This window comes from Gaetbulibacter aestuarii (assembly GCF_039537665.1).
Classification (GTDB): domain Bacteria; phylum Bacteroidota; class Bacteroidia; order Flavobacteriales; family Flavobacteriaceae; genus Gaetbulibacter_A; species Gaetbulibacter_A aestuarii.
In genome coordinates this window covers 461374-519044 of the sequence record NZ_BAABAY010000001.1, presented here as the reverse complement: position 1 = coordinate 519044, position 57671 = coordinate 461374, and the positions used below count along the sequence as shown (strand labels likewise).

Below are 57671 nucleotides of genomic sequence, written 5' to 3'. Positions count from 1 at the left end.
AATAAAAAACACCGAAAAAAATCAACGATTAGGGGATATTTGGGGAAATACAATTGTTGTGAAAACATCTGAATTAAAAAAAGCGGAATAAAAAAACGTATGGTAACAGCGTGTAAAATTCATTGCTAGTTTCTCGCTCATCGGAAAATCCTGCGGATTTTCCTACGGTTCGTTTTTATTTGCTAAATTGGTTACCTAATCACGCAACAAATCTTACACCAAACGTTGGCTACAATTTAAAGACCGAATGAAAAAAAATTTCAACCCAGTAATTCTATTCTTAACAATTTCAATTTTCGGAATTGTTAATGCTCAAGTTAAAATGAACTTTAAATTTGATATTCCCTATGGAAATAATCAGGATGTTGGAAAATTTGTTGAAATAAATGGTGCAAAAATTTATTATGAGGAATATGGGAAAGGTGAACCATTACTTTTAATTCATGGAAACGGGGCTGACATCCATTCAATGGGTAATCAAATTGATTACTTTAAATCAAAATATAGAGTCATCATAGCTGACAATCGAGGACAAGGAAAATCTGAGTTGAAAACAGATTCTTTAACATACACTCAGATTGCTAAAGATTGGGATGGTTTAGTTCAATTTCTTGAATTGGATTCTATTAATATTATTGGTTGGAGTGATGGCGGAATAATAGCCTTAAAGATGGGCATCAACAATAAGTCAAAAATAAAGAAAATTGTTGCGATGGGTGCAAATTTAAGACCAGATACAACAGCAGTAAATAGTTGGGCACCCAAAAGTGTAAGAGAAAGAGATGTTGAAATAATGAAAAAAATAGCTAAGGGTGACAGGACTCAAAATTTAAATTTAAGTCACCAACTTCTTGGATTGCTATTAAATCAACCAAATATAAGTCATAAGGATTTGCAAAAAATCAAGGCGCCTGTTTTAATTATTGGTGGTGACCGCGATATAATAAAAAATGAGCATTTTGTCGAAATCTTTGAGAATTTACCAAAAGCTCAGTTATGCATAATGCCAGGAGAAACACATTTCACACCTGCCTCAAATCCTGAATTATTTAATGAAATTGTTTATCGATTTTTATCAAAACCTTTTAGAAGACCAGACTCTAATTGGACAAAATGGAAGAGATAAACTGTAGCCAACAACGTATAAAATTCATTGCTAGGTTCTTGCCTCTCTGGAAAATCCTGCGGATTTTCCTACGGTTAGGTTTTATTTGCTAAATTGGTTGCTTAATCACGCAACAAATCATATACGAAACGTTACCACACATTTGAGAAAAACACTCTACATATTGACAATTTTAGTTTTCGGAGCAACTTATGCTCAAGAGAACAAGACTTCTGATTGTAATTTACAAACGGAAAATAAAATATGGAAAATGGAATTTGAAAAAGCGGAATCTAAATCAGAACGTATTGAATTGATAAAAGCTAAAATCAAAGCCGACTCAATCTACAAACAATCTGAACCGGAAATAAAAACTGTCCATTCCGCTACAATTTTTAACGAACACGAAAACCAAAACGGAATAGAATGCGGATGTAAAATATTATTTGTTTTGCATTATAAAAAACGGAAATCAATAATTGTAAATTTGAACGAAAAGCCTGAATTAAGCATCGTTGTGGATAAATTGAATTCGGAAAATGTTGAACGAATATGGTACGAATTTAAAAAAGAGACAGCCCAAGCTGTTTATGGAGTAAGTGGAAAATGTGGTTTTGTACAATTGCGAATAACTGACAGAAAATTGAAACGATTAATAAAAAACGTGTGGTAACACCGTGTATAATTAATTGCTAGGTCACTGCCGACTTACGAACATTCCTGCGGAATATTCTATCTGTGATTTATTTGCTAAATTAGTTGCTTAAGCACGCAACTAACCATACACAAACCGTTATGCTCAATATACTGATATGAAATTAATTGTTCTATTATTTATTTTTCTTAGTTCAGCCTCCGTTGGTCATCCTCAAAAGATTAAGGAAATAAGAAGTGCTTCGTCTGTTCAAACTTATAACGAAGAAGGTGAATTGATTAAGGAGGTTTCCTATCCAAATGCTGATTATTCGGAAGAATGGACTTATGAATATTCTAAAGATTCTCTAGGGCGAATATTAACTAAAACGTCATCAATTTTTGGTACTAAATTCCAAACAATCTCCTATGAATATAACGACTCTTTAATAATAACAGAATCGATTCATCAACTAACTAAATTCGGAATTACTGTTTCTAATGTTTTCAAGACTTATGACAAATTCGGACGAATTAAAACTCATTCAGTGATTGATTCCCTTCAAAATGACACTATAAAAACAATAACACACTCTTATAATTCAGACACCCTAACTTCAACCGAGCTAACAAAAAAATTTAAAACTATAATTAAGGAATATAGAACAGAGACTTACAAATATAGAAGTGAATTACTTATTTATCTCAAAACAGGTGATACCTCTAGATATGAAATTGAATTGATCTACCCTGAAAATGATGAAGGGATATACAAGAAATTAAGTTGGAAAATGGATAATTGGTCTTTGAACGGTATAAGTGCACCTGAATATGAATTATTCGGACAAAGTGGACATGCATTAACAACTAACACTAGACGAATCAAAAATGAACATGGACATGTTACTAGAATAATCGCCACAACTAATAGAAAAAAGACGATTCATGACTTTACTTACGAATATTATTAAAGAGCATAACATTCTGTATGAAATCATGGCTATTAGTGGTGAAACGTGTCTTTAGTGCTTCGTAGTAGCCCGTCAAATCTGCGATTTGACTCGCTTTGGGGGGAATAATTTAGCCAGTCAAATCGCAGATTTGACTAAATAGTAAAACGAAACTTTTGTAACTTAAATCAGCCACGACTCATACAGGGGACGTTAGCAAACATTATGAGAGAACCCATTAAACTTTTTTCTTTTATTCTTCTAGCTCTTTGCTTTTTTGGTTGCCAGAATAAAAAGAAAGGTATTAATGAAATAAAAAATACCGCTAAAGAATACAATTACAGTCGTGAATTTATTAAATATGATTTGGGAAACAACATCACGGAAGATTTAGAAATCTATATCAATAAAAATAACGATACACTCAGTTTCCAAAAAATCATATATAATCGGAATATTATTGACAGTTCTAAAAGTCGATTTTATAAACTCAATTTAAATAGAGATGAAAAATTAAATATTTTAAACGGTAAATTGACTTATTGTTACGATTCGATTAAAGATGGAAAACTAGTTGATTTTACTTTCTCCGCCGTCAGCAAACAAAATGATAAAACTAAAATTGTAGACTTTAAAAACTTTGATTCAAAAAGAAAATTTTTAGAATTTAGTTTTGGGAACAATAATGACACATTAATAGGTGCAATTTTTGCCCAACATGCCAAGGACACAATTGAAAATGGTGAAAAAAAAGTTAGGATAAGAGAAATTTTACTTCCTGTTGATAATTATTCCAAGACTAACAATCCGTTTGTAGAAATAAAATTATAAAAAACGTTTGCTAACAACGTATAAAATTTATTGCTATGTTCCTGTCTTTCCGGAAAATCCTGCGGATTTTCCTACGGTTCGGTTTTATTTGCTAAATTGGTTACCTAAACACGCAACAAACCTTACACGAAACGTTGTGTGCAACCAAAAAATACCCATGAGCAAACATTTTTTAATAATACTTCTTACCATTCTTTTTTTTAATTGCAATGAACATAAAAAACAAAGTAAAACTTTGGTTAAAGAAATTGAGAAAGCTAAAAAAACTGATGGTAAAACTGATTCAATAATTAATCTACACAAAGAAAAATTTGCTGATAAAAATGTTGTTGAAAGATACTTCCCTAAAGAAAACGAAATAACAGAGTTCGATACTATAATTGCCGCTAAGAATCTTAAAATTTCAATTGAAAATAAAACTCTCGATACTTATGTGACTAACGAATTTGAAAGTCAAGGCACAAAGTACATTGACAAATACCGAGATTACGAAAAACACTTAATTATTAATCTGGCAAATCAACGGATCCTAGATACTGTTTTTAATAAAAAAGACTTCGATTCTCTAGCAGGACAAGATTTTCTCAAAATTGCCAATTTTCACGCTTACTGGTTCAACAAAATGGAAAATGACACACTAGAATTTTTTGGAGTTATAAGCAAACCTGAAACAGATATTTCTTTTGCTTTTTATCATTTCTTTGACCTGAAAAGCAGAACTTTTGAAATCAAAGAATTTGTTGACGAAAAAATGTGAAAAAGGCAGCACACAACAAAGTGTAAAATTCATTGCTAGGTTCTTGCCTCTCCGGAAAATCCTGCGGATTTTCCTACGGTTCGTTTTTATTTGCTAAATTGGTTACCAAATCACGCAACAAACCTTATACGAAACGTTGTGCAACATTTGACCAAAAATGAGAATATTCGAATTTTTTAAGAAAAAATCAGAAAGTTTGAATGACAAACAAACCGAAAATGAAATCGAAAAATCGGATTCAAAATCTGAAACGGAATTTGTCGTTGAGATTAAACCAAATTCTGATTTTGAATATGTTCACGTTGAAGAAGATGGTAGCGTAAGAGAATTAACAAGAGAAGAAAGAGGGTATTTCAAGGAGGTGTTTGCGCCAACAGATGGAGCAAGACCTTACATAAAATTCAGATATAAGAGTAAAACACCTGACAACAAGATTTGGGGATTTCTTCCAAGAAAAAAAGTTCCTAAAAATATTGAAATAGAGAATATAAAAATGGATAAAGAAACTTGGAGAAGGAATTGGATTTTAATGATTAAAGATTTGGTCAATTTGGAATATCAAAAAAAGACTTGGCTCGACTCAAATAACACAAATCCATATTATTCATTTATAGAATTTATGTGTTCTTACTTTGACGATTTGGATTTGTCAGATGGATACGAAAAGCATATCGAATCTGAATTGGTAACAAAAGCTGAATATGAAACTATTTCCGAATGGCACAAATTGCTATCTGAATATGAACCACCAAATAATGATGACTATGACAATCGAGCTGTTTTGAGTGATAAAAAATGGTTAGAAATTATTGATTTAGGAAAAAAATCGTTGAAATCTTTAAAGCCTAATTTAGATAAATTTGAACGAAGTTTATTAATATAAAAAACGTTGCACAACACCGTATAAAATTAATTGCTAGTGCAAGCCTACTTACGAAAATCCTCGCGGATTTTCTATTCGGTTTGTATTTGCTAAATTAGGTGCTTAAACCACGCAACTAATCTTATACAAACACGTTGTACAACATTTGACAGAACAACAAAATGACACCTGAAACAGCTAAAAACATCGGAATTAAAAAAGCGTTACAATCTGCAACGATTGGAATTTTAATTGCGTTTCTATTTATGATGTTACTTGCTGGTGGAAATCCTCAATGGATGGTTGAATGGAATTATTGGATAAACATAATTATCGGAATTGGAATTTTATACGGACTTGCATACTTGTTCGGAAAAAATGCTGGATATGAAATACTGATAAAGAAAAAAGATTATGAAAAAGTTGGAATGAAATACGGAATTCTGACTTTAATCATAACCGCTTTCCTTGTAGGTTGGACAGGATTTGTGCAAGAAGGAATGGAACCTTATGACACTTTTTGGGATTCATTTGAGGATTACATATTCAAACCATTCTTTTGGATTATGGTTATTGGAATTACACCTGCAATTTTAGTAGGTAGAAAATTTGGAAAATGGATAAAAAAAAGCGAATAAAAAACGTTGTACAACAATGTATAACCGCAATTACGGCGGATTCGACTACGTCCGAATCCACTCGGAATTGCTAAAGTTTGTGCCAAATCGAAAATTAACGCATATTAACCCGTAACTGACGGTTATACGAGACCGTTAGCAGTAATTAAAACCAACCACATGAAAAACCTTTTGACTCTATTGTTGATTACGGTTTGTGTTTCTTGTAAGAATCCGAGTGACAAAAAAACTGAACCGGAAGCATTTGGACTGGAAAGACTTCAAACAAGTGTTGATTCCCTATTCAACTCTACAATCGGACAATATGAACCTGGAGCTGCAATTGCAATTTCATATGGACAAGAAATGATTTTTGGTAAAGGCTATGGATTAAGAGATATAGAAACAAAAAAGCCTATTACTCTTAATACTAATATGAGAATGGCTTCAGTTAGTAAGCAATTTACCGCTCTATGCATCTTAAGTCTTATTGATAAAGATTTACTTTCATTAAATGATACGATAAGTAAGTTCTGGGACTTCCCTGTTTTCAAGAATATTACTGTTGAAAATTTACTAAATCATACCTCTGGACTTGCTGATTACGAAGAGCCCTATTTTTTACAAAGATGGGATAAATCAAAGATTGTCGAGAATCAAGATATCTTAAAATGGCTTGAGACTAATCCAAAACCGGTGTTTGAGCCTGGCGATGGTTGGGAATATTCAAATACTGCGTATCTGGTTTTGGCTCTTCTGGTAGAAAAAGTGAGTGGACAAGAATTTTCATCCTTTGCGAAAGAAAATATTTTTAACAAAGCTGGAATGAAACGAACCAATTTTTACAATTTGGCTCACCCTATTGAAATTCCAGAACGAGCCTATTGCTATGAAAGAGATAGCTTGGATAATTGGGAAAAAGTGGATGGCTTTTTCATGAATGGAATTTTAGGAGATGGTGCAGTTTACACCAGTGTCCATGATTATTTGGAATATGATAAAGCTTTGAGAAACAAGAACTTACTTTCGAAAAAGTCTCATAAATTAATATTTAAGCCGAGTAGTACTATTAAAGGAATATGGCCTAATACAGGTCATGAGATGATTGACCTCTATCCTTTCTTTGAAAACAAAGAAATAGGATATGCCATGGCTTGGATTGTTACTGACAACATATCATCACATAGAGGGAGTTGGTATGGCACTAGGACAATGGTTGTAAGAAGATTGGATATACCGCTAACTATTGTTCTATTTATGAATTCAAATACTGATAAGCGAGAACTACTTATGATAGAAACCTATGAACTCGTAAATAAATATTTAAAAACTACTGCTAACAATGGCTAAAAAATCATAGCTGCTCTGCGAGACAGCAACGCTTTTTAGCCAAACCGTTGTAAAACATTTGATGAAAAGCATTCTAGAGATATTAAACCTATATAAAATAATCACTCTTAATTCAGATTTAAGTAAAGAAGATTTAATTGTTCGATTTAAAAAATTAATTGACACAAATGACAATTATCTTTTTGACGAATTGACAAAATCTGACAAAAAATATATCGGAATTATTAATGAGGAAAGATTTAAAATAAGAGTAAAAAGAAAATTTATGCAGTTGTCTTTTCCGGGTTACGCAAAAGGAAAAATTATTGACATGAACGGAAATACCAGTTTGAAAATAGAATGCTTTGCTTACGATTCATTTATGGGGCTAGGCTTAATTCTAGTTCCTGTTTTATTCCTAATTCTAGTGACAATTGTGATTTTAAATAAAGCGTATCCTGCTCTACTAATTCTAGTTCCTATTTTTATAATACTTCTACTATTTCAAGTAAATTTTGGCAGAAATATGATGATGTCATTCAAAAAAGAACTTATTCAGAACCTAAATGAATTATGATAAAATAACGTTTTACAACAACGCATAAAATTCATTGCTAGGTTCTTGCCTCTCCGGAAAATCCTGCGGATTTTCCTACGGTTGATTTTTATTTGCTAAATTGGTTACCTAAAACCGCAACAAACCTTATGCGAAACGTTACATAACATTATCAACATGAGAAGAATTATTGTTCTAGTATCATTCATTATAGCTATCCCAAGTCTAAACGCACAGCAAAAGATTAGCTATTTGCTTACCAACCAAGCAAATTTGAATAAAGTAACTATTCAAATCACATTTGATGCCCTATTGGCCAGTGATGCCAATTTAGTGATTCCAAGAAGTGCACCGGGAACCTATATTCTGACAAACTACATAGCTTTTATTGATGATGTTGTTGGTTATACAACTAGTGGTAAGCAGTTGCCAGGGATGATAGGGGACGGAAGTTTCTTTACGTTTGGAGAAAGTAATGATCTTTTGAATAAGGTGAGTTATACGGTCGACATACAAAAAATGGAAATTGATTTATTAGATGCCTCCACGAGTTCCAAAGCAAGAAAAGACTATCTGGGACTGTTTGGGTATTCAGTATTTGGATTTATTGAAGGACTGGAAACAGAGGCCGTCAATCTAACCATAAATACCGACCCTTCATGGCCTGTTTTTAGTACCTTAAGGCCTGATACCAACCGAAAATACCGAACGGATAGTTATGAGGCTGAAAGCTATGCCGCTCTGGTTGATGCTCAGTATCTCTTAGGTAATGGAGTTCAGGTCATTCAAGTTGAAGAAGCGCCAATTCCATTATTTGTAGTGGCCTATGCTGCGACAGCCGATAATTTGGAAGGTATCGGGGATACAGGCTTATTATCGCTGCAGAAACTTGCTGAATATTTTGGATACATTCCCATGCCTCATTACACCTTAGTTTATGAGTTTCTAAAACCAATTTCAGAAAGGCATGACTATGGTTTTAATATGGAACATCTAAATAGTATGACGGCACACAGGGATATTTCGGAGGAATATTATCCCAATAGAGATTTGGGAACCATCATACATCATATGGGACATTCATGGATTCCGTTAAGATCCTGGGGTGAAGGATACCGCCCATTTGCATGGCAAGTGGCACCACTTGTAGAAACAATCTGGCTGAATGAAGGATTTATATGGTATGTTTCTTTCCAGCAAATCCTCAGCGACGATGCAAGGTTAAATTGGTGGAAATCCAACATGGACAATGCTCCGGATTTTATTAAAACCAAAACCTTAAAGGAATTATCTCTTCTGGGTTCAACCCAATATGCCTCTGATTTTAGAATAGGAAAAAATCTTTTTTCAAGGGGAGCTTTAATGGCTTATGATTTAGATGAGTATATTCAAAAACAAACCAACGAGAAAAAATCCTTTAAGGATGCTATTCTTGGTTTGCTTAGTTGGTCAAATGAAAATCAAAGAGCATTTAAATACAATGAGATTGAGTCTATAATGTCTCAGGCAACTGGTGTGGATTTAAGTCCGATATGGAATAAATGGCAAAATGCACCGAAATAAGTAAAACGTTATGTAACATTTTGTATAAGTAATGGCAGGCAATGTGTTTAATATCAGGGCTTGTAGCCGATCAAACTGCTTAGCGGTTTGACAGATAAGTATCACGCAATCTGCCACTACTCATACAACTACCGTTAGCGTTCATTAGCCAAAGTTTCACAGAAAATCTGGAATTTTTTGACGGTTTTTTTGCGAATTTTTTTTTTAGATTTTTAAAGGTTAGTGTCTGTTTTTAAGTTCCGTAAAAATAAGTCCGTGAACTTTTGCCAGGGTTGTTTTAGATCTTTAGGCAAAAAAAATGAACGTGTTAGAATAAAATATCAAAACGGAATCGAAACGGAGCAATATCATTTTTTTTGCAGCTTATTTGCGAAGGTTTGGTTTTTGACCAATAATAAAAACGAACGCTAACAACCTGTATATTTCATGGCTTGGTTTCAGCCTTTCCGGAAAATCCTGCGGATTTTCCTACGGTTCGGTTTTATTTGCTAAATTAGTTTCTTAAACAGCGCCACAAAACATACAGCGAACGTTGTGCAACATAAAACAGAACAAACCATGAGACATTTTACAACATTAATAATTCTGATTTTCTTCGGATTGACAGTAAAAAGTCAACTGATTATAGATAATGGAGAATTCTTGACTGATAATGAAAAATCTGAATTGACAACACGATTGCAAAATCTAAAAGATAAAAGTACCGTTGAGACAATGATTTATACGACAATGGATTTAGGAGGTAAATCACCAATTGATTATGGAATGGATTTATCACGAAAATATCCAGCAGGGATAAAAGGGATTAATAACGGGATAATAATTCTTCTATCTAAAAATGACAGAAAACTCCAGATTTTAGTCGGATACGGACTTGAGTGGATACTTTCAGATAATCAGACCCAAATTATTGTTGACCAAATGATACCATTTTTTAAAAAAGGAGAATTTTATAATGGAGTAAATAAAGCAATTGATTTGATTAATAAAAAAGTGATTGACATTGATTGGAAACCCAATAATTTTAAGGAGATTACTGATAAAGAAAATGGTAAGATTTTTAAAATTCAATATTCAAAAAAGACTGGTGATACGAAATATAAATACGCAATTGATACAGACCAACAATTTTCGGATGATTTCAAAATAAAATTTACATTACACGATATAGATTATGATTTATATTATACAAAATATATGAATGATATGATTTCTAAAATACTTACTTCCGATAAGATTACTGTGTATTTTAGATTGAGTGATTTTGATAATAAACGACTTGAATTGATTGGAATTGAATAATTTACGTTGCACAACATCGGGTATAGTGCATGCCGCCCATCGTTTTGATAATTTACTGCAATGCTGTATATTGGTAACGGTTAACAAGGGGCGGTGCAACTGGACAGGATTGGCGGCACGACACCATACCCGGATACGTTGTGCTTAATTCCTGAAATGCAGAAAAGAAGAAAATATAAAACTGAATTATTAGTGATTCTCCTCACGAGTTTGACTCTGATTTTAATACTCAACAAACCAATGAGGGATTACATTCCTGTGATTTTCGGAATCATTGGATTTGGACGATTTACATATCTTACTTGGAAGAGTTATCATGAATTGAGTGATAATTTAATTTTAAACTATAAAAAATTAATGACCAAAAGCGGAATTGATTTTGGTCCAAGAGCAGGAATATATCGAGTGAATTTTTTTGACTTAATATCGGAACGGAAAAAACTAAGTCAATCTGAAAAAAAAATAGAAAATAAATTAACGGAATTAAACTCATTAAAAAACTTGACTTTGATTTCATTTTTTGGATTCGCATTTTTAGGAATAATATCTGTGATTTTGACCTAAAAAAACAACAAACTAAGCACAACAATGGCTATAAGTAATTGCTTGTTCTCGCCTAATTCTGAAAATCCTCGCGGATTTTCAGTTTGGTGTGTACTTGCAAAATTAAGTGCTAAACCACGCAACTACTCATAGCCGGACCGTTGTGCCTAATTTAGGAAGACCTAGTAACCACATAAGAATAGTAATTTTAAAAATTTACCTCATTTATGAAATCAAAATATTTCGTATATCTCATAATTATAAGTTTAGTTTTAAGACTTGCAACTAATCTTGCTATGCCTTTTCTATTAACCAGTTTAAAAATAGACCCAATAACATATGGTTTCATTGGTGGCGGAATAAACCTTTTAATATTTTTCTCTGTAGTCGGTTTGCTTGTTAAAATTTTTAGGTATGAAAACAAAACCGATTTTTTAAATAACTGAAGTTAGAATATAAGAAAATGATTGCCGAAATAAATAAAGCTTGGAATTGGAAAGGATTTAAAGCGACCGAAATAGTTCGGACGAATGAATTTGGCAACGTGATTTTCAAAACGGACAAAAATGAATATTGGAGAATCTGTCCAGAAGAAATTAGTTGCGAAAAAATTGCGGAATCGGAATCTGAATTTAATAAAATCTCATCTGACTCTGAATTTATAGAAGACTGGAAAATGACTAAACTTGTGAAAATTGCGAAATCGGAACTTGGAGAATTAAAAGAAAACCAAAAATACTGTCTAAAAATGTCGGCTGTTATTGGCGGAGAATATGAAAAATCGAATCTCGGAAAAATTAGTTTTGCGGAATTAATTGCTTTTAGCGGAGATTTAGGGTTTCAGATAAAAGATTTGAAAGACGGACAAAAGATAAAACTGAATATAAAAAACTAGGCACAACATCGGCTATAAGTAATTGCTTGTTATCGCTTATCCTGAAAATTCCTGCGGAATTTTCAGCTTTTTGTATACTTGTAATGTTAAATACTAAAACACGCAACTACTCATAGCCGTGAACGTTGTGAGCAATATGAGAAAAACGCTATCTATATTAATCTTGATTCTGATTTTATCCTGTGAAAAGTCGGACTATAAAACGATTGACTACGAAGCGTTTGAAATAACAGTTCCGAAAAATTGGTCGGAATATGAAATAAACGGAATTGACAGCTATGTTAGCGGATTGATAACGGACAAAAACGACACGCTGATTTTTGATTTGGGTTGGTACTCACCTGATTTGACTAAAAACCCAGAGGTCTTGGTATTTGAGCAATCTGAATATGCAGAATTTAGCGAAAAGCAAAAAAAGCTATTAAAAAATGTAAAGCATTTGGTTATTGAGGACTTTCTAACCGTTGAATATGACGCAAAAGATTATTTAAAGTACGAATTCCAAACAGACATTATTGACTGCTTTGTAGCTAAATTTATAAAACCAAAAAACAAAGGATTTGGAGCAAGCGGAATTTATATTGACAGCTTGAAAGGTGGTGGACCGAATTCTAACAAAACCAGTTTGAGTTTTTACGGAAACAATTTGTCTGACTCAACTCAAGTGGAATTTTTTAGAGCATTGAAAACTATAAAACTGACAAAATACTGTGAATAAAATACTGCTCACAACAACGTATAAAATTTATTGCTAGGTTCTTGCCTCTCCGGAAAATCCTCCGGATTTTCCTACTGTTCGGTTTTATTTGCTAAATTGGTTACCTAATCACGCAACAAACCTTATACGAAACGTTAGCTACCATACCGAAAATGAGAATTATAATTATTCTTTTAATTTTTAGTTGCCAATCTCTAATTGGGCAAGAGGATGCATTTCCTTACATTTCAGACAATAATCTTTATGGAGAGTTAGTGAATGGAATTCCTGAAAAAGATACAATCGTTGAATTTAAAAAAAATGGAATTTTATTAGGAAGAGGTGCATTAGCAGTAAGTAAATATGGAGTGAGTGATTTGAGAGTTGGATATTGGAAAGAATACTCCAAAAACGGAACTCTTAAAATGGAGGGAAAATATAAGCTTGGATCCTATATATCTTGCTGCGTTGGAGGGGAATGTAGGTCTTTTTATTACTATCGGATTGGCTTATGGAAAATTTATGATAATAATGGTGAACTGAAATATGAATTGACTTACGAACCAACCAAATTACATATTGACACAACTTGTATGGGTGGGGATAACCTAATATTTGGAATTATCAAAGAAGTCCCGATTAAATATAGGAATGAATTGACAAGTGATAAAATATTTGAGTTACAACGAGTAAATAATTTGACACCGTTAAATGGACAAATATTTATTGATTAAATAAACGGTAGCTAACAGCGTGTAAAATTCATTGCTAGTTCCTTGCCTATCCGGAAAATCCTGCGGATTTTCCTACGGTTCAGTTTTATTTGCTAAATTGGTTACCTAAACACGCAACAAATCTTACACAAAACGTTGTGGTTCAAATCAACCAAATCAAGTATTGGAACCTTTTAATAACAATAAGCCGAGAGCTTTTAACTAACATTGAGAATGAATTGGAATAGTTTTAATAAACCCACAAAATTTTTCAACATGAAAACAAAACTACTTACACTTTTAACTTTTTTTTCCCTCGTATCAATAACTTTAACCTATGCGCAAGAAAGCACTATAGGAAAGGACGTTAGGGAAGTGCTTGATCTATACGGGAGTGCTGTGGGCAGTAAATCAGCTTCAAAGATGGCAGACTGCTTCCATGATGACGCGATAATTCTACCAGAGGGGAAACCAATTGTTAAAGGCCGGGAAGAAATCATCGAAAGTTTCAAATGGTTAGAATCCGTTGATTTTTCCGAACAGTTCATCATTGAAGAAGCAATCATGGCAGGTGAATATAGTATCGTCCGAACTATAAATATAGGAAGCTGGAAAGATCCAAAGACAGCTGAAAGTGGAAACTTCGAAGTGAAAGGATTGCTGGTTTTAAAACCCGATCAAAATGGGGATTTAAAGATTTACAGGTATATGTTCAATAATAATGGAGAATAAGTATTCCTGCCATAAATGTAATAGGATACATTACTAGTTTAAGGTGAAAACGGAATAATATGTAAATTGGACATCCAGGAACAGAATCATAGCCAAATCGAAGATTCAGCGAAGCTAAACCGTTGTGCTTCATCATGACCAACTAATAACGAATGATAAAATTCTTTAGAAAAATTCGCCAAAACTTACTCAAGGAAAACAAAACTGGAAGGTATTTTAAATATGCTCTTGGAGAAATTATACTTGTAGTTATTGGAATTCTAATCGCGCTTCAAATTAATAATTGGAATGAAAATCGAAAATTAAAATCTAGTGAAATAAAGATTTTACAGAATTTCAAATCAAGTCTAAAAGCAGATTCCTTAATCATTTCAGAGAGTGACCAAGTTTATTCTAAAGTCAGAAACTCAATTGATTACTTGATAAAATATATGGATAAGGACTTACCTTATAAAGATTCTTTAAAGTATCATTATGGAAATATAACCTCGGACTGGGGTGTACGTTTTGACTTAACGACTTATAATGTCCTAAAATCAAAAGATTTAAATCTAATTTCCAATGAAAATTTAAGGTCTGATATTATTACCTATTACTCATACGCAGAAGGAACCGTTCTCCAATTGTCCAAGCGCTATACAGATGTAATTGAAGATGCTTCAAAAACAATATTTAGTAAACATTTTGATCAAATGTGGAGTTCCAGACAAGACAACTTTCAATCAGAAATGATTCCTGTGGATTATCAAAAGCTAAAAAAGGATCAGGAATTCAAATATTTTTTAAAAACGTTGAAAAATCAAAATTACTGGCTAATAGAAAATGCTTTTAATACTACTATGAGACGGCTGAATGATTTGGTTTTAGGTATAAATAAAGAATTAGAAGCTCTTGAAAAATAACGAAAGCACAACACTGGCTATAAGTAATTGCTAGTTCTTGCTTACCCTGAAAATTCCTGCGGAATTTTCAGCTTATTGTATACGTGTAAAGTTAAATACTAAAACACGCAACTACTCATAGCCACGAACGTTGTGCGCCATACCTCAAATTCGTTAATAGAACATGAAAAACTTTTGAGTCAAAAATGAAAGCAACCAACTCAAAAAAAAGAGTAAAAAGAACAAACTTTAACAATGTAGGGTATTTTGCCATTGCATTACTGGTTATTTCAATTTTAGGCTTTTGGCCATCTTATTTTTCAAAATTCTTTGATGGAACGGATGATTTTAATTTTTATTACCATTTTCATTTGGCAATTGCCTTAATGTGGATAGCTTTATTGATCGTTCAACCATTTCTGATCAAACAAAAGAAAGTTGCTCTACACAAACGCATCGGTAAATTGAGCTACATTATTTTGCCTTTGCTCATAATTTCCGTAATCTTACTTAAACACAGTACCACTCATGTAGAAAAAATTTCGGGCTTAGGCGCCAGTTTATGGTTTGTTATTAAACATAGCGTGATTATATTGGTCATGTTCACCATTGCCATGAGATACAGCAAGAATATGCAAATTCATGCCAGAGCGATGATTGCGATAGGTATAGAGTTTCTCGAACCTGGTTGGGCACGTTTCATTTACAGCACATTACTGCCGGAACCTAATTTTTATCTCGGATTAAGTATTTCAGTTACCACCATGTATGCCCTGGTTTTCTATCTTATAATCAAAGAACGTAACCAATCATCAGGACGGTGGGTATTTCCGTTATATTTGGTAATGTCTATTCTGTTTCACTTCCTTATTTTCTATGAAATAAGTTTTGATTTTTTGGATTCTTTTGCAGCATGGTTTTATAAGTTGCCTATTACATAATACGAGCGCATATCACTACATATAGTGCATTACCTTGCTCATGACTTTTCATAAAATCCTAAGAATTAGAACGCTTGGCCTATTCCTTCCCTTTAAAACCGTCATAGAGTTTTAGTTCATTTTTCTCAGTCTTTGGGCCTAAGCCATTGATGGGATGATTAATGCCACCGTTCAAGCCGGCAAATGTTGCAATGTGTGTGATCATTATGCCTGAATGATTTGGGACTTCCATGGCGTTTTCCAGCCGGACCTTATTTGATACCGTTGGTTCACCGCTAAAAAAACTATAAATACCCAAGCCATAGGCCTTATGATGTTGAACGCTTTCAGCAACCTTATAAGAGGCATAACCGGGTTTCCCTTGATCATTCCACAACGCCATACTTGGCGGATGATAAGGAATTTCGGATTGATAGAAATACGTGCTTCCGTGGTCACCTTTCCATAGCGTTTGGTACCCCTGAAAGTGCTCGTTGAATAAGCCATAGATCGTAACATGGTCTCCATGAACTACTAGGCCGTGTTTATTTTGTCCGTCCTTCCAGGCCGTTCCGATACCATGATCGGCGCGCCATAACCAAAAATGATCCCCGATCACATAATTACTGTTAATTGTTATTGCGGTTTCCGATTGACCAACCACTGCACCTCCAACTCTGCAATAAATATCGTGAAGCGAGATGGGATTATCGGGATAATCAGCTTCTGCATTTTCGGACCCGATTTGAATAAGTGTTGAAGAAAGTTCCGGTCCGGCATCCACCATAAACCCTGCTAATTTTATACCTGGAATATCATCAGTAGCAAGGGCAACCTTGCCATTTTGAGGAATAAGGGTTGGTAAGCCAAGGCCAAGAATAACGGTATTGGGCTTTGTTATATTAAGGGTTTCATCGATCGTGTAGATCCCGGGCGTGAACAGAATATGTTTACCCTTGGCAAGGGCTTTATTAATTGAGGTCGCATCGTCTTTATCCGGGAAAGCAATATGAAAGGCCGCTATGGGTATGAGCTCACCTTTTTCATCGCGATTTATCCAGGAGGGGCCGTAAGATTCTCTTCTTAGTTCAGGAACAAAAACAGCGTAACCTTCGGATTCAGTATACGTAAGGAACGGCTTTTCCCTAATTACCGGTGTTTTGTCAATAACGGTTGTTGGATCTAAAGGCCAGGTGTCTTCCGGGGCGCCTTCTACGCCAACAAATACCCTGTTCCAGTTGCCGCCTTCCCAGGATCCGATACTTGAATTCCGTGTAAACCATTGTTGTCCGGAGGTTAATCCGGCCCTGCCATTTACCACAGAATTCGCAAGAACACCACCACTTGCCCAACTGCCTTTATCAAAATTAATGTCGCCCACCACATGCATACGCCGGTAAGGAGCAGCTTGTGATACCGCCCAGTAAATCATTTCACCATGTTGTGGGACAACTTTAAAGTTCTCAGCACCGCGCCAAAACATGGTTGTTACCTTATTACCATTTGTAGTCGTTGTAGATTGCACCGCGCCATGAACAGTTACATCGTCCGGAAACCGTCCTAAACCCATGGCTTGTACATAATAATCTACAGTAATATCCAGATCATAGGTTCCCGGCATAAACAGTAGAGCATAGCGTTCTGAACCAAACTCATTATACGCTTGCTGTTTGTTTATGGCTTCAAGCGTCATCCTGATACTATCCATGTCCATAGTATCATTAAAAACCATTACCTTATCACCAAATATGGCGCTGTATTTTGATTTTTTGGGGGCTTCGGAGTTTTTATTGGATTGGTTACATCCGGTAACAATACCTAACGACAGTAAAGAAATAAAGGGGAGCATAAGTTGCCTGTAAAAGGGTAGTGGTAGCATGGTAAAAAGGAAAATTTTTAAGCGTTAAGTATACAAAATTAAATACAAAGAAAACCGCGTTAAGTAAAATTAAAGATAGACAAAATTTTAAGTTGAAATATTTTGTAACCTCAATTAATTAAAAATCATATCTTTAAAGAAACTAACCATTGATGATCAAATTCTTTAGAAGAATTCGCCAAAATCTGCTTTCTGAAGGAAAAACAGTGAATTACTTAAAATACGCTTTTGGCGAAATTGTACTTGTTGTTATTGGTATTTTGATAGCTCTTCAGATTAATAATTGGAACGAAAACAGGAAATTACGAAAACAAGAAATTCAGATTTATTTGGAACTTAAAAGTGATTTACAGCAAACCAAAAGCGATATCCAAAAAACAGTTTCAGAACACAGAAAAATATTTGAGTTAAATCAGGATCTTGTTAATGACATCCGTAATAAAAAGCCAAATTCAGATACTATTTATAATTCATTCACTAATTCTGGTCTTGACTTTCAGATAATTCCTAAAACAAGTGCTTTTGAAAACCTTAAAAACATGGGTATAAATACCTTATCTAATGACAGCTTACGTATAGCAATCACTAATTTGTTTCAACTGGATTTAAAGCGTTTAGATGATGAACTTGGAATGAATCGTTCCGGATATAACATTTCGAAGCTTTTATTTCCTTATCAAAACAAATATTTGTTCGCTGATTATAGTCAACCCACAAAATATGGCTTTAAAAATGCTGACTCAATAAAGATTTATAAATTGAAAATAAAAGATTACGATGAATTCTTAAGAGACAATAATCTTTTAAAAAATTTACAATTAACACTCTATAATAGAGGTAAAAAAATAGATGTAGAAATCCAAACTATGGAGGCTATAGACCGGGTAATTAAAAAAATTGAAGAAGAGCTTAAATCTAGAAACAAATAACCAAACCCTTGTATTTAAAAATGACGACGACCTAGCCCATGATGAAATTCTTTAGAAAAATAAGGCAAAACTTAATTTCCCAAGGGAAAGTAGTAAACTACGTAAAATATGCTATTGGAGAAATAGCACTTGTAGTTATTGGAATTCTAATAGCCTTGCAGGTTAACAATTGGAATGAAAATAAAAAGAATGTTATTCAAGCAAAAAAGCATTTAGAAACCGTAAAACTTAATCTTGAGGATGATATGCAACAGGCCAAAAGATTATTGTCTGAAACACAAACAACAATTGATTATTCAAATGACTTTTTAGACCAATTTAAAACGCTAAAACCGGTAGATAATAATGTTCAAATGTATTTGATTTATTTAATGTTTGAACGCAATCTGGAGATCAACGAAAGTGGAATAAATGCGCTTTTGAACTCTAATGGCATGTCATTTATTGATGACAGCCTTCAAGCTAAACTGCTAAATTATTATAGATATATAGAACAATTAAAAAGTAGGGAGCTCAATGCTAATACGGAAATAAAAACAATGTACGAACCTTATGTAAAAGAACACTTTTATTGGATTTATAACAAAACGAATCCCTGGCACCGCCAGGCAGCATATTATAAAGACGACCCAAGGAAACCTCACATTGATTTAGAAAGCGTTATAGCGGATAAACGTTTGGAAATAATGGTTATGAACAGACGCTATCAATGCAATCTTATTGCTGATTTTTACACAAATACAATAAACCTTTCAAAAGAAATAATTCATGAAATTGAGGATAGCTCCAAGTAGAATTATAAGTTAATATCCAGGTTTTATACTTACAACGAATGAACCAATGATAAAATTCTTCAGAAAAATTCGCCAAAACATGCTTTCCCGGGGGAAAACATTTAACTACTTAAAATACGCTATGGGCGAAATTATCCTGGTTGTTATCGGGATCCTTATTGCCTTGCAGATCAATAATTATAACGAGGTAAATAAACAACGTGTTAAAGAAATTCAATTCTTGAAAAACCTAAAGGCGGATTTGATTCTCGAGGGAGAGGAGCTCGACAACTATATTGAAAAAAGAAACAGCATGGTAAAGTCGGCCCAGATCATTCTGAAACATTTTAATGGCAAACCGGTGGAGAATCTTCAACTTTTTAATTACCATAATTTTAATGTTGAAATCTGGCAGGCCTTTCAAAGAATTAACAATACTTATCTGGAGTTGGTGAATTCCGGTAATTTAACCCTAATTTCAAATGACTCCATAAAAAACGGATTGCTTAATCTGGACCTTATTTATAAAAAAATTGCCTCGGATAGAGACCATCTGAAACACGATTATGAAGAATATCTTTATAAACCGTTCTTTGAATATGTAGATCTGGATCCCTTGGCGCAAAGCTATGGAAGTTATATGGCTAATGGGGAATTTAATAAAGACCTGACCCTCTCCAGAGAGGAATTAAACGGGCTTTTAGAAAATAAAATATTCAAAAATGGATTTGTTTTATCCATATTTACAAACTCCATCATATTAGGCGATTATCAGCGTATGAAAGATTTGAATAAAAAATTGATTGTATTGATTGATGAAGAAATAACAAAAAGCTGATTATCCATGATAAAATTATTTAGAAAAATCCGCAAAAATTTGCTTGCTGAAGGTAAAAAAGTAAAATATCTTAAATATGCCTTAGGTGAAATCGTTCTTGTGGTTATAGGAATTTTGATTGCTTTACAGATCAACAACTGGAATGATGAGCGAAAATCAAATATTGAGAATATTAAATTTTTAAGTAATCTTCGTGACGAAATTGCTTTGGATACTTTGGCATTAGTTGAGATAATTCCTTATTACGAGGGAATAAATGAAGACTTAATTAAAACACTACAATATTTAAGAGAGCCTACGGATATTAATCAAGAAAAGCGTGAGATTGTGAGTAGGGCTCTTGTAAATTTTGCCATATTAACACCTGTCTTTAAAAATATCGAAAAGAATAATTCTAAATTGTCAGAGGGTGTTTTAATTAATATAAATAATGAATTGAACTCAAAGTTTCAGCAATATCTTGACTATGTAAAATCAAGTAGTGAAAAAGCAAATAAATTTGGTGAATCACTTCAATTAATGGCGATAAATGATGTTCATACGCATGTAGATTTAGATTTCGTTTTCAGCGATAGATTAATAGCTGATTTTAATTTTGAAGAATTAAAAAATAGCCGATTGGTGAAAAATGATATCAACAAATCTATACGGTTTCGAGGTATTTACATAAAGTGGATGAAAGAAGAAAAAATAAAAGCTATCGAATTATTAAATCTTTTGGTGAAAGAATTAAAATAAAGAAAACAGACTAACAGGAAAAACCTATTACCTCTACAACTACTTGTAATTCAGTACAAATTTCTATGGTTTAAATCCTATTTTCTAAATTAGGTCTTAAAATGATAGCTGGAAAATTATGATACTACCAAGCCTAACCATGTTAACCTGAGCTTTTAACAATACATTAAAAATGGAAAAAATTAAAGTGAAACAACAGTCAAAACTCATGTGGTATATAAGTATCGCGGCACTAACTTTTGTAATTCTTGCCTTTGGTTCCCTTTCTATGGTGGATACTGACCGTTTAGAGCGTTATCTAAAACCATTTGTTGTTATTCATATTTTATCAGCTTTAGGGTGGCTCATGCTTTTTTCTTATCAATCATGGCTCATTACAAAAAGGCGATTGGAAAAGCATAGAAGTAATTTAAGATTAGCCACAATACTGGTTGTTATCACCACGATATTTTCTATTGTTATAACCTATCAATGGGGTTCAGCTCAAAGATTTGTTGGAGAAAGCAGAGATGTCTTATGTTTTGCAATATTGTTTTTTGCGAGCATTTGGGCAGTGAACAGAGGGAAACAAGAAACCCATAAACGGTTAATGCTCATGGCCTTACTGAATTTGATCGTTCCCGCAACTACGCGTGTCAAATTTCTTTTTGATTTAACTGATGGATTTATGCTTTTAATAACCGTTCTAATTTGGATTTTAGTTCCTATCCTTTATGATTTAGTAACGCTGAGAAAAATACATAAAGCCACAATTTTAGGCATAGTTTTTACTATCCTGTCTTTTGTTTTAATGATCGCAACGGTTATGTCCCCATTAATGGAAGATATTGATGCCTTTTTGTATGCTCATTAAGAGGTCATAAAATTGGGAAAGAGAAAGTTATTGCTAACTTTTATCTGCCGTGAATTTTTGCAACCCCCTTTAATAATTGCGATCAGGATTTTCCCGGACCTTGTTTATTTACTAATTTAGAATATTGAAAATCTGTGGATCGGAAAGCATAAAGGAATTGAAATCTATTTAAGCAGGTAAAATGGCGAAGTATTTATTAGCAATAATATTAATTTTATCTTTTCTCAGTTGTGAAAACTCTAAAAAGTCCTTAAAATCTGTTGTAGGGACCTGGACCTTGTGTACCAGATCAGGAAGTTACAACGAGTATCAAATCACAAAAGATTATGTGCTATACATGTCATCAAAAGATGAGGGAATGGCACTTTATAAAAATAAGTTAAAAGATAGTTTTATGGTATGGTCTTCATGGAATTTAGAAAATAACCCGGTTCTTTTAGTTGATTCTGTTGTAATTAAACCAATAGTTCCATCGGGCGATAAACTTAAACTTGTTGTTTTAAATGCATGGGGATTTGATACGCTTTTATTGACTAAAAAAAAGTTCCGAATGAAGGAGGTTGATCTTTTGAATTTTGATTCCTGGAAAAAAGAAACCCTCGGAGAATTTAAAAGTCGGGCGAAAAAAGTAACATGTGAGGATCTCAGAAATGAAGCAGAAAAAACACCAATTTATATGGAAAAAAGTGATGATGAAACCATACCAATAATTGAAAGAGATAAAAATTAAACCCACCAGATTCATAAATTAAAACCAATGTATTATGCCTAAACAATGCTTAGAATGTGGTGAAAAGATTATCGGGAGAATTGATAAGAAATTCTGTAGTGATGCCTGCCGGAACGCCTATAATAACCGGGTTAATAAAGATAGCAAGAACCTGATCCGTAACACCAATAACCGGCTTCGCAAAAATTACCGGATCCTGAAAGAACTCAATCCGGATCAAAAAACAAAGACCTCAAGAGCCAAGCTCGTTGCCGCCGGTTTCGATTTTAATTATTTTACGAGTATTTACACTACCAAAGCCGGTACGGTGTATTATTTTGTGTACGATCATGGGTATTTACCACTAGAAAATGAATATTACGCCTTGGTAAAGCGTTGATTTTATCATTTTTAAGGCTATTTGCAACAAAAGAAAATAAGTCCCGTCTTTAATTAAAAAAGCATGCGTAAAATTATTTTGATTTTAGGGTTTTCATTGATCAGTTCAACCGCTTTGGCAAAAGAAATTCAAGCAACTGTTGTTTTTGAAAACCTGACAAATAAGGAATTTACTTCAGGAACTTTTACTATTGCAGAATTAAATAAAAAAATTGAAGTAGACAAACTGGAAAATTTCAAAATCACTTTACCTGCAAAAGGGAAGTACCAATTTGTTTTTATGGCTGAAGATTTTAATATAAAAATGTTATATCCATCGCGGATTACCCAAAGAAATAATACGATTATTATCCACCTATTAGAAAAAACAAAAACGAATATTAAGGAACTTTATGCGTTATCCATGGCTTCAAATTTAACCTTAAGCGACGAGCAGATTGAGGAGCGAATTGCCAAAGGAAATCTAAATTTTATTATCCCCGGTATTGACAGTTCAATGCCACAAGACTATATAAAATTTAAAGAAAAATATGGTGTAGGGCTATTAAAAGGAACATGCGCGATTGATCCAATCTTTTACAGAAATTCAGTTGCTAACAACCAAATGATTTCTAATTATTTAAATAAAAAATATGGAACCAAGTGGTTGTCTGAATTGAAATCAAAACCGCTTGGGATTAAATGAAAATCTTCTCAGATTATTTTCTGAAAATGATTATTTCCAGGTATGACCTTTCATGGCCATGGCAGCCTTTAAAATATCTTTCTGACTGATCTGTCCCACCAGTTTGCCCTTTTCAAGAATAGGGAAACGCCGGCGTTTCGCGTTTAAGAATTTGTTTGCCGCGTCAAAAATATTCATGTCACCATCAATGGTCTCTACGTTACGCACCATGTATTTTTCGATGGTCATATCCTGCATCGGCATGTTGTAATAACGACTTTCACTAATTTGTTTAATGCAATCGCCCTCAGATATAATGCCTACCAGTTCATTCTTTTCGTTCACCACAGGGCCTCCGGAAATCCGATATTTAATGATCGCTTCCATCACACTTTCAATGGTTTGATCCGGTGTGAACTTAATTAAATTTGTGGTCATGTAATCGCTCACCTTCATCGGTGTGCTATCGGCAACATTATTGCCCTGCTGTCGCCTTGATCCTTGAAAACTTTTAAAACCCATAATTCCTTTAGTTTAGATGTTGGTAACTTGAAATATAGCTAATTAAATTCAATTTTCCTAAAAATTTCCGGTTGGCAAAAGTTAAAAACCGATTCAATAATCAATTTATTTAGAGCTTTTTAGCCTGTTTTTCTTTTTGTTTTCGCCTTACGGCGGAAGAAAATTGCCATGTATCCGTAATTCGAAATAATTAGCATTCTTTTAAGACTTTGAAAACTATTTTTTTATAGTTTTAGGCCTTCAAATTGAAGCGAAACAAAACTTAAATACAATACAATGAAAAAGTTGATCATTGCCCTGCTTTTGCTGGGAGGAATTCAAATGAATGCACAGGACAATTCAGCCATGCTGAAACACTTTGAAGCTTATTACAAACAAATGAAAGCTCAAGGCGATACACAAGGTATAATTAATGCCTTAACACACCTCAATGTCATGCAGCCATCAGAAGCCCGAAAAGACACTCTGGCTTACATTTACATGTCTGATGGAAATTACATGCAGGCCTTAAATACTATTGGTTACGAAAAGTTGCCTGCCGATTCTGATATCGCTGTGCAGGTTAAAGCCATTTCTTTAAAAGCCTTGAACCAACCGAAGTTAGCTTTGGGACAGTTTGAAGAAATGTACAAACGAAATCCAAATCCATCGATCGCTTATGAGTTGGCCGATCTAAATATTCAAACCAAAAATTTAGATGAAGCCAAGAAATACATCGATATGGGAGCTGCAAATGTAAAGCCGGAAATGAAGCATGCTTACTACGAAACACAACAGCCATATCAGGTGTCTTTAAAAGCCGCTTTTATGTATCTGGACGCCTTGTATACCTACAATAAAGATAAAAAGGCAAATCTGGATAAAGCTATAGATCTATTAGATTCTGCTTTAAAAACGGCGCCAAACTTTAATTTGGTACAGATTACCAAGCAGGAAATGTTGAGACAAAAACAAGCCTTACAAGCTCAGGCCGAACAAGCGGCTAACTCCGGAAATTAGTCTCAACAAAAGCATATAAAATAAAAGGTTTGACTTCAGGTCAAACCTTTTTTTATTTCGGTATTTTTTAGGATTATGGTTTTTCTATAGTAATATTATCGGCTTCCACTTTGGCGTTCATTTGGAAGTTCAGATTGTAAAAAGCTTCCAGCAGTCCATGAATGCTTGCTAACAATTCCGGCTTTTTGGTAGTGCTCAAATTCGCTATACTCTTCAGTTTTAAAAGTTGTGTCTCTATCGCTAAAACGCGCGCTTCAGTGGCTTCACTTTGAATATTTTTAGGCATGTTACCTTTTAGATTTTTTACCAGGGTTTCCATATCGCCGTCGTCGTTATAAAACAAATTGAGGTCGGCATTCTTCACATTAATAATAAGGTCATCCAGTTTATTATAAGCCTGCCAATCGCTTATGCGCTGTTTTGTTTGAGGGTCTAAAGCAAATTCCGTGAGCTTGAGCTTGGCGATGTCCTGCGGACTCAATTCCTCGCTAATTATTTTTTCGGTAACCTCTTTGGGTATCGGTTCCTGTTTATCTTCCTTGTTTTTACAACCAACTAAAACGGAAAGCATCAAACAAATTGTAAGCCAATAGGATCTCATAGGATGTCATTTTGAAACAAAGATACACGAATAGTTCATTCTTAACTTAAGCTCATTAAACGGGATTTTATTTTATTTATTTTGAATCCGAAATTTTAAGACGAAAGTGAAACATTATCATTTAATTGTTATTATTTTTGAATTTTTCTTATAAACTTCAGTTTAAATGAGCGAAAAAATATTGATTATTGGGGCCTGTGGCCAGATCGGATCTGAGTTAACTTTCAAATTACGAGAGGAATATGGGGCTGAAAATGTGATTGCCAGCGATATCAGTTACAGTAATCTGGATATCGTGAATTCCGGAAATTTTGAAATTGTTGATGCCCAGGATTACTCCAGTATGAAGACCTGTGTTGAAAAATACCAGATCGATACCGTTTACATGATGGCAGCTATGTTAAGTGCTACCGGTGAAAAATATCCTATGAAAGCCTGGGATCTCAACATGTTATCCTTGTTCAATGTACTGAATCTGGCAAGAGCTAAATTCATTAAAAAAGTATTCTGGCCATCGAGTATCGCCGTTTTTGGAAAAACAACGCCTGTTGATTTTACACCGCAATACACCATTATGGAGCCTTCTACGGTTTATGGTATTACCAAACAAGTCGGGGAGCGTTGGTGCGAATATTATTTTAATAAATACAATGTGGATGTTCGCAGTGTGCGTTATCCGGGGATCATCAGTTGGAAGACCTTACCGGGAGGTGGTACTACAGATTACGCCGTAGATATTTATCACAAAGCTATTACGGAAGGCAAATATGAATGTTTTTTAAAACCCGACACCAAGTTGCCTATGATGTATATGGATGATGCGATAAAAGCCACTATCGACCTCATGCAAGCCCCTGCGGAATCGGTGAAGATACGTTCGTCGTATAATCTGGCAGCGGTAAGTTTTACGCCTGAAGACATGGTAAAAAGCATTAAAAAAGTGCGTCCGGATTTTGAAATAAGCTACAAACCCGATTACCGCCAGGACATTGCTGATAGTTGGCCAAATAGTATTAACGATTCTTATGCGCGCCAGGATTGGGGTTGGAAGCATGAATTTTCATTGGAAGCGATCACGAAAGACATGTTATCGGAATTAGAGCAAAAATATAAGAACGAAAAGGCCTAAGCACTTCTTTTTTATTTGATAATTGTGTAATTTGGACACCCACAAACCCTAGAATTGATTAATATGCTTCAAGATTTTTGGTTTAATGTGGAGTTCGGCATGGATCACGTACTCGACATTAACGCTTACGACCATGTACTTTTCCTGATTTCCTTAACCGTGCCGTATTTGTTTCGCGACTGGCGTCGTGTGCTGCTTTTGGTGTCTTTGTTTACCTTAGGGCACACTTTGTCTTTAGTTTTGGCGGCCTACGATGTCGTTTACGTAAACTCGGTTATTGTTGAATTTTTAATACCAATAACCATTTTGGTGATGGCGCTTTACAATGTGTTTACAGCAAATCGTGGTGGCAAAAAGGAAAAAGTAGGCCTGCTATCAATTTCGGCAGTGTTCTTTGGGTTGATCCATGGGTTAGGTTTTGCCGGAGAATTCAAAATGTTTGCGGCTGGAGCCCCCAGTAAATTAGCTTTACTTGTAGAATTTGCTTTGGGTATTGAACTCGCACAAGTTATTATTGTGTTTGTTGTGCTGTTTCTTAGCTACATTATTCAAACGATCTTCCGGTTTTCACGACGTGATTGGATCATGGTGATCTCGTCGATAGTGGTGGGCTTAGTGATACCCATGATTCTGAATAGCGCCATGTTATCATAAAAAATTCATAAATTTTGATATTTAAGGGTTGTATTTAAAATACGAACCCGTTATATTCGTTTACCTTTGCGTTGGGTCTGCGTTAGGCCTGCCGGCAGGCAGGGATTGAGGCTTAGTTAGGGCGCCTTGCAAAGCGCGACTGCCGAAAGCCAGACCCGTAGGGAAACGCCCAAAAAAAAATTATAATGCCGAAAAAAAAACAGTTGAAATACGACAAAGCCTATTTACGAATGGCTCGAGAATGGGGGAAACTGTCGTATTGCAAACGTAGGCAGGTTGGCGCGATTATTGTGAAGGATAGAATGATCATTTCGGATGGCTATAACGGCACGCCTTCGGGGTTTGAAAACTATTGTGAAGATGATGCCGGATACACAAAATGGTATGTATTGCACGCTGAGGCCAATGCTATATTAAAAGTAGCGTCATCTACGCAATCGTGTCGTGGCGCAACGCTTTATATTACCATGTCGCCCTGCAAGGAGTGCAGTAAATTAGTGCATCAGGCGGGTTTTGTTCGGGTGGTTTATATCGATGCTTACAAAGATGATTCGGGCCTGCAGTTTTTGAAAAAGGCCGGTGTAGAACTGGCGCAAATTGAAGATTTAGAAGACTAATGTTTTACAAAAAGAAATATTTACCATTACTGATTGGATTAGGCATAGCAGCCGGGATTTTTATTGGCGGGAAACTCAATTTTTCCGACGCTCCGGATCGCTTGTTCTCTACCAACAGTAAAAAAGATAAACTGAATCGCCTGATCGATTACATTGATTACGATTATGTGGACGATGTGAACACCGATAGCATTGTGGATGTCACGGTTAATGGCATTTTAGATAATCTGGATCCGCATTCGGTATACATTCCTAAAGAAGACATGCAACGTGTAACGGAAGAGATGCGTGGGGATTTTGTTGGGATCGGGGTAAGTTTTTATCCGTATAAAGATTCGGTTGCTGTGATTCGTCCTGTTACGGGAGGGCCCAGTGATCTGGCTGGAATTAAAGGAGGCGATCGCATTATAATGGCCAATAACGACACACTTTTTGGTCAGGATATGACCGATAAGGATATTGTTAATAAACTGAAAGGCCCCATAAATTCCAATGTGGAACTCAAGGTATATCGTCGCGGTGTTTCCCATTTATTGGATATAAATGTAAAACGAAGCCATATCCCAATTAATAGTGTTGATGCGGCATACATGCTTACAGATACTTTAGGATATATAAAAATTAATAAGTTTGCCGAGTCGACATTCAAGGAATTTAAATCGGCACTTGATAAACTTAAGACTCAAGGTGCTACAGAACTGGCTTTGGACTTACGTGATAATCCCGGGGGATTTTTGAATATAGCTGAAGAGATCGCTGATGAGTTCCTAAAAGATGGAAAGCTCATCGTTTTTACCAAGAATAAACGTGGTAATATTGATAAAAGCTATGCTACCGATGAAGGCGCATTTGAAAATGGAAAGCTGTATGTGATGATCAATGAAAACTCAGCCTCGGCCAGTGAGATCATCGCCGGAGCGCTTCAGGATAATGATCGCGGTACCATTGTTGGGCGTCGCTCTTACGGTAAAGGTTTGGTGCAACGCGAAATGGACCTGGGTGATGGCAGCGCAGTGCGTTTAACAGTTTCCAGATATTATACACCAACCGGACGTTCTATTCAACGACCTTACGGTAAAAACCACAAAGATTATTTTGACGATTATTACGAGCGCCTAAAAAGTGGGGAACTTGTAGACCCGGATAAAATTGAAGTAGCAGATTCGTTAAAATATACTACACCGGGCGGTAAAGTGGTTTATGGTGGTGGCGGTATCATCCCTGATATTTTTGTTCCGCTGGATACCAGTATGCAGAATGAAACCTTGAATTTTCTGAAACGTCGTGGGTTGATAAACTTCTTTATTTTTGAATACCTTGATAAGGACCGCAGTGCATATTCGAATTTTTCAAGAGATTATTTTATCAAGAATTTTAAGGTAAGTGATTCTCTCGTATTCAAATTTCAGGATTGGGTGAATTTAAGAACCGATACCAAAATTACTTTCGTTGCTTATCATGACGAAGTGAAACAGTATTTGAAAGCGGCACTGGCGGATCAGTTATTTGGTCAGGGTGCTTATGATGAGGTTTTCAATCAGAATGATCTGATGATCGATGAGGTGAAAAAACTGAGTCGCGGTATAAAACCAAATCCTGAAGATATCCTAGACTAGTTTATCGTGAATTTTGGTGTGTTTGCCACCGTTCCAAAGAGTTAGAATATCGGTAGCAACCTGAGCGCCGCTTCCTGAGGCAATAGAAAACTGACTGCGCCAACCGGCTAAAGTACCGGCAACATACAAATTCTCCTCAATTTTATGATCGGTGTTTTTTAACCAGATACGATCTTTTTCAATAGCTGCCCGAGGGTGAGGTTCCATATAAGTTTCAAGTCCTTTAATGCGTAATAAACTGGTATAGCCTACCGCAACCACTACGATTTTACAGGAGTAAGTATTTTTATTTGTTCGGATAGCGAAACCACTTTCAATTTTTGAAATTTCCAGAACTTTTTCGTTTTGGATCTGTTCCACATGAGGATATAGCGTAGTGAGTTGTTCTTTTCCGGATTGAAGTACCGATGCGCCTGTGGTACCGGGGGTTAAACCCAATACATTGTTAAATAAGGCCGTTTGTAAATGCGAATTCTTTTGATGCATGATGATGCCAATGCGTTTATCTTTTGCAAAAGCCTTGTGCTGCGCAGAGCCTAAAACCAAAGCGCAAGACATACCCGCAGCACCGCCACCAATTATTAAAGCATCAAACATCGTTATTTGTTCTCTTTAACTTTTTGTTCAATGCGCTTGGAAACGTATAAAATCCCCATCATCAAAATAACACATAAACTGGCCAAAATAGTGATTACGGCTACTTTATTGTTGCCATCAAAAGAGGCGTTAAAATCGATAATGGTTAAGTTAAAAATGATAAGTCCGAGTGCAATTACGCTAAGAACTATAGATAGAATTTTCATAACTATTTATTTTTTAGGCCATATCAAATAAAGCCTTGATGTTGTGGGCAAATAGTTTTACAGCGATGGCCAATAAAACCACACCGAAGATTTTTCGGATGATGTTAATTCCGTTAACACCAATAATGCGTTCGATCTTGCCCGAGGTTTTTAACACTATAAAAATAATAATAACATTCAGAATAACCGCAACAATAATGTTCTCTGTGCGGAATTCAGCACGTAGAGACAATAACGTGGTTAAACTTCCAGGGCCGGCAATAAGCGGGAAAGCCAATGGAAATACCGACGCTGTCATAGGGTCATGGTCTTCTTGCTTATACAAGGTGATCCCTAAAATCATTTCAAGTGCAATAAAAAATAAAATAAAGGAACCGGCAACAGCAAAGGAATTCACATCAATTCCGATCAGGTTCAAAATACTCTTTCCTAAAAATAGAAAAACCACCAAAATAACACCGGCGATAATCGAAGCTTTTTCACTTTGAATATGACCAACTTTTTTGCGGAGGTCAATAACAATGGGGATATTTCCAACAATATCGATCACGGCAAAAAGAACCATGAAAACGGTAAATATTTCTTTAAAATTAAAGTGCATCTCAGTTACGTTTATGCGATTTAAAGGCGTCAATTATCAGGCGCCAAATTTTCGGCAAAAGTACTATATTATCTTTAGTAAAAAGACCTAAAGTTTAACTATTTTTGCACCCTACAAAATACGTAAATTTTATGTTCCAATTAGGAAAAACCATTGTCTCGGAGGAGGTTATTGAAAATGATTTTATTTGCAACCTTCACGCTTGTAAAGGAGCTTGCTGTATTGATGGCGAAGCCGGGGCTCCTCTAGATGAAGCAGAGACCGAAATTTTGGAACGCATCTACCCGAAGGTTAAACCATTTTTACGCCCGGAAGGTATTGCTGCTATAGAGGCCCAAGGTACCTTTGTAAAAACCGAAGATGACGAGTTGGAAACACCGCTTATCGACGGCGCGGATTGTGCCTATGTGATCTTTGATGAGCAAGGCACTGCGCTGTGCGGAATTGAAGAAGCCTACAATCAAGGAGAAATTGATTGGAAGAAACCGGTGTCTTGTCACTTATATCCCGTAAGAGTGCAAGATTATTCGGAATTTTCGGCCGTAAATTATCATCGCTGGCAAATTTGCGATGACGCCTGTACTTTAGGACAAGAATTAGGGGTTCCTGTCTATAAATTCGTAAAAGAAGCATTAATTCGAAAATTTGGAGCGGACTGGTATGCCGAGTTGGAAACCGTTGCTGAAAACCTAAAAAATAAGTCCTGATTAACTTTAAAACAGGCTGTTTTCAAGGCTTTTTTTGGTGAAAATCTACCGAAAAACTACTTAAAAAAAAACATTTTTAAAACACTGATAAACAAATGGTTAAAAACCATTTTGTGTTTAAAAATGAATTTTGTGGCTAATTTTTGATTGTTAAAAACTTGTTAACAATGTTTATAAATATACCTTTCATTTTTGGCTTCTATTTTCAATATTTGTTATTCCCAAATCGCGAAAAAATAATCGTCAAACTTTATAAAAACACTCAAAAAAATGTCGCAAGCAGCCGTAGAGCCCATCCTTCAAGAAAACAAAGATCGTTTTGTCATATTTCCAATCCAACACCATGATATTTGGGAGTGGTATAAAAAATCGGAAGCCAGTTTTTGGACTGCTGAGGAAATCGATCTACATCAAGATCTTACAGATTGGTCTACCAAATTAAATGATGACGAGCGTTATTTTATAAAACACATTTTAGCATTCTTTGCAGCCAGCGACGGGATTGTAAATGAAAACTTAGCTGAGAACTTCGTGAATGAGGTTCAATATAGTGAAGCTAAATTCTTCTATGGGTTTCAGATCATGATGGAGAACATCCATAGTGAAACCTATTCATTATTGATCGATACCTACGTAAAAGAAGAAAAAGAAAAAGATATTTTATTTAATGCCATCGAGAATTTCCCTGCCATTAAGAAAAAAGCAGAATGGGCTTTGAAATGGATCGAATCTCCAAGTTTTGCCGAGCGATTGATCGCTTTTGCTGCTGTGGAAGGCATTTTCTTTTCAGGAGCTTTTTGCTCGATCTTCTGGTTGAAAAAACGTGGCTTAATGCCAGGTTTAACCTTCTCCAACGAGCTTATTTCCAGAGATGAAGGTGTGCACTGTGATTTCGCAGTACATCTTCATGAAAACCATTTGAAAAATAAAGTGCCAAAATCTCGAATTAGAGAGATTTTAATAGACGCTTTAGATATAGAACGTGAATTTATAACAGAATCTTTACCTGTGAGTCTAATTGGTATGAATGCGAATCTGATGTCGCAATACCTTGAATTTGTAACTGACCGTTTGTTGTTCGAACTAGGTTGCGATAAAGTTTACAACACCGCTAATCCGTTTGATTTTATGGACATGATTTCTTTACAAGGAAAAACCAACTTCTTTGAGAAACGTGTTTCTGAATACCAAAAGGCAGGTGTATTAAACAAAGAAGAAGAGAAAGATAAATTTAAATTCGATGCCGATTTTTAATGAACGACCCTTTCTGTTAAAGGTGTAACCAAAATTTTGGTATAACAGAAAATTCGGAATTTAAAATCAAGTTCCACGTTGTGGAATTGCGATAACAACCATTTTTTAAAAATTAATTAACCATTTGATTTTGAATACGTTTCAAGTCGTTTTCAAAATCAAGCTAACCAATTAACCACTTTTTTCTGGAGGCGTTCAGAAAAAATAAAAACCCTATAAGCGATGTATGTAATAAAAAGAGACGGAAGAAAGGAGCAGGTGATGTTCGACAAAATCACCGCCCGAGTGAAAAAATTATGTTATGGCCTCAATGAATTGGTCGACCCCCTAAAGGTTGCCATGCGTGTTATTGAAGGTCTTTACGACGGCGTAACCACCAGTGAGCTGGATAATCTGGCTGCCGAGATTGCGGCAACCATGACCACAGCACACCCGGATTATGCCCGACTTGCAGCGCGTATTTCAGTGTCGAACCTACACAAGAATACCAAGAAAACTTTCAGTGAAGTAATGCACGACCTGTACACCTACGTAAACCCACGAACCGGTAAAGATGCGCCATTGCTTTCAGATGAGGTGTACAATGTTATTATGGAGAATAAAGAACGTCTCGACTCCACAATTATATACAATCGCGATTTTGGTTACGACTATTTTGGGTTTAAAACATTAGAACGCTCGTATTTATTGAAATTGAATGGAAAGATCGCCGAGCGTCCGCAACACATGTTGATGCGTGTTTCCGTGGGTATCCATTTAGATGATTTAGAATCGGCAATTGAAACCTATGAGCTGATGTCTAAGAAATATTTTACGCATGCCACGCCAACTTTATTTAATGCAGGTACACCAAAACCACAGATGTCATCTTGTTTCTTATTAACCATGAAAGAAGATAGTATTGATGGTATTTACGACACGCTTAAACAAACCGCGAAGATATCTCAATCTGCAGGAGGCATTGGTTTGGCTATGCACAACATTCGTGCTACAGGAAGTTATATTTCCGGAACTAATGGTACCAGTAACGGGATCGTACCGATGTTACGCGTCTTTAACGACACTGCCCGTTATGTAGATCAGGGAGGTGGAAAACGTAAAGGAAGTTTTGCCATTTATCTGGAAACCTGGCATGCCGATATTTTTGATTTCTTAGAGTTGAAGAAAAACCACGGTAAGGAAGAAATGCGTGCCCGCGATTTATTCTACGCCATGTGGATCTCGGATCTATTCATGAAACGTGTTGAGGAAAATGGCGATTGGACGCTTATGTGTCCGAATGAATGCCCAGGATTACCGGAAGCACACAGTGAAGAATTTGAAAAACTATATACCAAATACGAAAAAGAGGGTAAAGGTAGAAAAACCATAAAAGCCCGTGAACTTTGGGAGAAAATATTAGAATCTCAGATCGAGACCGGAACGCCATATATGTTGTACAAAGATGCGGCCAACCGTAAATCAAATCAGAAGAATTTAGGAACAATTCGTTCTTCAAACTTGTGTACCGAGATTCTCGAATATACCTCTCCGGATGAAGTAGCGGTATGTAATTTAGCGTCTATCGCTTTACCGATGTTCGTTAAGAATGGTGAGTTTGATCATAAAGAATTATTCCGCATCACAAAACGCGTTACGAAAAACTTAAACCGTGTTATCGATAGAAACTACTATCCGGTACCGGAAGCTAAGAACTCCAACATGCGCCACAGACCAATTGGTCTTGGGGTACAAGGTTTAGCTGATACGTTTATTCAATTGCGTTTACCATTTACCAGTGATGAAGCCAAGCAACTGAATCAGGATATTTTTGAAACCCTTTACTATGCGGCAGTTTCGGCGAGTATGGAAGAAGCTAAAGCTGACGGACCATACGAAACATATGAAGGATCTCCAATCAGCAAGGGACTGTTCCAACATAACCTGTGGAACGTAAAAGATGAAGAACTAAGTGGTCGTTGGGACTGGGATAAACTTCGTGAAAAAGTTAAGAAACACGGGGTGAGAAACTCATTATTGGTGGCACCAATGCCAACGGCTTCAACATCTCAGATCCTTGGAAATAACGAATGTTTCGAACCTTATACTTCGAATATTTATACGCGTCGAGTGTTATCAGGAGAGTTTATTGTAGTGAACAAACATTTATTAGAGGACCTGGTAGAACTTGGCCTTTGGGATGAAAACCTGAAGCAGGATATTATGCGAGCCAATGGTTCCATCCAGAATATCGACGTGATTCCACAGGAGATCAAAGATCTTTATAAAACGGTTTGGGAATTGAGTATGAAGGATATTATAGACATGTCGCGTCAGCGCGGTTATTTTATCGACCAGTCACAATCCCTGAACTTATTCATGGAAGGCGCTACGATGGCTAAATTAACCTCTATGCATTTTTATGCCTGGAAGAGCGGCTTAAAAACAGGTATGTATTACTTGCGCACGAAGAGTGCGGTGGATGCGATCAAGTTTACGCTTAAAACATCTAAGAAAGGGGAGCCTGCTGCAGAAACTGCTGAAGTTGTTCAAGTAGATCCTGTAATAGCAGAGCAAACAGAAGCGAAGAAAAAGAAACTGGCAGCTCAGAATGCCGCAAAATTTGCTAAAGAGAAAAACCCACAAAAAACCGAAGAGGAAGTGAAGCCAATGACTCCTGAAGAAATGAGAGCTTTGATCGCACAAGCGAAGGAAAGCGAAGGAGATGATTGCTTAATGTGTGGTTCTTAAGTTTATTTATTAAGTTATTAAGCGCTCTTTATTACCAACCATTAATTAAGAACGTTTAAATTAAGTGTTACTGAAAAACACCTCCTAAACGGGAGGTTTTTTTTTGTATTTACGCCATGGGGTTTCTCATTTAAGTCAATAAAAAAGCACCTCCGAGGAGGTGCTTCCATTTGAAACGCTACATTAATGTATAGCCACTAATGTTAGTTATTACTGTTATTCAGGGCGATTTCTCCATCCTGTGCCATCAAAGCAAAGAACTTATTGATGTTAGGGAGTAAAATGATTCGTGTGAATCGGTTTTTCGCCATGTTTTCCTTGGTGTCATTTTTAGCTACCGGTTGGTATAAACTTCTACCTGATGCGATCAATTTTGCAGGATCAACATCGTATTTATCTTGAAGTCTGCGTACCACAGAAGTTGCTCTCAATACACTTAAATCCCAGTTATCAGCAACACGCTCTGTGTTTATAGTTCTTGAATCGGTATGACCTTCAACCATAACGTCTAAACTAGGTTCAGAGTTTATAACATCAGCCAATTTTTTCAATACAGTGTCTGCTTTAGAACTTAAGTGGTAGCTTGCAGTATTGAATAACATGTTATCAGCAATAGAGATCATGACTACCGTTTCATTAATATCAACGGCAAAATCTTCATCACCGGTCATGTTACTTTCGTTAATTGTTTTTTGAAGGTTGTAAGCCACGGCCAGATTCATAGAATCTTTTAAGGTTTTCGCCTGACTTAATTTTGCAGGATCAACATGCGTTAAAGTTTCACGCATTCTTTCTTTAGTATCGTTAGAGATCACTGCAACATCGCCAACGGGCTCTAATTTGCTATCGTTTTCTTGTTTTAAAGATTCGATCTTAGAGTTGTATTCATCAACCCGAGCTTGAATTTTTGCAAATTTGGCTTCAAGGTCTTCTTTGGCCACTTGAGTTTTTTGTAATTCGCTTCTTATTTCACCATTTTCCTGTTGTAAGGCGACATATTTCTTTTTGGAAACACATGAAAATGTGAAAATACTTGCTAATAATAAAATAGTTAATTTCTTCATAATAATAATATCCTTTAGGTTCTATTATTATATACGAGCAGGTATTGATTATAGATGTTGAACGGTCATTTTTTTTGGATTAAATGTAAAAAAGCACCGGAATCCGGTGCTTTTAAATGCGTTATCTATTGATATTAATTATTCTTCTTCCTCAGGATTCGTAATCTTGGCAGGTTCAACCGAAGCATCATGAGCATTGTGATATTCTTCCAAAAGCGTCATGGTGGCTTTTAGCAGGTCTTTTGTTTCAATTAGGATTCCAAAGTAAAGCGTGGTGTTTTTCGGGCTTGATTCTTCAGTTCTGGTACGCTCTACTTGTTTTTCAATTTTTTCATTAACCAGGTTGAAAAACTTGGCTTTCTTGTTCAAAATGGCACCAATGTCTTCCAGGGTTCCGGAATTGAAGATCTGTTTGATATCATCAAACAAGGTGCTGAAAACGTCATCAACTTCTTTCAATTCCTTGATCTGACTAAACTTTAATTTCTTATGGTTATTATGAACATGCTTATAACTGGTATTTGAAATATATTCCAAAGACTGCGTCATGTCCTGTAAGTGTCTTAAAATATTCAAATAAAAATTACTGGCGGAAACACTGGTATCCTCCAGATTTTTGATGAAATAATAAATATTGTCCTTGAGGTCTTCAATCTCATCAGACAATTTGTTGATGTTCTTTTTGTTCTTTTTTAGAACCTTCAAATTGTGAGTTGCCAAACCATTAATGGCCCCGGAATAAATTTTATTACCACGTTTAATTACATTGGCAATGTTATGAGCGCTTTCTACAATAACACCTTGTATAGAGCTACTTTCGGCTTTTTTAAGGCTATCCTCGGCTTTCAGTTCCTGAGCTTGTTTTCTGAAATTCTTGTAACTTTTTGCAATTACAATAACAGCAAATGCCAATAGAGCAACAATGGCAATGGTGCCACCGTAGTAAATAATATAAGCTATAATAGCGCAGGTAACGAAGGCACTTATAGCCGTTAAAAACCACCCCGCGATCACATTGATTACCCCGGCTACGCGGTATACAGCACTTTCACTTCCCCAGGCGCGATCGGCAAGCGATGAACCCATGGCAACCATGAAGGTTACGTAGGTAGTGGATAATGGTAATTTGTTTGAGGTTGCAATAGAAATTAAACTACTGGCTACCATTAAATTTACTGAGGCTCTTACCAAATCGAAGGCCGGTTTTTCATCTGGCTTTACCGTAAGGTCTTTAGGTGGTTTAGTAAATTGTTTGTCGATAAACCGTTTTGACGCTTTTGGCAGGATCATATTAAGACCATCTGACGTCGCAATACTGAATCGCACGATACTTCTTGATAAAAAGTTTGGCTGAAAGCGTTCTTTCATTTCGTCCTGACGAGACAAATCCACCGAGGTTTTTACCACAGCTTTGGCTTTACTTGAGAACCACAGCGTAAGCACCATCACCAGACCTGCAATAAGTAACAAGTACGGCTGCGTGGGCACGGCCGCGGATAAGGCTTCCATAGAAAAATTATGTGCTACTTCACCACTTACAGACCAGGCTTCATAAGAATTTAATGCCGCAATAGGAACACCAATAAAGTTTACCAAATCATTTCCGGCGAAAGCCACAGCCAAAGCAAAAGTTCCAACAACGATGATGATCTTATAAATATTCAACTTAAAGGCACTCATTAGGATCAAAGAAATTAAAGTGAAAAACACAAATCCTGAACCTAGAAGTATTATCGGTTCAATAGAGGTTATATTTTGAATAGAGCCGTGTAAATAGGTGGCATCCTTAATACCTTTTATCAGAATAAAATATAAAATGGAGGTAGAGGCAACACCACTGAACATAGCGCCAAAAATAGAGGGCTTTTGCTCAAATTTGAATGACAATAACAGTCGCGAAACAAACTGAACGACGGCACCTACGGTAAAGGCGACGACGACGGATAGAAGGATACCAAAAATGATTTCAATAGCCTTATCGTTATTAATGTAATTTGATATATTAAGAATAGATTCGTTACTCGAAAATATTTTTATGGTAGCAACGCAAACGGAAGCACCCAGTAATTCAAAAACAATAGAAACAGTTGTTGATGTTGGTAAGCCAAGAGAATTAAAAAAGTCTAGCAATAAAATATCAGTGATCATAACGGCCATGAAAATGATCATGATCTCATCGAACATAAATTCTCCGGGATTAAAGATCCCTTTTCGCGCCACTTCCATCATCCCACTGGAACTGAATGCACCAACGGTAACGCCTAAACTGGCTACGATCATGATAGTTCTGAAGGAAACGGCTTTAGAGCCTATGGCAGAATTTAAAAAGTTTACAGCATCGTTGCTTACTCCAACAATCAAATCGGCAATAGCTAAAAATGCTAAAGCGATTAGCATGTAGATATAAATGTTTTCCATGAAGTACTTCTAAAAATATATTCGCAAATTTCTTATTTTAAATTGAACTCAATGTTAATTGAATGTTATGTTCTTTGAATTTCAAATTTAAAAATTTAGTCTGAAGAATGATGTTTACTACTCATGTTACTAAAAATATTAAAAATTTAATATTGTAAAAAACTGAAAAACAGTTGATTACAATTTTAATGTTAACTTAATGTTATGTGAATGTTGTGTGAGTGTAAAATATGATATATATTTGTAAAGTAAATATTAATAAAACCCCCATCAAAATGAAAAATCTAATCGTAATTATCTGTGTATTTTTTACAACTTTAGCCTTTGCACAAAAGGATAACCGCGTATTGACTCTGAACAAAGAAACAAATGCAATTGATGTGGTGTATTATTACGATAATGGTAACGTAAGTCAGACCGGGCATTATACGGCCGATGGCAAGTTAGATGGCAAATGGATGACCTTTGATGAAGCTGGTAACAAAACCGTTGTGGCCTACTATAAGGATGGTAAAAAAGTAGGTAAATGGACCTACTATATTGATGGTAAAACTAAAGAGGTAGATTACACGAATAATATAGCCTCGCTGTAATAACACAACATAACAAACAAAAAAAGCATCACGCCCGGCGTGATGCTTTTTTTGTTATATGTGATTGGTAATTACATTCTTGTCCAACCAGCTCCCCAGGTAGCAACGTCAGTCATAGTTGCAGTACCGTCGTTTGTTACGAAATCTGTAACAGTAAAGGTTTCTGGAGTTTGATTATCTAATTTAGTGATGATATCATCAAAAGTTACATCCGTAGCGTGTAATGAACCATCAACAACCCAGGCACCTGTTGGGTTATCACCGGCATCACCATGAATTCCAAATCCTTTATCGAAGCCTTTTAAGTAAATATTCTTTAAAGTTCCTTTAGTTCCAACTCTTAAACGAACAGCTTCTCCGCCGGTTGAAGAACCGTTTCCAATAATTGTAATGTTTGTTAATGTTGGATTAGCCCAGAACTTCGGATCGATGTTGTTACCGTAATCAGAGTTGTAACCATCAGCTTCAATTCCTTTATCGTGGTTAGGACCTTGTAATACATAAGCATCAGTAATAGATCCTGAGAACCCTTCAGTCCAGTCGATAGAATCATCTTCATTTAAAACAGCCAGGTAGTGAGAAACGTTTACAGTACCTCCAAAGAACTCAGCACCATCATCTTTACCGGCGTAAGATTCAATATAGTCAACAACAGTACCGTTACCTACACCGTAGAAAGAGAAACCGTTATTCTCAGAAGACCCATCAGCGGCACCACCTGAGTACTCAAGTCGCATATACTTAATAATACCGGAGTTATCGGTAGCGTCAGTTCCACCGTAAGGTAAACTTCCGATCTCAGAAGTAGAGGTTGCACCGGCAGCTACAGAGTTCACAGGGGCTTTTCCTAATAGGATCAAACCACCCCAGTCACCAGGTGCAGGAGAAGAAGCATTGGATGTTAATACGATTGGTTCAGAAGCAGTTCCCTGAGCATCGATCTTAGCACCTTGAGAAATAGCGATATAAACACTAGCACCGGAAGCTAAAGCTTTAATGGTCATTCCAGCTGGAATCGTTAAAGTTGTTCCTGAGTTCATGATCAAAGGGCCATTTAGTACATAGGTATTGTTCGGGTCAAGTGTTAGGTCTTGCGTGTAATTTCCTGAAAGGAAAATAGTACCGTCAGTAGAACCTGAGCCGTTGTAATTATTTATAATGATATCAGAAGTACCATCTGTAGTACAAGAGAAAAGCACAGTAATTAATGCGATTCCTAAGATTAAAGTTTTTTTCATCATTTTTTGTTTAATTAATTTTCAGATTTGATTATTTATTTGTGTGTAGTTAAAAATTATACTTTAATTGTAAACTAAGATCCATACCGCGCTTATAGCCGGAGATACCCTTACCATTGGCAGAGTTCACTATTATGTCTCCAAGAGTAGCTTCACGAACGTATTTGATGGTTGGGTTTAATAAGTTCTTGACACTAAAGTTTAGTTCCAGACCATCACCTATCTTATTTTTCCAAATAAAATCCAGTGTTGAAACACTTTTCTCAACAATATTTCCTAATTGTCCTGAGCCCAGGGCATCGATACGATCAGAGAAATAAGAGAATACCAATGCTGCGGATGGCTGATATTTTGAATCGGCAAATTCAGGAGCATAGTTCACGTCTGCGTTCAATAATAATGGAGAAGCACCTTGTAACTCATCACTACTTCTGTTAAAAGACAGGTTATAGGTTCCATTGATGTTTGAGTACAGATTTTGTTTGGTTTTCATATAACTTCCGTTGAAGCCTAATGACAATTTTGGATCATCATTTTCATTGGTCAACAAGTTTTTACGCACTTCCAATTCAACACCATAAAGTGTTGCTTTATCTCCGGTTCTAAAATAACGTTGCGTTCCTGTAGCATCAGCGCCAACCACCAGGTTGATCGGATCCTCAATCTTTTTAGCGAAAGCTCCAACAGAGAATATTTCACTTTTGGTCATGAACCATTCATATTTCAAGTCGAAGTTCAAAATCTTAGAATAAGATTTATCGCTTACATTTTCGTAACCGGGTCCTGTAACTCCAAGAAGATCAGGGTTACCTCCAATTCTTGTTGTAACACCTTCGTAAACAAATGGTGCCACTTCTTTGAATTCAGGAAGTGATATGGTTTGACTTGCCGTAAAACGCAAGTTTTGATCGTCATTAATACTATACTTGATATTCAAACTTGGCAATAAGAAATTAGTATTCGAATTGATGGTGGCTTTTCCATTGTTACCAAGGTTGATAACATCGTAGCTGATATTCTGTTGCACAGCTTCAAAACGCGCGCCTGGAACAAACAACCATTTTTCTCCGGCCTTGATCTCAGCATTCACATAACCGGCATAGATATCAAGTTTACCAGTATAGGAGTTCTCAGGTAAACCTGGTAAATTAGTTGTGGATAATCCAGGTAAGGGATTGATAACCTTAATTTCATAAGCTCCGGAAGGATCATTGGGTTCCAATCTTAAATTGTCCAGATTGAAAATAGCGTTGAAATTATTTGCATCCGTAACAGGGTAATTTGCATCAAATACTTTATAACCGTAGCGGATATTTTCAAATTCTCTTTGCTTACTCTTACCATTATAACCAAAGTTGAATTTTAGGTTATCTGAAACGGTATAAGCTAAATTCAAACGACTACTAAATTCATCATCTTTAATATTTTGAAAATAACGTTGGTTATCAAAAGGAATGTTTCTGTAGAAAACCGGGTTCGTATTCGGATCGTTATCTAAAGCGAACTGGTAATTTTCTAAACTGATACGCTTTCTATCAGGTTGATCTGAATATACTAGATTATACCCTAGGCCCCAATCTACATCTAATTTTCCGTAATCATGTGAGCCTTCCAATTGATTCACAAACATACGGGTTTGATCGAACTGCACATTCATTTGGTAGAATCCTTTTTCAGTATCAATTTGAGCATCACGGTTTCTACCGGTGCCATCAAAACCAAAATACCCAACAACATCAGATGAGTTGTTTATAAATAAGGAGGTGTATTTTAACTTGTTTTCATCATCGATCTTATAAATGGCACTTGCCATTGCAGTTGAGGTTGTACCGTATTCATATTCCTCAGCAGCATCAAAAGCTTTTTTCTCAACTAAGGTATAATCTACAGAAACGCCATTTCTATATTCGTAATTGTTTTCGAAAGACCCTGTTAAGAACAAGCTTAATTTTGAACCATCTTTAAAGTTGAAAGATTTTCCAAGAGAGCCACCATAATTAATATTGATAGGGGTGCCGGCATCTACCGGATCAATACCATGCGATAAAATTACGGCAAACGGGTTGTGTGCGTAACGTCCGTAATAACCCCAGTAACCGGTACCTTCACTTCTTACGAAATTTTTCCCGATAGCGTTGGTGTTAAATCCGGAGCCTGCAAAAAGGTCTAACATGAATTTTCCGGTGTAATCCTTAGACGTAATATCTACATTACCAGCGGAGAAGTCACCATAAAATTTAGATGAATAGGCTTTAGAGACAGAAATATTCTCGATGATGTCTGTTGAAAATAAATTTAGATCGATGTTCTTTTTGTTTACATCATTGGATGGTAAAGACAAACCGTTTAAAGTAGTATTTAAATAACGGTCGCCCATACCACGTACATAAACATTCGATGAACCTTCCTGCTTAGAGATACCGGAAATTTTAGTTACCGCAGCTGCAGCATCGCCGATACCTTTTCGAGATAATTCCTGGGCACCAATACTTTGTTTGATCTCCACAGCTTTCTTCTGATCCAAGAGTAAAGCAGTTTCACTTTCTTTTCGCGTTGTTGTGGTGATCACAACTTCATCTAAAGAAGCAGCACTGGCACTCATGGTTACATTAACTTCAGTCACTTTTCCTGCCGTAACGGTTACCGGAATTTCCTGAGTGGTATAACCCACAAAACTGAATATTAAAGTATAAGCACCTGGAGTCAGGTTTTCGAAACTGTACAAACCATCAAAATCTGATGTGGTTCCTTTTGTTGTTCCTTTAATAAGAACGTTGGCAAAGGCCAGGGGTTCGTTATTATATTCTTTATCAATAAGCTTTCCTACGATAGAACCTGTGCTCTGTGCGAAAGAAAATGATGTGATTAAGACTATTAATAAGAGGATTATTTTTTTCATTAGTTTTTGTTAATTTCTTGGTGCAAAGAAACCACCATTATGTAAATACAGTGTTATCTCAAGATTAAAGAACAATGATAAAAGTGTTAGGGTAATGTTATGAGAAGCCTGGGATATTTTTTTATCCGTTACATTTACTTAACATCATTTTTTTGGAGTTTTAAAATAGATTGTGAAAGTGAAAAAAACACGGAAATAAAAACGCCGCTTTCATTGAAAGCGGCGTTTTAGTTTTTACCCTATATTTATTTTGCAATGTTTTTTATTTATCGGAAACTGATGCAGAATTTTGCTCGGCACTGGCCAATGAAACCAAATCATCTAAAGAGATGGTACTTGCAGCCATTTCTAAAGTAACTTTATTGGTGGTTTCAGGTTTTACCTCCACTGTGATCTCTTTAGGATCGTAACCAACAAAACGCGATACTAAGGTGTATGTACCGGGTTTAAGGTTTTCAAATTTGAAATGACCCTGGGCGTCAGATACAGTTTTAGATTCAGAACCTTTAATAGTCACTTTAGCCATATTAAGAGGCCCATTATTCGATTCCTGATCCAATAAATGACCTTCAATAGTGCCGGTGCTTTGTGCAAACCCTGTTGCAGCAACCATTAAAAAAACAAGTGTGTAAATAAATTTCATAGTTCTAACTGACTAACTCTAAATAACTGGTACAAATAACACACTTAAGTTTAACCCAAGTGTTATCAAAAAGTTAACCTTTAATGAATAATATGTTACCTTAATGTTACCAAATACGGCCTTCTTTTTTAGGTGAATTTAGTTATCTTGCCAACATTAATTTTCAAGCATGAACTGGGAGCAACTTTTATCTTTAAAACGCTACGGCGATACGAATAAACGCTTACGAAAAGAACAGGATGATACCCGTCTGGGTTTTGAGGTCGATTATGACCGGGTTATTTTCTCTGCTGCCTTCCGAAGTTTACAGGATAAAACCCAGGTCATTCCGTTGTCGCAAACCGATTTTGTCCACACACGCCTAACACACAGTTTAGAAGTTAGTGTGGTGGGACGCTCTCTGGGCCGACTGGTAGGAAAAAAACTCATTGAAAAACATCCGCACTTGCAAAAAGTTCATGGCTATCAGGCCAACGATTTTGGAGCCATTGTAGCTGCGGCAGCTCTGGCACATGATATTGGTAATCCGCCTTTTGGTCACTCCGGTGAAAAAGCTATTGGCGAATTTTTTAAAACCGGTGAAGGCAAACAATTCAAAGATGAACTTACCGCTAAGGAATATCAGGACCTTTGTGATTTTGAAGGCAATGCCAACGGCTTTAAACTGCTAACCGAAAGCAGACCCGGACGTCCCGGTGGACTCCGGTTAAGTTACGCAACGCTCGGTGCCTTCATGAAATATCCAAAAGAGTCACTACCCAAACGGCCAACGAATCATATAGCCGATAAAAAATATGGATTTTTTCAAGGTGAAAAAGAGGCGTTTACTGATGTTGCTGAAGAATTAGGGTTACTCAAACAAAAAGGCGACGATCTCCGTTATGCCAGGCATCCCTTAGCTTTTTTAGTAGAAGCGGCAGATGATATTTGCTATACCATTATCGATTTTGAAGACGGTATAAATCTCGGGTTGATCCAGGAAGAATTCGCTTTGGAGTTCTTGTCCAAGATTATTCGAAGTAATATCAAACCTGAAAATTATTATGCCTTATCAACCAAAGAAGATCGCATAGGTTACCTGCGTGCCCTGGCCATTGGGAACCTTATCAATGAGGCAGCAGCTATTTTTATGAAGAATGAAGAGGCCATTTTACATGGCAATTTCCATACAGCGCTGCTCGATAAAAGTCAGTATGAAGCCCAGATCAACGACATCATCAAGATCAGTGTTCAAAATATTTATCAGTCTTCAGAGGTTGTCGATAAAGAGATTGCCGGTTACCGCGTTATCAACACGCTACTTGAAACCTATACGCAAGCCGTGAATAATAGTTTCAACAACACCGCTGCACATTACGATAAACTCATTCTCAAAGATTGGTCGCCAAACTTAAAACTTGAAAACTCTACGCTTTACCAACGTTTGTCCAGCGTGTGTTTCCATATTGCCTCACTCTCCGATAGCCAGGCGATCAAAGCATACAAAAAAATTCAGGGTTTCGAATTGTAGGTTTGTTATTTTATTATTTCGTCATTGCGAGTAAACCCAATTGTCATTCCCGCAAAGGCGGGAATCCAGAATGGAACGTCATTGCGAGCACAGCGAAGCAATCTTTTTAAAAGAACCTTGCTGTCATTCAGAGCGCAATGCTTTGAAGCGAAGAATCTCTGCTCTTATTTGAGGGATTACCGCGTCGCTTACGCTCCTCGTAATGACAAAATAGATCATCATTGAGAGCATAGCGAAGCAATCTGAAAAAAGAATGACAAAAGAAAATTTTAATCCTGTAGTACCTGAGATACCACCGCTCGAATACTCTCAGCATCCAACCCAACAAAATCCTGAAGTTCTCCAACTTCGCCGTGGTTCACAAAGGTGTCGGGAATACCAAGAACCTTAATCGTATTATGGTAATCGTGGGTGGCGGCAAATTCCAGAATAGCAGCTCCAAAACCACCTTTCACACTATTGTCTTCAACTGTTATAACTGTTGTGTAGTTTTTAAAGATGTCATGTAATAAATCTTCATCCAGAGGTTTTATAAAACGCATATCATAATGCGCTGCCGGCAGATCTTCCAGAGCTTCAGAAACATTTTCTGCCATAGTACCAACAGAAAGTACTACCACAGATTTACCCAACCTTAAAAGCTGCCCTTTACCAATCTCGATCGACTCAAAAGGTTGTTTCCAATCGGAGATAAGACCTTTTCCTCTTGGGTATCGTATCGCTATCGGACCTTCCAAACCTTGTTGCGCTGTGTACATGATGTTGCGAAGTTCTATCTCGTTACGCGGTGCAAAAATGGTCATATTCGGAATGCAGCGTAAATACGACAAATCGAAAACCCCATGATGCGTTGCACCATCTTTGCCCACCAGACCGGCACGGTCCAGGCAAAAGATAACCGGGAGCTTTTGAAGCGCAACATCATGAATGATCTGATCGTAAGCCCGTTGTAAAAACGTGGAATAAATAGCACAAAAAGGGATTAATCCTTGCGTAGCCATTCCGGCGGATAAAGTTACCGCATGCTGCTCGGCAATACCCACATCAAAAGCACGATCAGGGAAAGCTTTCATTAAATATTTCATGGAAGTTCCGGTAGGCATTGCTGCAGTGATACCAACAATATTTTCATTTGTTTTAGCAAGTTCTACTAGAGTTAAACCAAAAACATCCTGATATTTTAAGGGGCCATCGGATGAAGTTTTTTGAACCAATTCACCGGTTTTTGCATCAAATTTTCCGGGAGCATGGTAGGTTACCTGATCGGCTTCAGCCTGCTTTAAACCTTTACCTTTTGTAGTGATCACGTGTAAAAGTTTTGGGCCTTTTTTAGTTTTTAACCGTTTTAAAACCTTGAGCAATTTTGGCAGATCATGGCCATCTATAGGACCATAATAATCAAAATTCAGAGCTTCCATAATATTATTTTCCTTCTGGATCCCTTTTTTTACGTTTGTTAAATAGTGCTTCAGTGCCCCAACACTGGGATCGATCCCAATGGCATTATCGTTCAAAATAACCAGAAGATTAGCATCGGTAACTCCGGCATGATTTAAGCCTTCAAAGGCCATGCCTGCTGCGATACTGGCATCGCCAATAACAGCGATATGTTGCTTTTGATGATCACCTTTTAGGTTACTGGCCAGTGCCATACCTAATGCTGCCGAGATAGAAGTGGAGGCATGCCCGACACCGAAGGTATCGTAAATACTTTCACTTCGTTTCGGAAAACCGCTAATACCGCCCCACTCCCGATTAGTATGAAATTGCTCACGGCGTCCTGTTAGTATTTTGTGGCCGTATGCCTGATGGCCCACATCCCAAAGTAAGAGGTCTTCCGGAGTATTAAATACATAATGAAGGGCAATGGTGAGTTCTACAACACCTAAACTCGCACCTAAATGCCCCTCCTTTGTGGCAACCACGCTAATAATGTAGTCCCGAAGTTCTTTAGCTAATTCGGGCAAATCCTCAGGAGCCAGTTTTCTTAGATCTTCAGGAAAATTAATCGTATGTAATAAGTGATTTTGCACCACACAAAAGTACAGTTTTTAAAGGTGTTTTTTTAAAATATTTTTTAATGGATCATACGCTCAAAGTTTACATATATTTTTAATTTTTAATTTGATAATCAGTGAGGAAAAGAAACAAATATTGTTAAAGTGTGTGATAATTATTAAAGGATATTAGTATATTTAAACACTAAAAAAAAATTGAAATGAGAAAATTTTACAAGGCTTTCCCTTTGGTTGCTCTTTGTCTTTTTATGACTTTTTCGGCTTTAGCACAAACAAAACTTTCAGAGTCAAAATTCGGTCCGGCGGTATCATCTTTTTTAAAAACCAATGCCAGAACCGGAAAATTATCTGCAACGGATATCCGGGACATTTATATTAACAAGACCACCTTTTCAGAGAAATCAGGGGTTTCTAATATTTATATAAACCAGTTTTATAAGGGAATCAAATTGATCAATGTCTCTTCCAGCGTGGCTATAAAAAATAATAAAGTGTTTTATATGGCGGGTGACATGGAGCCTAATTTAGCCCAACGTATTAATACAGTAAATCCTAGCCTCTCTCCTGAAAATGCTATTGAAAAAGTAGCTGCCCGATTCAAATTAGGACCCGTAGGGACCTTAGAGCTAATAGATACCGAAACCCATAAAAACATATATTCCAAAGGTGATATTTCTCAAGAAAATATTCCTGTTGAACAGGTCTATTTTAAAACTAAAGATGGCGAAATTAGATTAGCCTGGGATTTGAACATCTTCACCAAAGATGGTAAACATTGGTGGAGTGTGCGTGTGGACGCTACCAACGGAACTATCTTAGATATTAATGATTGGACCGTTGAATGTAGTTTTGGAGATAATAACCATGCGAATCATCAGCATCATTTGAAGCCTGAAGTTTTTGGGAGGCCCGAACTTTTCAAAACCAGTAGTTCTACTTTGGTCGATGGCTCACAATATAATGTCTATGCCCTTCCTACTGAAAGTCCAAACCACGGATCCCGGACTTTGGTGTCCAATCCTGCTGATCCTACGGCCTCTCCATTTGGCTGGCATGATGATAATGGAATGGCCGGACCAGAGTACACCACAACTAAAGGTAACAATGTTTTAGCTTATGATGACTCCATAGGAAAAAATTCAACATTGTATTCTGCAGACGGTGGCGCCACATTAGATTTTAATTTTCCAATCGATTTTACGCAACAACCTGGGGTGTCTCGTGATGCTTCGCTTACTAATTTATTTTATATCAGTAATATGGTTCACGACATCACCTATCAGTATGGTTTTGATGAAGCCTCCGGAAATTTTCAAAAGTTGAATTATTCGGGTGATAGTACTGGTGAAGGAGACCCTGTAATAGCCGATGGTTTGGATGGTAGTGGTTACGATAACGCAAACTTTTCTACTCCAAATGATGGTAGTAGCCCCCGTATGCAAATGTATCTTTGGAATCCTAAGGATGGCATTGCACTTACTATTAATAGTGGTAGATTGGCTGGTGATTATGTTGGAATTCCTGCAGGTTTTGGTGGGGATTTATCCACGCCCGTAACAGCAGATCTTGCCTTGGCTATTGATGATAATTCGGGAGGTACATCAACAGACATTTATGACGCTTGCGATGTTATTACTAATGGAGCGGATTTGGTTGGAAAAATCGCTGTAATGAATCGTGGGACCTGTGAATTTGGTTCCAAATTGCTAGCGGTACAAAATGAAGGTGCCGTAGGAGCTATTGTTATCACCGATACCAGACCTATAGGTGTTATGGGTGGCGGTGCTGATGGTGACCTGGTAACCATTCCGGGAATTATGATAAGTAGAACTGACGGGGATAATATTATTGCCAGGTTAGAAATTAATTCAACCATCAACGCCACTTTAAAACAACCATTATTTATTGATGGGGATTATGATAACGGTGTCATTATTCATGAGTATGCCCACGGAATTTCGAACCGTTTAACCGGAGGTGCTGCCAATTCTAACTGTTTGAATTCTTGTAGTGAATTTGATCCGGATACGGGCGATTGCATCACCTACACCGAACAAATGGGTGAAGGATGGTCTGATTGGCTGGCCTTGATGCTTACTATGAAATCTACAGATAATGGTGCCACCGGACGTGGTATTGCAACCTATGATGCAGATCAGGCCATTGATGGTCCGGGTATAAGACCTTACAGATATAGCACGGATACGAGTATAAATCCCATGACCTATGATTACACGAACAGAACATCAAGTATAAGCGCACCGCATGGTGTGGGTTCTGTTTGGGCTACCATGCTTTGGGATCTTACCTGGAAATATATCGAGAAATACGGTTTCGATCCTGATTTTTATTCCGGAACCGGTGGAAATAATAAGATCTTGCAAATTGTTATGGATGCTATGAAATTACAAGACTGTAACCCGGGTTTTGTACAGGCCAGAAATGCCGTTCTCGCGGCTGACCAAGCACTGGGAGGTCAGGACCAATGTATGATCTGGGAAACCTTTGCAGCTCGTGGTTTGGGATATAGTGCTGATCAGGGAACTTTCGATTCACGCACAGATCAAACCCAAGCATTTGATATGCCACCAGCGGATGATCCAAGTTTAGTAAATTGTACCACCTTAAGTGCAGAGGAATTTGGAGCTTCAGACTATAATATCTATCCAAATCCTGCGAAGCATTTGCTAAATATCAAGCCTAAAATGGCACTTGGTAATGTTACCATGACCTTAGTTGATATTAATGGTAGAACGATGTTGCAGCAGAAAACTGATTTAAATAAGACGGTTACCCTGGATGTGAGTAGCTTGCAATCCGGATTATATATTTTAAATATCCATGGGGATTACATTAATACCAATGAAAAAATATTAATTGACTAAATAGTTTAATGCTATTTGAAAAAGAGCCTTAACGGCTCTTTTTTTTTATTTTTGTTTTTATGATACAACCTTTTGATGATAATTACTTTATGAAAAAGGCCTTGCAGGAAGCCGAGTTGGCTTTCGAGAAAGGTGAAATTCCGGTTGGGGCCGTAATCGTTATTGGTGATAAAGTGATTGCCCGAGGCCATAATTTAACGGAAACCTTGAATGATGTTACTGCTCATGCTGAAATGCAGGCGATAACTTCGGCGGCCAATTTTTTAGGAGGGAAATATTTATTGAATTGCACGCTTTATGTGACGCTTGAACCTTGTCAAATGTGTGCCGGAGCGCTTTACTGGAGTCAGATATCTAAAATTGTTTATGGTGCTCGCGATGAAGAACGGGGTTGTATAAATCTTAAAACCAAACTGCATCCGAAGACCAAAATGAAAGGGGGCGTTATGGCAGAAGGGGCTTCACAATTGTTAAAGCGGTTCTTTATTGAAAGGCGTAACTTGAATTAAGTGTCATTACGAGGAGTATCACGACGTGGTAATCTCAGGAACAGATTGCTTCGTTTCACTCGCAATGACGGTTCTTTTCATCATTACGAGGAGTTTAGTGACGTGGTTAGCTCATCATGCAGATTCCCGCCTTCGCGGGAATGACAAGAAGGATTTTACAATAAACAGATGGCTTCGATATGCTTGCAATGACGTTTCTTATTGTCATTACGAGGAGCGGAGCGACGTGGTAATCTTTTAAAATAGATTCCTGCCTTCGCGGGAATGACGAAATATTGTCTAGTTTCTGACTTTGGCAAAAATGCCCGCGTTAGGCCTGCCTGCCGGCAGGCAGGGATAGTAGCGGAAAGCCCACAGCGAGGTACGAGCGAGGACTTGCAGCGTATAGCCCGACCACGCCATCGGCGGGGGAACGCCCAAAACTTATTTATGCTTTTTTTCGGATTTTTGATTTTCGCGCATACGATCGAGACTTTCTTTGGTGATCATGTAGTCTTTGATATCTTTATCTTTCCAGCGATACCAGGAAAACAATGGGAAAACCACAACGAATAATCCTACCACACCAAGACCGATAAGCAATTCATTATGGCCGCCCGGCATGGCAAAACCTGCAATGATGCTACCCATGGAGGCGATAAAAAATATCCAGATAATGTATTTCATTAGTTCGTGAGATTTATAAGTTTGCGACGGTAGGCGGTAAGGAGTTTGGATTTGGAGATAAAACCTACGTAAGCGCCGTTTTTAAGCACCGGTAAATTCCATGCGCCACTATCCTGAAATTTTTTCATGATTACCGTCATACGGTCTTTTTCCATATCGATAATCTCCGGTGGATCTTGCATAACCTCGGTAGCCGTAACCTCGTCATAAAGGGTTTGATCGAACATGATCGGCCTGATGTCGTCCAGTAAAATAACACCTACCAATGATTTATCCTTTTCATTAATAACCGGGAAAATATTTCGTTTGGATTTTACCACGGCTTTATGGACAATGTCGCCAAGGGTCATTTTTGCAGTTACCGGAATAAAATTGGTTTCTACCACGGTATTGATATCCATAAGTGTAAGTACGGCGTGATCTTTATCGTGTGTAATGAGCTCGCCTTTTTTACCCAATTCCATGGAATAAACAGAGTGGCGGTAGAAGTACTTCGTAATCCCAAAGGAGATGGTCGCGGTTAGCATGAGCGGAATAAACAAGTCGTAACCACCAGTAAGTTCTGCAATCAGGAATATTGCCGTTAAAGGAGCTTGAAGCACGCCGGCCATTAAACCTGCCATACCTACCAGTGTAAAATTACTTTCGGATACGGAAATTCCGATACCACTGTGGTTTATTATTTTGGCAATGCAATTCCCCATGATACTACCCATAAATAAGGTAGGCGCGAATATACCACCAACGCCATTGGCGCCAAAGGTGATGGCACTCGCGATGATCTTAAAAAATACCAAACCTGCTAACAAAGCAATAACTACCCAGATGTTTGACACATCCAGGTTGAGGATATTATTTTCCAGGGCTTGTTCCGGTCGGCCGGCGATGAGGTTGTTAATTACTTCGTAACCCTCACCGTAAAGGGGTGGAATGAAAAAGATAAGGACTCCAATTAAAATACCACCAACAATGAATTGTTTAATGGGGGAGTCAATTTTATTGAATTGATTTTGAATACGGCTGTAGGCTTCCGTAAAATACATGGAGGTTAACGAAGCGATAATTCCCAGAGCAGCATAAAATGGCATATCGGCCAGCGTAAATTTATCCACTATTTTAAATGGCAATAACACATCATTTCCGAAGAAGAAATAGGAAGTGAAAATACCTGATAAGGACGCCAGTAAAAGCGGTAACATGGAAGCCAGTGTAAGATCTAAACTAAAAACCTCAATGGCAAAAATAATGGCGGCAATAGGTGCTTTGAAAATTGAAGACAAGGCACCGGCAGCAGCACAGCCAATAAGTAAGTTTCGCGTTCTTTGGTTCATATGGAACATGCGCGATAAATTGGAACTAATGGCAGCTCCTGTGGCTACGGTTGGTCCCTCGAGTCCAACAGACCCACCAAAACCTACCGTAAGGGGCGCCGTTAAAATAGACCCATACATTTGAAAACGGCGCATGATACCCTTGCGTTTGGCGATGGCATAAAGCGTGGAAGGTATCCCGTGACTTACTTTATGTCTGGTTACATATTTCATTACTAAATACACAATGGCAAAACCAATGATGGGAAACAAAAAGTAAAAGGCATGATGATACTCTTGTACTAAATTACCCTCGAGTATATGTTGTATAAAGTGGGTTAAGTTTTTTAAAACTACGGCACCAAAGCCAGATAAAAAACCAACCATGATACTTAAAATATATACAAACTGCTTTTGAGAGATATGTTTGGCTCTCCAGATAAGAATGCGTTTATATAATGTTTTTGCTGGCATAATTAAAACTATAAAAAAATCCTGCGTGAGCAGGATATTAGTGTTAAGATTTTAAATTTAGTTTCAAGTTAAGGTCTTCAAGTTGCACATCGTCGATAGGCGCTGGCGCATCGATCATCACATCGCGACCATTATTATTTTTTGGAAATGCAATGAAATCTCTAATGGTTTCTTGTCCGCCTAAAATGGCAACCAAACGATCCAGACCAAAGGCTAAACCGCCATGAGGTGGAGCACCATATTGAAAGGCATCCATTAAAAAACCGAATTGTGCTTTGGCTTCTTCAGGAGTAAAACCTAAATAATCGAACATCAAGGATTGTGTGGCCTTGTCATGAATTCTAATAGATCCGCCACCAATTTCATTTCCATTAAGAACGAGGTCGTAGGCATTCGCTTTTACAGCTCCGGGATCGGTTTTTAATAATTCGATCTGCTCTGCTTTTGGTGCCGTGAACGGGTGATGCATGGCGTGGTAGCGCTCCGTCTCTTCGTCCCATTCCAATAAAGGGAAATCAATAACCCAAAGCGGTGCAAATTCATTGGGCTTGCGTAACCCCAGACGCTCTGCTAATTCCATACGTAACGCGCTGAGTTGCGGACGCACTTTTTCGGCTTCGCCGGAAAGTACACAGATCAGGTCGCCCGGTTTTGCATTAATAGCTTCTGCCCATTTGGCAAGATCGTTCTGGTCGTAGAATTTATCTACCGAAGATTTATAAGTTCCGTCTTCATTTACACGGCAATAAACCATGCCCATGGCGCCAATTTGTGGACGTTTTACCCAGTCGATCAAATTGTCGATCTCTTTTCTGGTGAAACTATTTCCGCCGGGAACGGCGATACCAACAACTAATTCTGCTGAATTGAATACATTAAAGTCTTTATGTTGGGCTACTGCATTTAATTCCCCGAAGGTCATCCCAAAACGGATATCCGGTTTGTCGTTGCCATACAAACGCATGGCTTCGTCGTAAGTCATTCTCGGAAATTTATCAACGGTAACACCATTAATTTCTTTAAGTAAATAACGTGTTAAACCTTCAAATGTGTTTAAAATATCTTCCTGATCGATAAATGCCATTTCACAGTCGATCTGTGTAAACTCGGGCTGACGATCGGCACGTAGATCTTCATCTCTAAAGCATTTAACAATTTGAAAATACTTATCCATACCACCAACCATAAGGAGTTGTTTAAAGGTTTGTGGCGATTGCGGTAAGGCGTAAAATTGTCCCGGATTCATGCGCGAGGGCACAACAAAATCACGGGCGCCTTCCGGTGTCGATTTGATCAAATACGGTGTTTCGATCTCTATAAAATCTTCATTTGAAAGATAGGTTCTAACCGCTTGGGTTACCTTATGCCTGAAAATCAAATTTTTCTTAACCGGATTTCGGCGAATATCGAGGTAGCGGTATTTCATGCGCAATTCTTCACCACCATCGGTTTTATCTTCAATAGTAAACGGAGGAAGCAATGCTGCATTAAGAATATTCAATTCTGAAACCAGGATTTCAATATCTCCTGTTGGAAGATTGGGGTTTTTAGAAGCGCGTTCAATAACAGTTCCGGTAACCTGAATCACAAATTCACGGCCAAGATCTTGCGCTTGTTCCATGATATTTTTTGGTGTACGCTCTTCATCAAAAACCAATTGCGTAATACCATAGCGATCGCGAAGATCGACCCAAACGATAAACCCTTTGTCTCTGATTTTCTGAACCCAGCCGGCTAATGTAACCGTTTTATTGACGTGTGCTGCATGCAATGCACCACAGTTATGACTTCTATACATTGTTGTAAAATTTTATCACCCTACAAATTAAAAATACTGGTGTAGAATAAAAGTGCAAATTTAGTAAGATATCTTTTCAAAAAACTAACAAATCCAGGGATATTTTAATGATTTATATTATGAAATATTTTCATTAAAAATGTTAAAACACAGAATATTATGCAAAAAATTAATAAAACAGGAAGACTACTTAGAATAAAATCCGTAAATTCTTCAATTATTAATTAATTAAACCATACTGATTATGAAAAAATTATTACACTCTAAGTTGTTTTTCTATCTGCTTTTCTTTGTTCCCATCGCTGTGATGGCACAAGGTACAGTTACTGGTACTGTAACAGAGGCAGATGGGCAAACACCATTACCCGGTGCTAATATTGTTGTTAAAGGTACAACGAATGGTACCATTTCCGACTTTGACGGAAACTTTAGTATTGAGGTTAAATCTTTTCCGGCTACTTTGGTAGTGTCGACGGTTGGATATGAAACAAAAGAAGTTTCAGTAAGTTCAGCAACGAATATAATTATTACCATGGCGGAAGGGGTTGCCCTGCAAGAGGTGGTTCTTATTGGGTCTAGAAACCCAAGTAGGACAGCCATTGATACTCCGGTTCCTGTGGATATTATTGATGTTACAGAACTTACTTCCGCAGGACCCCAGGTGAATTTAAACCAGATGCTTAATTATGTAGCACCTTCATTCACTTCGAACACTCAAACCATTTCTGATGGTACGGACCACATTGATCCGGCGTCATTGCGCGGTCTCGGGCCAGATCAGGTTTTGGTTCTGATCAACGGGAAAAGACGTCACAATTCTTCATTAGTAAACGTAAACGGAACTTTTGGTCGAGGTAGTGTGGGAACCGATTTAAATGCTATTCCTACGGCAGCTATTCAGCGTATCGAAGTATTGCGTGATGGTGCTGCGGCGCAATATGGTTCTGATGCCATTGCAGGTGTGATCAATATTGTTCTTAAAGAAACTACGAACGAGTTGAGTGTAAATGTGACTTCCGGAGCGCATTTCACTAAAAATGCCAATGATCAAACCGGAGGTGTGGATGGTGAAACCGTAAATGTGTCCACCAATTTTGGATTGAAACTGGGTGAAAAAGGCGGTTACATCAATTTCACAGGAGATTTCGATTTTAGAAACTATTACAGTAGAATGAAAGAATGGGAAGGAACTGTTTTCAATTTGTATAACACGGTAGAACGCTTTGCTAACAATGATGGTTATGACCTATCTCTTTTATTAGACGACAATGTTGATGATGTTATTAATTATGCAAATCAGGCCGGTATCAATTTGAATGGCGCAACCACCAAACCGGAATTACAAGATATATTAGGTGCTGATAACACTATGCAAGAATTATCGGCACGAGGTTTAACCCGAAGTGATTTTAATATGCGTGTGGGTCAGTCTGAAATTCGTGGCGGTCGGTTTTTTGCAAACATGGCCATACCACTTGATGATGCAGGAACCGAATTGTATTCATTTGCGGGAATAAGTTCGAGAAACGGTAATTCTGCCGGATTCTATAGATTACCTAATCAAAGTAGAACTTATACACCGGCTTACATCAATGGATTCTTACCTGAGATCAACTCTACGATCACTGATAAATCAGTATCTGTTGGCATTAAAGGGATGGTGAACGATTGGAATGTAGACTTCAGCAATACCTATGGTAAGAACGAGTTTTTATATACTATCGGAAACACCTTTAACGCGTCAC

General features: G+C 36.8%; 55 protein-coding genes (2 of these 55 only partly in view). 40 read left to right on the top strand and 15 right to left on the bottom strand.

Going from position 1 to position 57671, the window contains the following annotated elements:
* The 19 genes from ABD682_RS02180 to ABD682_RS02090 form a co-directional block, all read left to right on the top strand.
* Positions 1-91: the end of an RDD family protein gene (locus ABD682_RS02180; protein ID WP_344738524.1), read on the top strand. The gene continues 401 nt to the left of window position 1, outside the view; only the last 91 of its 492 coding nucleotides appear in the window; its start codon lies beyond the left edge, outside the window; its stop codon occupies positions 89-91.
* A gap of 156 nt (positions 92-247) precedes the next feature.
* Positions 248-1126 carry an alpha/beta fold hydrolase gene (locus ABD682_RS02175; protein WP_344738522.1) on the top strand — a complete coding sequence of 293 codons (879 nt, stop codon included), beginning with the start codon at positions 248-250 and terminating at the stop codon, positions 1124-1126.
* A 250-nt stretch (positions 1127-1376) separates the two neighbouring features.
* Positions 1377-1778, top strand: coding sequence for a hypothetical protein (locus ABD682_RS02170; protein WP_344738520.1), 402 nt, complete (start codon positions 1377-1379; stop codon positions 1776-1778).
* Positions 1779-1917: 139 nt separating this feature from the next.
* Complete coding sequence (locus ABD682_RS02165; protein WP_344738518.1) at positions 1918-2709, top strand: hypothetical protein; 792 nt, start codon at positions 1918-1920, stop codon at positions 2707-2709.
* A gap of 204 nt (positions 2710-2913) precedes the next feature.
* Positions 2914-3519: a hypothetical protein gene (locus ABD682_RS02160; RefSeq protein WP_344738516.1), complete on the top strand. Its 606-nt coding sequence runs from the start codon at positions 2914-2916 to the stop codon at positions 3517-3519.
* Positions 3520-3676: 157 nt separating this feature from the next.
* Positions 3677-4276 (top strand): DUF4738 domain-containing protein, encoded by a 600-nt coding sequence (locus ABD682_RS02155; protein WP_344738514.1) that lies wholly within the window; start codon positions 3677-3679, stop codon positions 4274-4276.
* Between the two features lie 157 nt (positions 4277-4433).
* Positions 4434-5159, top strand: coding sequence for a hypothetical protein (locus tag ABD682_RS02150; RefSeq protein WP_344738512.1), 726 nt, complete (start codon positions 4434-4436; stop codon positions 5157-5159).
* Between the two features lie 161 nt (positions 5160-5320).
* The gene (locus ABD682_RS02145; RefSeq protein ID WP_344738510.1) at positions 5321-5776 is read left to right on the top strand and encodes a hypothetical protein; all 456 of its coding nucleotides are present in this window, start codon (positions 5321-5323) and stop codon (positions 5774-5776) included.
* Between the two features lie 159 nt (positions 5777-5935).
* Positions 5936-7105: a serine hydrolase domain-containing protein gene (locus ABD682_RS02140; RefSeq protein ID WP_344738508.1), complete on the top strand. Its 1170-nt coding sequence runs from the start codon at positions 5936-5938 to the stop codon at positions 7103-7105.
* A 61-nt stretch (positions 7106-7166) separates the two neighbouring features.
* The gene (locus tag ABD682_RS02135) at positions 7167-7661 is read left to right on the top strand and encodes a hypothetical protein (RefSeq protein WP_344738506.1); all 495 of its coding nucleotides are present in this window, start codon (positions 7167-7169) and stop codon (positions 7659-7661) included.
* Between the two features lie 156 nt (positions 7662-7817).
* Positions 7818-9203, top strand: a complete 1386-nt coding sequence (locus tag ABD682_RS02130; protein WP_344738504.1) for a M61 family metallopeptidase — start codon at positions 7818-7820, stop codon at positions 9201-9203.
* A gap of 558 nt (positions 9204-9761) precedes the next feature.
* Positions 9762-10505: a TPM domain-containing protein gene (locus ABD682_RS02125; RefSeq protein ID WP_344738502.1), complete on the top strand. Its 744-nt coding sequence runs from the start codon at positions 9762-9764 to the stop codon at positions 10503-10505.
* 240 nt (positions 10506-10745) lie between these two features.
* Positions 10746-11069, top strand: coding sequence for a hypothetical protein (locus ABD682_RS02120; protein ID WP_344738499.1), 324 nt, complete (start codon positions 10746-10748; stop codon positions 11067-11069).
* A 442-nt stretch (positions 11070-11511) separates the two neighbouring features.
* The gene (locus ABD682_RS02115; protein WP_344738498.1) at positions 11512-11943 is read left to right on the top strand and encodes a T6SS immunity protein Tdi1 domain-containing protein; all 432 of its coding nucleotides are present in this window, start codon (positions 11512-11514) and stop codon (positions 11941-11943) included.
* Positions 11944-12079: 136 nt separating this feature from the next.
* Positions 12080-12661: a hypothetical protein gene (locus ABD682_RS02110; protein ID WP_344738496.1), complete on the top strand. Its 582-nt coding sequence runs from the start codon at positions 12080-12082 to the stop codon at positions 12659-12661.
* Between the two features lie 152 nt (positions 12662-12813).
* A complete protein-coding gene (locus ABD682_RS02105) occupies positions 12814-13374 on the top strand; it encodes a toxin-antitoxin system YwqK family antitoxin (RefSeq protein WP_344738494.1) in 561 nt (186 codons plus the stop codon).
* A gap of 255 nt (positions 13375-13629) precedes the next feature.
* Entirely contained in the window at positions 13630-14085 is a 456-nt protein-coding gene (locus ABD682_RS02100; RefSeq protein WP_344738492.1) for a YybH family protein, read from the top strand.
* A 152-nt stretch (positions 14086-14237) separates the two neighbouring features.
* Positions 14238-14987 (top strand): DUF6090 family protein, encoded by a 750-nt coding sequence (locus ABD682_RS02095; protein WP_344738490.1) that lies wholly within the window; start codon positions 14238-14240, stop codon positions 14985-14987.
* Between the two features lie 185 nt (positions 14988-15172).
* A complete protein-coding gene (locus ABD682_RS02090; protein ID WP_344738488.1) occupies positions 15173-15907 on the top strand; it encodes a hypothetical protein in 735 nt (244 codons plus the stop codon).
* A gap of 79 nt (positions 15908-15986) precedes the next feature.
* Here the strand turns inward: ABD682_RS02090 and ABD682_RS02085 are convergent, their stop codons facing one another.
* Complete coding sequence (locus ABD682_RS02085; RefSeq protein WP_344738486.1) at positions 15987-17765, bottom strand: hypothetical protein; 1779 nt, start codon at positions 17763-17765, stop codon at positions 15987-15989.
* Positions 17766-17971: 206 nt separating this feature from the next.
* Here ABD682_RS02085 and ABD682_RS02080 point away from each other — a divergent pair, with 206 nt between their 5' ends.
* The 8 genes from ABD682_RS02080 to ABD682_RS02045 all read left to right on the top strand — a co-directional run bounded on the left by ABD682_RS02080 (position 17972) and on the right by ABD682_RS02045 (position 23689).
* Positions 17972-18694: a DUF6090 family protein gene (locus ABD682_RS02080; protein WP_344738484.1), complete on the top strand. Its 723-nt coding sequence runs from the start codon at positions 17972-17974 to the stop codon at positions 18692-18694.
* A gap of 38 nt (positions 18695-18732) precedes the next feature.
* The gene (locus ABD682_RS02075) at positions 18733-19488 is read left to right on the top strand and encodes a DUF6090 family protein (RefSeq protein ID WP_344738482.1); all 756 of its coding nucleotides are present in this window, start codon (positions 18733-18735) and stop codon (positions 19486-19488) included.
* A 121-nt stretch (positions 19489-19609) separates the two neighbouring features.
* Entirely contained in the window at positions 19610-20305 is a 696-nt protein-coding gene (locus ABD682_RS02070; protein ID WP_344738479.1) for a DUF6090 family protein, read from the top strand.
* Between the two features lie 6 nt (positions 20306-20311).
* Entirely contained in the window at positions 20312-21043 is a 732-nt protein-coding gene (locus ABD682_RS02065) for a DUF6090 family protein (RefSeq protein ID WP_344738477.1), read from the top strand.
* A 172-nt stretch (positions 21044-21215) separates the two neighbouring features.
* Positions 21216-21896: a hypothetical protein gene (locus ABD682_RS02060; RefSeq protein ID WP_344738475.1), complete on the top strand. Its 681-nt coding sequence runs from the start codon at positions 21216-21218 to the stop codon at positions 21894-21896.
* 181 nt (positions 21897-22077) lie between these two features.
* Entirely contained in the window at positions 22078-22626 is a 549-nt protein-coding gene (locus tag ABD682_RS02055; RefSeq protein ID WP_344738473.1) for a hypothetical protein, read from the top strand.
* A gap of 34 nt (positions 22627-22660) precedes the next feature.
* Entirely contained in the window at positions 22661-23005 is a 345-nt protein-coding gene (locus ABD682_RS02050) for a hypothetical protein (RefSeq protein WP_344738471.1), read from the top strand.
* Positions 23006-23068: 63 nt separating this feature from the next.
* Positions 23069-23689 (top strand): FEKKY domain-containing protein, encoded by a 621-nt coding sequence (locus ABD682_RS02045; protein ID WP_344738469.1) that lies wholly within the window; start codon positions 23069-23071, stop codon positions 23687-23689.
* Between the two features lie 30 nt (positions 23690-23719).
* Here the strand turns inward: ABD682_RS02045 and ABD682_RS02040 are convergent, their stop codons facing one another.
* Complete coding sequence (locus tag ABD682_RS02040; protein WP_344738467.1) at positions 23720-24190, bottom strand: CBS domain-containing protein; 471 nt, start codon at positions 24188-24190, stop codon at positions 23720-23722.
* A gap of 276 nt (positions 24191-24466) precedes the next feature.
* Between ABD682_RS02040 and ABD682_RS02035 the strand changes: the two genes are divergently transcribed.
* Complete coding sequence (locus tag ABD682_RS02035) at positions 24467-25189, top strand: hypothetical protein (protein WP_344738465.1); 723 nt, start codon at positions 24467-24469, stop codon at positions 25187-25189.
* 73 nt (positions 25190-25262) lie between these two features.
* Here ABD682_RS02035 and ABD682_RS02030 read toward each other — a convergent pair whose 3' ends face one another.
* Positions 25263-25790, bottom strand: a complete 528-nt coding sequence (locus ABD682_RS02030) for a hypothetical protein (protein WP_344738463.1) — start codon at positions 25788-25790, stop codon at positions 25263-25265.
* Between the two features lie 166 nt (positions 25791-25956).
* On the opposite strand from ABD682_RS02030, the gene ABD682_RS02025 reads away from it, so the two are divergent.
* From ABD682_RS02025 to ABD682_RS02010, 4 genes are all read left to right on the top strand, one after another.
* The gene (locus ABD682_RS02025) at positions 25957-26919 is read left to right on the top strand and encodes an NAD-dependent epimerase/dehydratase family protein (protein WP_344738462.1); all 963 of its coding nucleotides are present in this window, start codon (positions 25957-25959) and stop codon (positions 26917-26919) included.
* Between the two features lie 63 nt (positions 26920-26982).
* On the top strand, positions 26983-27573 hold the full coding sequence (locus ABD682_RS02020; protein WP_344738461.1) for a HupE/UreJ family protein: 591 nt from the start codon (positions 26983-26985) through the stop codon (positions 27571-27573).
* A gap of 185 nt (positions 27574-27758) precedes the next feature.
* Positions 27759-28190 (top strand): deoxycytidylate deaminase, encoded by a 432-nt coding sequence (locus tag ABD682_RS02015; RefSeq protein ID WP_344738460.1) that lies wholly within the window; start codon positions 27759-27761, stop codon positions 28188-28190.
* On the top strand, positions 28190-29806 hold the full coding sequence (locus ABD682_RS02010) for a S41 family peptidase (protein ID WP_344738459.1): 1617 nt from the start codon (positions 28190-28192) through the stop codon (positions 29804-29806). The genes ABD682_RS02015 and ABD682_RS02010 overlap by 1 nt, the downstream gene beginning before the upstream one ends.
* Here ABD682_RS02010 and ABD682_RS02005 read toward each other — a convergent pair.
* Genes ABD682_RS02005 through ABD682_RS01995 form a run of 3 tightly spaced genes read right to left on the bottom strand, consistent with a single transcriptional unit; the run spans position 29798 to position 31210 of the window.
* The gene (locus ABD682_RS02005; RefSeq protein ID WP_344738458.1) at positions 29798-30403 is read right to left on the bottom strand and encodes an FAD-dependent oxidoreductase; all 606 of its coding nucleotides are present in this window, start codon (positions 30401-30403) and stop codon (positions 29798-29800) included. The genes ABD682_RS02010 and ABD682_RS02005 overlap by 9 nt on opposite strands.
* Positions 30404-30405: 2 nt before the next feature.
* Positions 30406-30609, bottom strand: coding sequence for a hypothetical protein (locus ABD682_RS02000; RefSeq protein WP_344738456.1), 204 nt, complete (start codon positions 30607-30609; stop codon positions 30406-30408).
* Between the two features lie 13 nt (positions 30610-30622).
* Complete coding sequence (locus tag ABD682_RS01995) at positions 30623-31210, bottom strand: MarC family protein (RefSeq protein WP_344738454.1); 588 nt, start codon at positions 31208-31210, stop codon at positions 30623-30625.
* A gap of 131 nt (positions 31211-31341) precedes the next feature.
* Here ABD682_RS01995 and ABD682_RS01990 point away from each other — a divergent pair, with 131 nt between their 5' ends.
* From ABD682_RS01990 to ABD682_RS01980, 3 genes are all read left to right on the top strand, one after another.
* The gene (locus ABD682_RS01990) at positions 31342-31917 is read left to right on the top strand and encodes a DUF3109 family protein (RefSeq protein ID WP_344738452.1); all 576 of its coding nucleotides are present in this window, start codon (positions 31342-31344) and stop codon (positions 31915-31917) included.
* Positions 31918-32187: 270 nt separating this feature from the next.
* Positions 32188-33171 carry a ribonucleotide-diphosphate reductase subunit beta gene (locus tag ABD682_RS01985; protein ID WP_344738450.1) on the top strand — a complete coding sequence of 328 codons (984 nt, stop codon included), beginning with the start codon at positions 32188-32190 and terminating at the stop codon, positions 33169-33171.
* A 222-nt stretch (positions 33172-33393) separates the two neighbouring features.
* Positions 33394-35901: a ribonucleoside-diphosphate reductase subunit alpha gene (locus tag ABD682_RS01980; RefSeq protein WP_344738448.1), complete on the top strand. Its 2508-nt coding sequence runs from the start codon at positions 33394-33396 to the stop codon at positions 35899-35901.
* A gap of 203 nt (positions 35902-36104) precedes the next feature.
* Here ABD682_RS01980 and ABD682_RS01975 read toward each other — a convergent pair whose 3' ends face one another.
* The gene (locus ABD682_RS01975) at positions 36105-36965 is read right to left on the bottom strand and encodes an OmpA family protein (protein ID WP_344738446.1); all 861 of its coding nucleotides are present in this window, start codon (positions 36963-36965) and stop codon (positions 36105-36107) included.
* A 138-nt stretch (positions 36966-37103) separates the two neighbouring features.
* A complete protein-coding gene (locus tag ABD682_RS01970) occupies positions 37104-39383 on the bottom strand; it encodes an inorganic phosphate transporter (RefSeq protein WP_344738444.1) in 2280 nt (759 codons plus the stop codon).
* A 275-nt stretch (positions 39384-39658) separates the two neighbouring features.
* Between ABD682_RS01970 and ABD682_RS01965 the strand changes: the two genes are divergently transcribed.
* On the top strand, positions 39659-39976 hold the full coding sequence (locus ABD682_RS01965) for a toxin-antitoxin system YwqK family antitoxin (protein ID WP_344738442.1): 318 nt from the start codon (positions 39659-39661) through the stop codon (positions 39974-39976).
* Positions 39977-40047: 71 nt separating this feature from the next.
* On the opposite strand, the gene ABD682_RS01960 is transcribed toward ABD682_RS01965, so the two are convergent.
* The 3 genes from ABD682_RS01960 to ABD682_RS01950 form a co-directional block, all read right to left on the bottom strand.
* Positions 40048-41214: a multidrug transporter gene (locus ABD682_RS01960; RefSeq protein WP_344738440.1), complete on the bottom strand. Its 1167-nt coding sequence runs from the start codon at positions 41212-41214 to the stop codon at positions 40048-40050.
* A gap of 49 nt (positions 41215-41263) precedes the next feature.
* Positions 41264-44113, bottom strand: coding sequence for a TonB-dependent receptor (locus ABD682_RS01955; RefSeq protein WP_344738438.1), 2850 nt, complete (start codon positions 44111-44113; stop codon positions 41264-41266).
* Positions 44114-44375: 262 nt separating this feature from the next.
* Positions 44376-44756: a carboxypeptidase-like regulatory domain-containing protein gene (locus ABD682_RS01950; RefSeq protein ID WP_344738436.1), complete on the bottom strand. Its 381-nt coding sequence runs from the start codon at positions 44754-44756 to the stop codon at positions 44376-44378.
* Between the two features lie 169 nt (positions 44757-44925).
* Here ABD682_RS01950 and ABD682_RS01945 point away from each other — a divergent pair, with 169 nt between their 5' ends.
* Positions 44926-46266, top strand: a complete 1341-nt coding sequence (locus ABD682_RS01945; protein ID WP_344738434.1) for a deoxyguanosinetriphosphate triphosphohydrolase — start codon at positions 44926-44928, stop codon at positions 46264-46266.
* A gap of 269 nt (positions 46267-46535) precedes the next feature.
* On the opposite strand, the gene dxs is transcribed toward ABD682_RS01945, so the two are convergent.
* Positions 46536-48299, bottom strand: coding sequence for a 1-deoxy-D-xylulose-5-phosphate synthase (gene dxs / locus ABD682_RS01940; RefSeq protein ID WP_344738432.1), 1764 nt, complete (start codon positions 48297-48299; stop codon positions 46536-46538).
* 185 nt (positions 48300-48484) lie between these two features.
* On the opposite strand from dxs, the gene ABD682_RS01935 reads away from it, so the two are divergent.
* A complete protein-coding gene (locus ABD682_RS01935; RefSeq protein WP_344738430.1) occupies positions 48485-51169 on the top strand; it encodes a T9SS-dependent M36 family metallopeptidase in 2685 nt (894 codons plus the stop codon).
* Positions 51170-51228: 59 nt separating this feature from the next.
* Positions 51229-51678, top strand: a complete 450-nt coding sequence (locus tag ABD682_RS01930; RefSeq protein WP_344738428.1) for a nucleoside deaminase — start codon at positions 51229-51231, stop codon at positions 51676-51678.
* Between the two features lie 423 nt (positions 51679-52101).
* Here the strand turns inward: ABD682_RS01930 and ABD682_RS01925 are convergent, their stop codons facing one another.
* The 3 genes from ABD682_RS01925 to aspS are packed head-to-tail and all read right to left on the bottom strand — an operon-like array spanning position 52102 to position 55926.
* Positions 52102-52344 carry a hypothetical protein gene (locus ABD682_RS01925; protein ID WP_344738426.1) on the bottom strand — a complete coding sequence of 81 codons (243 nt, stop codon included), beginning with the start codon at positions 52342-52344 and terminating at the stop codon, positions 52102-52104.
* Positions 52344-54128, bottom strand: a complete 1785-nt coding sequence (locus tag ABD682_RS01920) for a chloride channel protein (protein ID WP_344738424.1) — start codon at positions 54126-54128, stop codon at positions 52344-52346. The genes ABD682_RS01925 and ABD682_RS01920 overlap by 1 nt, the downstream gene beginning before the upstream one ends.
* A gap of 43 nt (positions 54129-54171) precedes the next feature.
* A complete protein-coding gene (gene aspS / locus ABD682_RS01915; protein WP_344738422.1) occupies positions 54172-55926 on the bottom strand; it encodes an aspartate--tRNA ligase in 1755 nt (584 codons plus the stop codon).
* Between the two features lie 244 nt (positions 55927-56170).
* Here aspS and ABD682_RS01910 point away from each other — a divergent pair, with 244 nt between their 5' ends.
* Positions 56171-57671 carry the 5' portion of a TonB-dependent receptor gene (locus tag ABD682_RS01910; protein ID WP_344738420.1) on the top strand. It continues 1367 nt past the right edge of the window, so the window shows 1501 of its 2868 coding nt (coding positions 1-1501); it begins with the start codon at positions 56171-56173; the stop codon falls past the right edge of the window.

Coding starts and splice junctions, on each gene's coding strand:
- ABD682_RS02175 (WP_344738522.1), top strand. CDS start 248: ATGAAAAAAAATTTCAACCCAGTAATTCTATTCTTAACAATTTCAATT.
- ABD682_RS02170 (WP_344738520.1), top strand. CDS start 1,377: ATGGAATTTGAAAAAGCGGAATCTAAATCAGAACGTATTGAATTGATA.
- ABD682_RS02165 (WP_344738518.1), top strand. CDS start 1,918: ATGAAATTAATTGTTCTATTATTTATTTTTCTTAGTTCAGCCTCCGTT.
- ABD682_RS02160 (WP_344738516.1), top strand. CDS start 2,914: ATGAGAGAACCCATTAAACTTTTTTCTTTTATTCTTCTAGCTCTTTGC.
- ABD682_RS02155 (WP_344738514.1), top strand. CDS start 3,677: ATGAGCAAACATTTTTTAATAATACTTCTTACCATTCTTTTTTTTAAT.
- ABD682_RS02150 (WP_344738512.1), top strand. CDS start 4,434: ATGAGAATATTCGAATTTTTTAAGAAAAAATCAGAAAGTTTGAATGAC.
- ABD682_RS02145 (WP_344738510.1), top strand. CDS start 5,321: ATGACACCTGAAACAGCTAAAAACATCGGAATTAAAAAAGCGTTACAA.
- ABD682_RS02140 (WP_344738508.1), top strand. CDS start 5,936: ATGAAAAACCTTTTGACTCTATTGTTGATTACGGTTTGTGTTTCTTGT.
- ABD682_RS02135 (WP_344738506.1), top strand. CDS start 7,167: ATGAAAAGCATTCTAGAGATATTAAACCTATATAAAATAATCACTCTT.
- ABD682_RS02130 (WP_344738504.1), top strand. CDS start 7,818: ATGAGAAGAATTATTGTTCTAGTATCATTCATTATAGCTATCCCAAGT.
- ABD682_RS02125 (WP_344738502.1), top strand. CDS start 9,762: ATGAGACATTTTACAACATTAATAATTCTGATTTTCTTCGGATTGACA.
- ABD682_RS02120 (WP_344738499.1), top strand. CDS start 10,746: ATGAGGGATTACATTCCTGTGATTTTCGGAATCATTGGATTTGGACGA.
- ABD682_RS02115 (WP_344738498.1), top strand. CDS start 11,512: ATGATTGCCGAAATAAATAAAGCTTGGAATTGGAAAGGATTTAAAGCG.
- ABD682_RS02110 (WP_344738496.1), top strand. CDS start 12,080: ATGAGAAAAACGCTATCTATATTAATCTTGATTCTGATTTTATCCTGT.
- ABD682_RS02105 (WP_344738494.1), top strand. CDS start 12,814: ATGAGAATTATAATTATTCTTTTAATTTTTAGTTGCCAATCTCTAATT.
- ABD682_RS02100 (WP_344738492.1), top strand. CDS start 13,630: ATGAAAACAAAACTACTTACACTTTTAACTTTTTTTTCCCTCGTATCA.
- ABD682_RS02095 (WP_344738490.1), top strand. CDS start 14,238: ATGATAAAATTCTTTAGAAAAATTCGCCAAAACTTACTCAAGGAAAAC.
- ABD682_RS02090 (WP_344738488.1), top strand. CDS start 15,173: ATGAAAGCAACCAACTCAAAAAAAAGAGTAAAAAGAACAAACTTTAAC.
- ABD682_RS02085 (WP_344738486.1), bottom strand. CDS start 17,765: ATGCTACCACTACCCTTTTACAGGCAACTTATGCTCCCCTTTATTTCT.
- ABD682_RS02075 (WP_344738482.1), top strand. CDS start 18,733: ATGATGAAATTCTTTAGAAAAATAAGGCAAAACTTAATTTCCCAAGGG.
- ABD682_RS02070 (WP_344738479.1), top strand. CDS start 19,610: ATGGGCGAAATTATCCTGGTTGTTATCGGGATCCTTATTGCCTTGCAG.
- ABD682_RS02065 (WP_344738477.1), top strand. CDS start 20,312: ATGATAAAATTATTTAGAAAAATCCGCAAAAATTTGCTTGCTGAAGGT.
- ABD682_RS02060 (WP_344738475.1), top strand. CDS start 21,216: ATGGAAAAAATTAAAGTGAAACAACAGTCAAAACTCATGTGGTATATA.
- ABD682_RS02055 (WP_344738473.1), top strand. CDS start 22,078: ATGGCGAAGTATTTATTAGCAATAATATTAATTTTATCTTTTCTCAGT.
- ABD682_RS02050 (WP_344738471.1), top strand. CDS start 22,661: ATGCCTAAACAATGCTTAGAATGTGGTGAAAAGATTATCGGGAGAATT.
- ABD682_RS02045 (WP_344738469.1), top strand. CDS start 23,069: ATGCGTAAAATTATTTTGATTTTAGGGTTTTCATTGATCAGTTCAACC.
- ABD682_RS02040 (WP_344738467.1), bottom strand. CDS start 24,190: ATGGGTTTTAAAAGTTTTCAAGGATCAAGGCGACAGCAGGGCAATAAT.
- ABD682_RS02035 (WP_344738465.1), top strand. CDS start 24,467: ATGAAAAAGTTGATCATTGCCCTGCTTTTGCTGGGAGGAATTCAAATG.
- ABD682_RS02030 (WP_344738463.1), bottom strand. CDS start 25,790: ATGAGATCCTATTGGCTTACAATTTGTTTGATGCTTTCCGTTTTAGTT.
- ABD682_RS02025 (WP_344738462.1), top strand. CDS start 25,957: ATGAGCGAAAAAATATTGATTATTGGGGCCTGTGGCCAGATCGGATCT.
- ABD682_RS02020 (WP_344738461.1), top strand. CDS start 26,983: ATGCTTCAAGATTTTTGGTTTAATGTGGAGTTCGGCATGGATCACGTA.
- ABD682_RS02015 (WP_344738460.1), top strand. CDS start 27,759: ATGCCGAAAAAAAAACAGTTGAAATACGACAAAGCCTATTTACGAATG.
- ABD682_RS02010 (WP_344738459.1), top strand. CDS start 28,190: ATGTTTTACAAAAAGAAATATTTACCATTACTGATTGGATTAGGCATA.
- ABD682_RS02005 (WP_344738458.1), bottom strand. CDS start 30,403: ATGTTTGATGCTTTAATAATTGGTGGCGGTGCTGCGGGTATGTCTTGC.
- ABD682_RS02000 (WP_344738456.1), bottom strand. CDS start 30,609: ATGAAAATTCTATCTATAGTTCTTAGCGTAATTGCACTCGGACTTATC.
- ABD682_RS01995 (WP_344738454.1), bottom strand. CDS start 31,210: ATGCACTTTAATTTTAAAGAAATATTTACCGTTTTCATGGTTCTTTTT.
- ABD682_RS01990 (WP_344738452.1), top strand. CDS start 31,342: ATGTTCCAATTAGGAAAAACCATTGTCTCGGAGGAGGTTATTGAAAAT.
- ABD682_RS01985 (WP_344738450.1), top strand. CDS start 32,188: ATGTCGCAAGCAGCCGTAGAGCCCATCCTTCAAGAAAACAAAGATCGT.
- ABD682_RS01980 (WP_344738448.1), top strand. CDS start 33,394: ATGTATGTAATAAAAAGAGACGGAAGAAAGGAGCAGGTGATGTTCGAC.
- ABD682_RS01975 (WP_344738446.1), bottom strand. CDS start 36,965: ATGAAGAAATTAACTATTTTATTATTAGCAAGTATTTTCACATTTTCA.
- ABD682_RS01970 (WP_344738444.1), bottom strand. CDS start 39,383: ATGGAAAACATTTATATCTACATGCTAATCGCTTTAGCATTTTTAGCT.
- ABD682_RS01965 (WP_344738442.1), top strand. CDS start 39,659: ATGAAAAATCTAATCGTAATTATCTGTGTATTTTTTACAACTTTAGCC.
- ABD682_RS01960 (WP_344738440.1), bottom strand. CDS start 41,214: ATGAAAAAAACTTTAATCTTAGGAATCGCATTAATTACTGTGCTTTTC.
- ABD682_RS01955 (WP_344738438.1), bottom strand. CDS start 44,113: ATGAAAAAAATAATCCTCTTATTAATAGTCTTAATCACATCATTTTCT.
- ABD682_RS01950 (WP_344738436.1), bottom strand. CDS start 44,756: ATGAAATTTATTTACACACTTGTTTTTTTAATGGTTGCTGCAACAGGG.
- ABD682_RS01945 (WP_344738434.1), top strand. CDS start 44,926: ATGAACTGGGAGCAACTTTTATCTTTAAAACGCTACGGCGATACGAAT.
- ABD682_RS01935 (WP_344738430.1), top strand. CDS start 48,485: ATGAGAAAATTTTACAAGGCTTTCCCTTTGGTTGCTCTTTGTCTTTTT.
- ABD682_RS01930 (WP_344738428.1), top strand. CDS start 51,229: ATGATACAACCTTTTGATGATAATTACTTTATGAAAAAGGCCTTGCAG.
- ABD682_RS01925 (WP_344738426.1), bottom strand. CDS start 52,344: ATGAAATACATTATCTGGATATTTTTTATCGCCTCCATGGGTAGCATC.
- ABD682_RS01920 (WP_344738424.1), bottom strand. CDS start 54,128: ATGCCAGCAAAAACATTATATAAACGCATTCTTATCTGGAGAGCCAAA.
- aspS (WP_344738422.1), bottom strand. CDS start 55,926: ATGTATAGAAGTCATAACTGTGGTGCATTGCATGCAGCACACGTCAAT.